General features: G+C 66.9%; 50 protein-coding genes, 1 tRNA gene and 1 riboswitch (2 of these 52 running past the window's edge). Of the genes, 30 read left to right on the forward strand and 21 right to left on the reverse strand.

What is annotated here, in order from left to right:
- Positions 1-347 carry the 3' end of a cytochrome c oxidase assembly protein gene (locus QFZ61_RS04540; protein WP_373427129.1) on the forward strand. The gene continues 1,807 nt to the left of window position 1, outside the view, so the window shows 347 of its 2,154 coding nt (coding positions 1,808-2,154); its start codon lies off the left edge, out of view; the stop codon is at positions 345-347.
- Positions 347-2,326, forward strand: coding sequence for an NHL domain-containing thioredoxin family protein (locus tag QFZ61_RS04545; protein ID WP_307033701.1), 1,980 nt, complete (start codon positions 347-349; stop codon positions 2,324-2,326). Before QFZ61_RS04540 ends, QFZ61_RS04545 begins: the two co-directional genes overlap by 1 nt.
- Positions 2,327-2,392: 66 nt before the next feature.
- Here the strand turns inward: QFZ61_RS04545 and QFZ61_RS04550 are convergent, their stop codons facing one another.
- The 4 genes from QFZ61_RS04550 to QFZ61_RS04565 all read right to left on the reverse strand — a co-directional run bounded on the left by QFZ61_RS04550 (position 2,393) and on the right by QFZ61_RS04565 (position 6,847).
- Entirely contained in the window at positions 2,393-3,385 is a 993-nt protein-coding gene (locus tag QFZ61_RS04550; protein ID WP_307033703.1) for a hypothetical protein, read from the reverse strand.
- A 96-nt stretch (positions 3,386-3,481) separates the two neighbouring features.
- Positions 3,482-5,167: a helicase HerA-like domain-containing protein gene (locus tag QFZ61_RS04555; RefSeq protein ID WP_307033705.1), complete on the reverse strand. Its 1,686-nt coding sequence runs from the start codon at positions 5,165-5,167 to the stop codon at positions 3,482-3,484.
- A 49-nt stretch (positions 5,168-5,216) separates the two neighbouring features.
- Complete coding sequence (locus QFZ61_RS04560) at positions 5,217-5,924, reverse strand: type 1 glutamine amidotransferase domain-containing protein (protein ID WP_307033707.1); 708 nt, start codon at positions 5,922-5,924, stop codon at positions 5,217-5,219.
- 56 nt (positions 5,925-5,980) lie between these two features.
- Positions 5,981-6,847, reverse strand: coding sequence for an aldo/keto reductase (locus QFZ61_RS04565; RefSeq protein ID WP_307033710.1), 867 nt, complete (start codon positions 6,845-6,847; stop codon positions 5,981-5,983).
- Here QFZ61_RS04565 and QFZ61_RS04570 point away from each other — a divergent pair.
- The 3 genes from QFZ61_RS04570 (at position 6,814) to QFZ61_RS04580 (ending at position 10,748) form a co-directional block, all read left to right on the forward strand.
- Entirely contained in the window at positions 6,814-8,292 is a 1,479-nt protein-coding gene (locus QFZ61_RS04570) for a Zn-dependent hydrolase (RefSeq protein WP_307033712.1), read from the forward strand. The genes QFZ61_RS04565 and QFZ61_RS04570 overlap by 34 nt on opposite strands.
- A gap of 73 nt (positions 8,293-8,365) precedes the next feature.
- Positions 8,366-9,571, forward strand: a complete 1,206-nt coding sequence (locus QFZ61_RS04575) for an amidohydrolase family protein (RefSeq protein WP_307033714.1) — start codon at positions 8,366-8,368, stop codon at positions 9,569-9,571.
- A gap of 187 nt (positions 9,572-9,758) precedes the next feature.
- Entirely contained in the window at positions 9,759-10,748 is a 990-nt protein-coding gene (locus tag QFZ61_RS04580) for an LLM class flavin-dependent oxidoreductase (RefSeq protein ID WP_307033716.1), read from the forward strand.
- Between the two features lie 24 nt (positions 10,749-10,772).
- On the opposite strand, the gene QFZ61_RS04585 is transcribed toward QFZ61_RS04580, so the two are convergent.
- The 4 genes from QFZ61_RS04585 to QFZ61_RS04600 all read right to left on the reverse strand — a co-directional run bounded on the left by QFZ61_RS04585 (position 10,773) and on the right by QFZ61_RS04600 (position 14,513).
- The gene (locus QFZ61_RS04585; RefSeq protein WP_307033718.1) at positions 10,773-11,819 is read right to left on the reverse strand and encodes a DUF1524 domain-containing protein; all 1,047 of its coding nucleotides are present in this window, start codon (positions 11,817-11,819) and stop codon (positions 10,773-10,775) included.
- A gap of 197 nt (positions 11,820-12,016) precedes the next feature.
- Positions 12,017-12,943 (reverse strand): AEC family transporter, encoded by a 927-nt coding sequence (locus tag QFZ61_RS04590; protein ID WP_307038004.1) that lies wholly within the window; start codon positions 12,941-12,943, stop codon positions 12,017-12,019.
- Positions 12,944-13,107: 164 nt separating this feature from the next.
- Entirely contained in the window at positions 13,108-13,536 is a 429-nt protein-coding gene (panD, locus tag QFZ61_RS04595) for an aspartate 1-decarboxylase (protein WP_307033720.1), read from the reverse strand.
- Positions 13,537-13,604: 68 nt separating this feature from the next.
- On the reverse strand, positions 13,605-14,513 hold the full coding sequence (locus QFZ61_RS04600) for a LysR substrate-binding domain-containing protein (protein ID WP_307033722.1): 909 nt from the start codon (positions 14,511-14,513) through the stop codon (positions 13,605-13,607).
- A gap of 142 nt (positions 14,514-14,655) precedes the next feature.
- On the opposite strand from QFZ61_RS04600, the gene QFZ61_RS04605 reads away from it, so the two are divergent.
- Positions 14,656-16,119, forward strand: a complete 1,464-nt coding sequence (locus QFZ61_RS04605; protein ID WP_307033724.1) for an amino acid permease — start codon at positions 14,656-14,658, stop codon at positions 16,117-16,119.
- Positions 16,120-16,343: 224 nt separating this feature from the next.
- Positions 16,344-19,892 (forward strand): bifunctional proline dehydrogenase/L-glutamate gamma-semialdehyde dehydrogenase, encoded by a 3,549-nt coding sequence (locus tag QFZ61_RS04610; protein WP_307033726.1) that lies wholly within the window; start codon positions 16,344-16,346, stop codon positions 19,890-19,892.
- 51 nt (positions 19,893-19,943) lie between these two features.
- On the opposite strand, the gene QFZ61_RS04615 is transcribed toward QFZ61_RS04610, so the two are convergent.
- Entirely contained in the window at positions 19,944-20,255 is a 312-nt protein-coding gene (locus tag QFZ61_RS04615; RefSeq protein ID WP_307033728.1) for a hypothetical protein, read from the reverse strand.
- Positions 20,256-20,612: 357 nt separating this feature from the next.
- The gene (locus QFZ61_RS04620; protein ID WP_307033730.1) at positions 20,613-21,479 is read right to left on the reverse strand and encodes a LysR substrate-binding domain-containing protein; all 867 of its coding nucleotides are present in this window, start codon (positions 21,477-21,479) and stop codon (positions 20,613-20,615) included.
- 158 nt (positions 21,480-21,637) lie between these two features.
- Between QFZ61_RS04620 and QFZ61_RS04625 the strand changes: the two genes are divergently transcribed.
- Entirely contained in the window at positions 21,638-23,014 is a 1,377-nt protein-coding gene (locus tag QFZ61_RS04625) for an MFS transporter (RefSeq protein WP_307033733.1), read from the forward strand.
- On the opposite strand, the gene QFZ61_RS04630 is transcribed toward QFZ61_RS04625, so the two are convergent.
- From QFZ61_RS04630 to QFZ61_RS04640, 3 genes are all read right to left on the reverse strand, one after another.
- Complete coding sequence (locus QFZ61_RS04630; RefSeq protein WP_307033735.1) at positions 22,974-24,179, reverse strand: N(5)-(carboxyethyl)ornithine synthase; 1,206 nt, start codon at positions 24,177-24,179, stop codon at positions 22,974-22,976. The two genes, QFZ61_RS04625 and QFZ61_RS04630, sit on opposite strands and share 41 nt — an antisense overlap.
- Entirely contained in the window at positions 24,176-24,325 is a 150-nt protein-coding gene (locus QFZ61_RS04635; protein WP_307033737.1) for a hypothetical protein, read from the reverse strand. The genes QFZ61_RS04630 and QFZ61_RS04635 overlap by 4 nt, the downstream gene beginning before the upstream one ends.
- 107 nt (positions 24,326-24,432) lie before the next feature.
- Positions 24,433-24,506, reverse strand: a tRNA-Gly gene (locus QFZ61_RS04640).
- 183 nt (positions 24,507-24,689) lie between these two features.
- Here QFZ61_RS04640 and QFZ61_RS04645 point away from each other — a divergent pair.
- Positions 24,690-25,604 (forward strand): PaaX family transcriptional regulator C-terminal domain-containing protein, encoded by a 915-nt coding sequence (locus tag QFZ61_RS04645; RefSeq protein WP_307033739.1) that lies wholly within the window; start codon positions 24,690-24,692, stop codon positions 25,602-25,604.
- 15 nt (positions 25,605-25,619) lie between these two features.
- Here QFZ61_RS04645 and QFZ61_RS04650 read toward each other — a convergent pair whose 3' ends face one another.
- Entirely contained in the window at positions 25,620-26,021 is a 402-nt protein-coding gene (locus QFZ61_RS04650) for a RidA family protein (RefSeq protein WP_307033741.1), read from the reverse strand.
- Between the two features lie 239 nt (positions 26,022-26,260).
- Between QFZ61_RS04650 and QFZ61_RS04655 the strand changes: the two genes are divergently transcribed.
- The 5 genes from QFZ61_RS04655 to QFZ61_RS04675 all read left to right on the forward strand — a co-directional run bounded on the left by QFZ61_RS04655 (position 26,261) and on the right by QFZ61_RS04675 (position 32,612).
- Entirely contained in the window at positions 26,261-27,127 is an 867-nt protein-coding gene (locus QFZ61_RS04655) for a fumarylacetoacetate hydrolase family protein (protein ID WP_307038006.1), read from the forward strand.
- A 39-nt stretch (positions 27,128-27,166) separates the two neighbouring features.
- The gene (locus tag QFZ61_RS04660) at positions 27,167-27,616 is read left to right on the forward strand and encodes a cupin domain-containing protein (RefSeq protein WP_307033742.1); all 450 of its coding nucleotides are present in this window, start codon (positions 27,167-27,169) and stop codon (positions 27,614-27,616) included.
- Positions 27,613-28,485 (forward strand): acyl-CoA thioesterase II, encoded by an 873-nt coding sequence (locus QFZ61_RS04665; RefSeq protein WP_307033744.1) that lies wholly within the window; start codon positions 27,613-27,615, stop codon positions 28,483-28,485. Before QFZ61_RS04660 ends, QFZ61_RS04665 begins: the two co-directional genes overlap by 4 nt.
- Before the next feature lie 85 nt (positions 28,486-28,570).
- A complete protein-coding gene (locus QFZ61_RS04670) occupies positions 28,571-30,220 on the forward strand; it encodes an AMP-binding protein (protein ID WP_307033746.1) in 1,650 nt (549 codons plus the stop codon).
- 10 nt (positions 30,221-30,230) lie between these two features.
- Positions 30,231-32,612: a bifunctional salicylyl-CoA 5-hydroxylase/oxidoreductase gene (locus QFZ61_RS04675; RefSeq protein ID WP_307033748.1), complete on the forward strand. Its 2,382-nt coding sequence runs from the start codon at positions 30,231-30,233 to the stop codon at positions 32,610-32,612.
- A 3-nt stretch (positions 32,613-32,615) separates the two neighbouring features.
- On the opposite strand, the gene QFZ61_RS04680 is transcribed toward QFZ61_RS04675, so the two are convergent.
- Positions 32,616-33,053 carry a thioesterase family protein gene (locus tag QFZ61_RS04680; protein ID WP_307033749.1) on the reverse strand — a complete coding sequence of 146 codons (438 nt, stop codon included), beginning with the start codon at positions 33,051-33,053 and terminating at the stop codon, positions 32,616-32,618.
- Positions 33,054-33,133: 80 nt separating this feature from the next.
- Here QFZ61_RS04680 and QFZ61_RS04685 point away from each other — a divergent pair, with 80 nt between their 5' ends.
- The 3 genes from QFZ61_RS04685 (at position 33,134) to QFZ61_RS04695 (ending at position 36,948) form a co-directional block, all read left to right on the forward strand.
- Positions 33,134-34,876 carry a thiamine pyrophosphate-binding protein gene (locus tag QFZ61_RS04685; protein WP_307033751.1) on the forward strand — a complete coding sequence of 581 codons (1,743 nt, stop codon included), beginning with the start codon at positions 33,134-33,136 and terminating at the stop codon, positions 34,874-34,876.
- A gap of 150 nt (positions 34,877-35,026) precedes the next feature.
- On the forward strand, positions 35,027-36,325 hold the full coding sequence (locus QFZ61_RS04690; RefSeq protein WP_307033753.1) for an aromatic acid/H+ symport family MFS transporter: 1,299 nt from the start codon (positions 35,027-35,029) through the stop codon (positions 36,323-36,325).
- Positions 36,326-36,492: 167 nt separating this feature from the next.
- Positions 36,493-36,948: an SRPBCC family protein gene (locus QFZ61_RS04695; protein WP_307033755.1), complete on the forward strand. Its 456-nt coding sequence runs from the start codon at positions 36,493-36,495 to the stop codon at positions 36,946-36,948.
- Between the two features lie 44 nt (positions 36,949-36,992).
- Here the strand turns inward: QFZ61_RS04695 and QFZ61_RS04700 are convergent, their stop codons facing one another.
- Positions 36,993-38,741 (reverse strand): CAP domain-containing protein, encoded by a 1,749-nt coding sequence (locus QFZ61_RS04700; RefSeq protein WP_307033757.1) that lies wholly within the window; start codon positions 38,739-38,741, stop codon positions 36,993-36,995.
- Between the two features lie 110 nt (positions 38,742-38,851).
- Here QFZ61_RS04700 and dcd point away from each other — a divergent pair, with 110 nt between their 5' ends.
- The gene (gene dcd / locus QFZ61_RS04705; RefSeq protein WP_307033759.1) at positions 38,852-39,427 is read left to right on the forward strand and encodes a dCTP deaminase; all 576 of its coding nucleotides are present in this window, start codon (positions 38,852-38,854) and stop codon (positions 39,425-39,427) included.
- Between the two features lie 63 nt (positions 39,428-39,490).
- On the opposite strand, the gene QFZ61_RS04710 is transcribed toward dcd, so the two are convergent.
- The 3 genes from QFZ61_RS04710 to QFZ61_RS04720 are packed head-to-tail and all read right to left on the reverse strand — an operon-like array spanning position 39,491 to position 42,612.
- Positions 39,491-40,687 carry a cation:proton antiporter gene (locus tag QFZ61_RS04710; protein ID WP_307033761.1) on the reverse strand — a complete coding sequence of 399 codons (1,197 nt, stop codon included), beginning with the start codon at positions 40,685-40,687 and terminating at the stop codon, positions 39,491-39,493.
- Between the two features lie 5 nt (positions 40,688-40,692).
- Positions 40,693-41,175 (reverse strand): cation:proton antiporter regulatory subunit, encoded by a 483-nt coding sequence (locus QFZ61_RS04715; protein WP_307033763.1) that lies wholly within the window; start codon positions 41,173-41,175, stop codon positions 40,693-40,695.
- Between the two features lie 39 nt (positions 41,176-41,214).
- Entirely contained in the window at positions 41,215-42,612 is a 1,398-nt protein-coding gene (locus QFZ61_RS04720; RefSeq protein WP_307033764.1) for an MFS transporter, read from the reverse strand.
- 152 nt (positions 42,613-42,764) lie between these two features.
- Between QFZ61_RS04720 and QFZ61_RS04725 the strand changes: the two genes are divergently transcribed.
- The 7 genes from QFZ61_RS04725 to QFZ61_RS04755 are packed head-to-tail and all read left to right on the forward strand — an operon-like array spanning position 42,765 to position 49,768.
- On the forward strand, positions 42,765-45,764 hold the full coding sequence (locus tag QFZ61_RS04725; RefSeq protein WP_307033766.1) for a Na+/H+ antiporter subunit A: 3,000 nt from the start codon (positions 42,765-42,767) through the stop codon (positions 45,762-45,764).
- Positions 45,761-46,306 carry a Na(+)/H(+) antiporter subunit C gene (locus tag QFZ61_RS04730; RefSeq protein ID WP_307033768.1) on the forward strand — a complete coding sequence of 182 codons (546 nt, stop codon included), beginning with the start codon at positions 45,761-45,763 and terminating at the stop codon, positions 46,304-46,306. Before QFZ61_RS04725 ends, QFZ61_RS04730 begins: the two co-directional genes overlap by 4 nt.
- Entirely contained in the window at positions 46,303-47,916 is a 1,614-nt protein-coding gene (locus QFZ61_RS04735; RefSeq protein ID WP_307033770.1) for a Na+/H+ antiporter subunit D, read from the forward strand. Before QFZ61_RS04730 ends, QFZ61_RS04735 begins: the two co-directional genes overlap by 4 nt.
- On the forward strand, positions 47,913-48,458 hold the full coding sequence (locus tag QFZ61_RS04740) for a Na+/H+ antiporter subunit E (protein ID WP_307033772.1): 546 nt from the start codon (positions 47,913-47,915) through the stop codon (positions 48,456-48,458). Before QFZ61_RS04735 ends, QFZ61_RS04740 begins: the two co-directional genes overlap by 4 nt.
- On the forward strand, positions 48,455-48,733 hold the full coding sequence (locus tag QFZ61_RS04745; protein ID WP_307033774.1) for a monovalent cation/H+ antiporter complex subunit F: 279 nt from the start codon (positions 48,455-48,457) through the stop codon (positions 48,731-48,733). The genes QFZ61_RS04740 and QFZ61_RS04745 overlap by 4 nt, the downstream gene beginning before the upstream one ends.
- Positions 48,723-49,118, forward strand: a complete 396-nt coding sequence (gene mnhG / locus QFZ61_RS04750; RefSeq protein ID WP_307033776.1) for a monovalent cation/H(+) antiporter subunit G — start codon at positions 48,723-48,725, stop codon at positions 49,116-49,118. The genes QFZ61_RS04745 and mnhG overlap by 11 nt, the downstream gene beginning before the upstream one ends.
- A 53-nt stretch (positions 49,119-49,171) precedes the next feature.
- Complete coding sequence (locus tag QFZ61_RS04755) at positions 49,172-49,768, forward strand: GNAT family N-acetyltransferase (RefSeq protein WP_307033778.1); 597 nt, start codon at positions 49,172-49,174, stop codon at positions 49,766-49,768.
- A 9-nt stretch (positions 49,769-49,777) separates the two neighbouring features.
- On the opposite strand, the gene QFZ61_RS04760 is transcribed toward QFZ61_RS04755, so the two are convergent.
- Positions 49,778-50,041: a DUF4235 domain-containing protein gene (locus tag QFZ61_RS04760; RefSeq protein ID WP_307033780.1), complete on the reverse strand. Its 264-nt coding sequence runs from the start codon at positions 50,039-50,041 to the stop codon at positions 49,778-49,780.
- A gap of 164 nt (positions 50,042-50,205) precedes the next feature.
- Positions 50,206-50,348: riboswitch (TPP riboswitch) on the forward strand.
- 67 nt (positions 50,349-50,415) lie between these two features.
- Between QFZ61_RS04760 and QFZ61_RS04765 the strand changes: the two genes are divergently transcribed.
- The 5 genes from QFZ61_RS04765 to QFZ61_RS04785 all read left to right on the forward strand — a co-directional run bounded on the left by QFZ61_RS04765 (position 50,416) and on the right by QFZ61_RS04785 (position 56,423).
- Entirely contained in the window at positions 50,416-51,048 is a 633-nt protein-coding gene (locus QFZ61_RS04765) for an ECF transporter S component (RefSeq protein WP_307033782.1), read from the forward strand.
- Positions 51,049-51,061: 13 nt separating this feature from the next.
- Entirely contained in the window at positions 51,062-52,732 is a 1,671-nt protein-coding gene (locus QFZ61_RS04770; RefSeq protein WP_307033784.1) for an ABC transporter ATP-binding protein, read from the forward strand.
- Positions 52,729-53,532, forward strand: a complete 804-nt coding sequence (locus tag QFZ61_RS04775) for an energy-coupling factor transporter transmembrane protein EcfT (protein ID WP_307033786.1) — start codon at positions 52,729-52,731, stop codon at positions 53,530-53,532. Before QFZ61_RS04770 ends, QFZ61_RS04775 begins: the two co-directional genes overlap by 4 nt.
- A 132-nt stretch (positions 53,533-53,664) precedes the next feature.
- Positions 53,665-55,188, forward strand: coding sequence for a UDP-N-acetylglucosamine 1-carboxyvinyltransferase (locus tag QFZ61_RS04780; protein WP_307033788.1), 1,524 nt, complete (start codon positions 53,665-53,667; stop codon positions 55,186-55,188).
- 86 nt (positions 55,189-55,274) lie between these two features.
- A complete protein-coding gene (locus QFZ61_RS04785) occupies positions 55,275-56,423 on the forward strand; it encodes a glutamate--cysteine ligase (protein ID WP_307033791.1) in 1,149 nt (382 codons plus the stop codon).
- A gap of 9 nt (positions 56,424-56,432) precedes the next feature.
- Here QFZ61_RS04785 and QFZ61_RS04790 read toward each other — a convergent pair whose 3' ends face one another.
- Positions 56,433-56,562, reverse strand: the 3' portion of a protein-coding gene (locus tag QFZ61_RS04790) for a hypothetical protein (protein ID WP_307033793.1). 761 nt of this gene lie beyond the right edge of the window; only the last 130 of its 891 coding nucleotides appear in the window; its start codon lies beyond the right edge, outside the window; its stop codon occupies positions 56,433-56,435.

The raw sequence follows: 56,562 nt of genomic DNA on the forward strand, positions 1-56,562 counted from the left end.
CCATGGGCTTCCACGCCTTCTTCGGCGTCGCCATCATGGGCGGGACGGGGTTGCTGGCGGCCGACTACTTCGGCAACCTCGGCCGGACCTGGGGCGACTCGGCCCTGCTGGACCAGCAAAAGGGCGGCGCGGTGGCCTGGGGGATCGGCGAAGTGCCCACCCTGCTCGTGGCCATCGGCGTCGCGGTCATGTGGTCCCGCTCCGATGCCCGCGAGTCCAGGCGCACCGACCGGGCAGCGGACAGGAATAACGACGCCGATCTAACCGCTTACAACGATATGTTTGCCCAGCTCGCCGAACGCGACGCGAAGCTGGCCGAACGCAACTCAAAGCTGGAAGGACGCTGATGAGCGAATCTGTACGCACCCACCTCCGGGTCCGGGCCTCCGAACTCGTGGGCCGCGGCTGGTTGAACACCGGCGGCAAGTCCCTGGACCTCGAGTCCCTGCGCGGCAAGATCGTGCTGCTGGATTTCTGGACGTTCTGCTGCATCAACTGCCTGCACGTCCTGGATGAGCTCCGCCCGCTGGAACAACAGTATTCCGACGTCCTGGTGACTGTGGGGGTGCACTCGCCGAAGTTCGAGCACGAGGCGGACCCGGTAGCCCTCGCCGCCGCCGTAGAGCGTTACGAGATCCGCCACCCGGTGCTGGACGACCCGGAGCTGGACACGTGGAAGGCCTACACGGCCCGCGCCTGGCCTACCCTGGTGGTCATTGACCCCGAGGGGTACATCGTGGCGCACCTTTCCGGGGAGGGCCACGCTGACGGCTTGGCTGTGCTCATCCCGGAGCTGATTGCCGAACACGAAGCGAAGGGGACCCTGCACCGCGGTGACGGACCCTACGTGGCCCCGGAACCGACCTCGGGCACGTTGCGGTTCCCGGGCAAGGCCCTGTTCCTGCCGGCCGGCCGCGGCGGCACCGCTGCAGCAGCGGCCGGGAACGAGGCGGCCGCCGGATCCTGGCTGGTCACCGACACCGGCCACCACCGCCTGGTGGAACTCTCCACCGACTTCCAGACGGTGCTGGGCACCTATGGATCGGGCGAGAAGGGCTACGCCGACGGCGGTTCCACCGACGCCCGCTTCAACGAACCCCAGGGCCTGGTACTGCTGCCGGAGGACGTCGCCGCCAAAGCCGGTTACGACGTCGTCATCGCCGACTCGGTGAACCACCGGCTCCGGGCGCTCTCCCTCAAGGACGGCACGGCCACGACCCTTGCCGGCAACGGCATACAGCGTCTGCTCGAAACGGGACCCGCCCGCGTGGACGAGGAGGGTGCCGCCTTCGGCGCCAGGCTCGAGGCCGACCCGCTGCAGGTGTCACTGAGCTCGCCCTGGGACGTCGTCTGGTCCAGCAAGCTCAACGCCGTCGTAGTGGCAATGGCCGGCGTGCACCAGATCTTCAGCTTCGACCCGGCCACCGGCGCCGTGTCCATCATCGCCGGAAACGGTCTCGAGGGGCTGCTCGACGGCCCGGCCGCCGAAGCCTGGTTTGCGCAGTCCTCCGGCCTGGCCGAGGACGCGGACGGCAACATCTGGGTCGCGGACTCCGAGACCTCCGCACTGCGCAAGCTCGTCATCGACGACGGCGGAGCCATCACCGTTGAGTCGGCCGTCGGCAAGGGGTTGTTCGACTTCGGCTTCCGTGACGGGCCAGCCGCCGAAGCCCGGCTGCAGCACCCGCTGGGCGTGACCGTGCTGCCGGACGGCTCCGTGGCCATTGCGGATACGTACAACGGCGCGGTCCGCCGCTATGACCCGTCCTCGGGGACGGTGTCCACGCTCGCCCGCGGACTCTCCGAGCCGTCTGATGTCATTGTGGACCACACCCAGGTGGCCGGCTCCGAGCCGCTGCTGGTGGTGGTGGAGGCGAACAAGCACCAACTCGTCTATGTGCCGATCCCCAAGGAAGCACAGCAGGTTGACGAGGGTGCCTCACAGACCCAGCGTCCCAAGAGCCCGGTCGCGCCAGGGCTGCTGTCCCTGACGGTCCGTTTCACCGCCCCGACCGGGCAGAAGCTGGATGACCGCTGGGGCGACCCGACGCAGTTGAAAATTTCCTCGACGCCGCCGGAGCTGCTGCTGGCAGGCGGCGGAACCTCCGTCGGCCTGCTCCGCACCCTGGAGCTGGCGGCCGACGTCCCCGAGGGCGTACTGCACATCACCGCGCGGGCCGCGGCCTGCGACGGGCCGGAAACCGAGGACGGTGAGATCCCGGACCACGCAGCGTGCCATCTGTACCAGCAGGACTGGGGCATCCCCGTAGTGCTGCAGTCCGACGGCGACACCGAGCTCGTCCTTGACCTGCGCGGGATGGACTAGCCCCCCGCCGGGGGCCGCCGTCCCTGGTCGGCGGTTTGGGCCGCCGCCCAGGGACCGGCTGAAGACCTAGTTGCTGAGCTGCGGAGTGAGCTTGACCGTGTCGCCGTCAATGTCCAGACGAGTGGTGAAGCTGAAGTCGTGGACCGCGTTGAGTTCGGTGACCGCGCCGGTGAAAAGGTCTATCTGGCGCGCCTTGATCCGGGCCTTGCCGTCCAGGGGTGCTACTACCCAGCGCCCGCCAAAGGGCTCGATCTTGACCGCGGGATACTCGGAGATGCTCCAGTCGATCGTCCCGTCCACCACCCGGTTGTTCGTGGTGTGGTAAAACGGGCAATCCGGCTGGAGCTGCTGCTTCTTGTCGGCCTGGTCGGCGCAGTTGTCCAGGAACTCCTTGACTTTGCCACTCACAGCATCTTTCAGGCCGTCCGTGGCCTGAGTCAGCAGGTTCAGCGGTGCGGCGGGCATGTCCCGGCCCGGCACAATTGCCTTGGTGGCGGGGGCAGCGAAGAACTGGCCGGCCAGGGAGGCTTCGTACTGGCCGGGGTAAAAAACGGCAAAGGAGTTGCGGCCGTTGGGCATGTTCACCGGCACACCGTTCAGCGAAGCCTGATTCGAGTTCACGACGGTGACATCCAGTACCGGCAGGGCCGCGGGAACAATCGACCAGTCGTGAAAGAAGAGCCACTGGGTGCCGGAACTCTGCAGCAGGAACTCGGTGTGCAGCTGGCTGCCGTCGATGGTGTAGTCGATCGGCACCATGACCTGGTTGTCGCCCCGGTCCTCGGCGTCACCAAACTTGACATCGGAGATCAGTGCGGCCGCCGTCTTCAGGGCCTCTCCGTCCAGCATGGCGGGGCTGCTTTTCGGGACAGTGGCGTGAAGCAGTCCGAGCGCTTTTTCGCCTTCGCCCTTCTGCAAGGCGTCGAGGTATTCGCGCACCGGTTGCTGGGGACTGGCCAGGGAGTTGTTCACCAGATTGATGGCGACGACGGCGCCCGCCACTGCCAGCATCAGGCCCAACAGCCAAAGGGCTGCGGTCCTGACCACCGCCTGACTCATCTGCACGCCCCTTACGTTACCTGCAAGCCCGCTTAATGCAGGTGCCCGAGGGCGCCGTTGTGATGCGCAGCATCACCGGCTGGCCCCGCGGGTGACCTACCGCCTGCGCCGCCGGGAGGAGGTTCCAAAGACGCCCCGCAACAGTTCCCGGCCGAGCTGGGTCCCCAGCGAACGGGCCATGCTCTTGAGGCCACCGCCCAATGCCCCACCCAGTGCGCCGGCGAGGTCTTCGCCCATCCCGCCGCCGGTTTCCTGGGGTTGCGCCGTCCGGCGCCGCGGGGCGGCCGGTTCGGGCGCAGGGCGGCTGCTGGGCCGGCCCAGGATTTCTTCCTCAATCCGCCGCGCTTCGGCGTCGACGGCGTCAGGATCCGTTGCGGTCGCGGCGCCAGCGGACCTGGGCCCGCCGGCCGAGGGGCCAGTCGAGGAAGCAGCGCGGTCCGCCAGCTTTTCGTAGGCCGAGACGTTGTCCACGGCCGTGCCGTACCTGGGAAGCAGGGCCGATCCCGCCACAGTGCTTGCGATCAGGGCGTCCTCGCTGGGGCCCATCACCGACTCCGGTGCCCGGAGCCGGGTCAGGGCCACCGGGGTCGGTGCGCCCTTCTCGTTCATCACGGTGATTACGGCCTCGCCGATTCCGGCGGACGTGAGCGTCTCTTCGAGGTCGTAGTCGCTCATCGGGAAGGTGGAGACCGTCGCCTTCAGTGCCTTGGCGTCCTCGGGGGTGAAGGCACGCAGGGCATGCTGCACGCGGTTTGCCAGCTGGCCCAGAACCTCCGCGGGGACGTCCTTCGGGGTTTGCGTCACGAAGAAAATGCCCACGCCCTTGGAACGGATGAGGCGGACGGTGGTGGTGATGGCTTCCAGGAAAGCTTTGGAGGCGTCGTTGAACAGCAGGTGGGCTTCGTCCAGGAAAAATACGAGTTTGGGCTTGTCCAGGTCGCCGGCCTCGGGCAGATCCTCGAACAGGTCGGCGAGCAGCCACATCAGGAAAGTGGAAAAGAGCATGGGCTTGGTCTGCAGCGTCGGCAGTTCCAGGCAGGTGATGACGCCGCGGCCGTCAGGGGCGGTCCGCAGCAGCTCGGCGGTGTCGAACTCCGGTTCACCGAAGAACTTCTCCATGCCCTGCGCCTCCAGCGTGATGAGTTCACGCAGGATGACGCCGGCGGTCGCCTTGGAAAGCCCCCCCAGGTCCTGGAGCGCGTCCTTGCCCTCGTCTGAGGTCAGGAACTGGATGACGGCGCGCAGGTCCTTGAGGTCTATCAGTTCGAGGTTGTTCTTGTCAGCGAAGTGGAACACGAGCTGCAGGCTGGACTCCTGGGTCTCGTTGAGCTCCATGATCCGCGACAGCAGGATGGGTCCGAACGAGGTGATCGTGGACCGTACCGGGATGCCGGCGCCGTCGCCGCCGAGGGCGAGAAACTCCACGGGGAAAGTCTTTCCGGACCAGGCCTGACCGATGCTGTCGGTACGTGCCTTCAGTTTTTCGGAACCGACGGCGGCGGTAGCGAGCCCGGAGAGGTCCCCCTTGATATCCGCAAGGAACACCGGGACCCCTGCGGTGGAGAGCTGTTCAGCCATCATGTGCAGCGTCACGGTCTTGCCTGTGCCGGTGGCACCGGCAACGAGGCCGTGACGGTTCATCATCGCCAGCGGCAGCCGTACCGGCGCGTCCTTGTGCAGCTCGCCGTCGACGATCGCGGCGCCCAGCTCGATCGTGGGGCCCTCCAGGGTGTACCCCTTCTGGAGCGTGGCTACTTTATCTGCGGTTGATTTCTCGGCCATGCCGCAAGCTTAGCCGGGTCCGGTTGCCCGGACCCGGCTACAGCGGGCTTTACTTCGCGTCGGAGAGCGCTTTCAGCACTTCCTTGGCGACGTCCTCGCTGGACTGCGGGTTTTGTCCCGTGATGAGGTTCCCGTCGCGGACCACGTGGGAGCTCCAGGCGGCGGCGTTCTCCACGACCGCGCCCTTCTCCTTCAAGGCGTCCTCCACGAACCACGGCGTGTTCGGGCCGGTTCCGCCGCCCAGTTCCTCTTCGTTCGTGAACACGGTGAGCCGGCGCCCCGCGAAGGTGAACTTGCCGGCCTCGTCGACGGCGCTCAGCAGACCGGCGGGTCCGTGGCAGAACGGGGCGATGATCTTGCCGGCCGAGTTGGCCTCGATCAGGAGCTTGCCGAGGTGGGCGTCCTGGAAGAGGTCGGCCATGGGCCCGTGGCCGCCGGGCATCACCACGGCCTCGTACGCGGACAGGTCGACGTCGGCCAGCACCAGCGGAGCCGTGAGCTCAGCGTCGATTTTCTCCAGGTAATCCCGGAATCCCTGCGCACGCTCTTCGCCGCCGGCGGACTCGGCGGCGAGGCTGACCTGGTCCACGGTGGGCTTGGCACCGCCCGGGGTAGCGATCCGGACGCTGTGGCCGGCGTCGAGCAGGGTCTGGTGCGAGACGACGAGTTCCTCGGCCCAGTAGCCGGTGGCGTGCTCGCTGCCGTCACGCATGGTGAGGGAATCGGCGGCGGATACGACCATAAGGATATTAGCCATGTTGTGCTCCTGTTCTGCCGGCGGGAAGCCGGTCAACGGGTTAGTTGGGTGGGTTTTTAGCGCGCGGCTTCGAGCTCTGCGAACGTAGCGTCATCGAGGACGACGCCCGCGGCGGCCAGGTTCTCTTCGAGGTGCCGGACGGAGCCGGTGCCCGGGATCGGCATCATCACTGGAGAGCGGCGCAACAGCCAGGCAAGGGCAACCTGGGAGGTGGTGGCTCCGAGGCGTGTGGCGGCCTCATCCAGCGGGCCGCCCGGGCGGGCCAGTTCGCCGGCGGAGATCGGTGCCCACGGGATGAAGCCGATGCCGTGCTCCTCGGCGTAGTTGAGCACATCCTCTGAACTCCGGTCGGTCAGGTTGTAGCGGTTCTGCACGGTGGAGACGGTGAAGAAGCGGCTTGCCTGCTCGAGTTCGGCGACGCTGACCTGTGAGAGCCCCAGCGCCTTGACTTTGCCTTCTTTTTGCAGGTCGCGGAGGACACTGAATTGCTCCTCCGGGTCCACCTTGGGATCGATCCGGTGCAGCTGCAGCAGGTCCAAGGAGTCGACCTTGAGTTTGCGCAGGCTCAATTCCGTCTGCTGACGCAGGTACTCGGCCCGGCCCAGCGGCACCCACTGATCCGGCCCGGTGCGGGTGAATCCCACCTTGGTGGCAATCTTCAGGCCGTCCCGGTACGGGTGGAGGGCCTCGGCCAGGATCTCTTCACTGACGTTCGGCCCGTAGGAATCGGCGGTGTCGATGAAGTCGACGCCCAGCTCCATGGCGCGGCGGACGACGGCGATGGCTGTAGCCCGGTCCGCGGGCTCCCCCCAGACACCGTCCCCGACGATCCGCATGGCGCCGAAGCCCAGGCGGTGGACCGTTCCAACGTCCTTGAGGTTAATTGTTGATGACTGACTGGTCTGTACATTTTCAGTGGTCATACTTGCGCCAACCCTCCACCGGGCCGCCCTATTCCAACGCGCCGCGCGCAGGACCGGGAATCCTCGCCTATAAGCTGAGGCCGCCGGCACGCGAGGAAAGTGTTCCGGGAAAGGACTCGAAGGGGAGTTATGAAGGTTGCCGCAATGCCGACAATGCCAACCGTGCGGTTCTGCCTCGACGGGGCGCGCGGGTGAGCGCGTCCCCGCTCAACATAAACGCGCCTCGGCTGGTAGCTGACCTCACGGCGCTCGGACGGATCGGACGGGTGGATTCCGGCGGAATCAGCCGCAGCTCGTTCTCGGCCGCGGACACCGAGGCCCGGGCCTGGTACCGGGCCCGCTGCGCTGACGCAGGCCTCTCTGTCAGGGAGGACGGGGTGGGCAACCTGATCGTGTCTTCGCCGAACGCTGCCGCTCAGATTGCGGAGCGGCCCGCTGTCTGGTCCGGCTCGCACCTGGACACCGTCCCTAATGGCGGCCAGTTCGACGGCGCCCTGGGCGCCCTCGCTGCCCTGGAGTGCCTCCGCCGGATCCACGAGGAGGGTATCGAGCTTGAGCGTCCGGTATGCAGCATCGTGTACACGGACGAGGAGGGCAATTTTGCCCACCTTCTGGGCTCCAGCGCCATGGCCAGAGGGTATTCGCGGGCCGAGCTCGAAGCCATGGTCGGCCGGGACGGAGACCGCTTCGTAGACACCTTCATCGCGGCCGGCGGTGACCTCACTGCGGCGACACGCACCAAGATTGATCCGGCAACCCTGCACTCGACAGTCGAACTGCACATCGAGCAGGGACCGACCCTGGAAGCTCTGGGCCACCAGATCGGTGTGGTGACCGGCATTGTCGGTCTTGGCGGCGGCGAAGTGACGTTCCGGGGCCGGGCGGATCACGCGGGCACGACCCCCATGAACCAGCGCAAGGATGCCATGGTGGCGGCCGGTGCCTTCGTCGCCGCCCTCCCAGAGCTGGCGCCGCAAACCAGCGATCGTTCCGTCATTACCTGCGGGATGGTCACCGTCAGTCCCGGAAGCGCCAACGTCATCCCGGACTCCGCCCGGGTCAGTGTGGATTTTCGAGACCCGGTCAGGGAGAACGTGGCGGCCCTCGAAGCGGCCATCCGCAACACTGCCCGTGACATCGCCGCGCGCTACGGCTTGGCAGTCACCGTCGACCTTGAGGACAGCATCCCCCCGGCGCCCCTCAACAGTGGAATCCAGGACATTATTGCGTCCCGTGCAGAGGCCCGCGGGCTGTCGTCCTGGCCGATGCCGTCGGGAGCCGGTCACGACTCCCAGAACCTGGCGCCGCTCGTTCCTACGGGCATGATCTTTGTGCCCAGCATCGGCGGCCGTAGCCACTGCCCCGAGGAAGACACCTCCTGGGCAGATGTGGAAAACGGCGCCAACGTCCTGCTCGACACGCTGATCCAGCTGGCGGGCGGCTGATTCCGTCCGGGCGGACCGCTTCCAGGTTTCACCGCACACACCATCGACATTGCAACGGTTCAGGAGCTAGCACATGGCAACAACAATCTTTCGCCGCGGGAACGTCTTCGACGGGACCGGGAGCATGCCCGTTCAGACCGACGTCGCCGTCAGCGGCGGCAGGATCACCGCCGTCGGCCCGGACCTCCACGGTGACGAGGAGGTGGACCTCGCCGGTTCCACCCTGCTCCCCGGCCTCATCGATTCGCATGTGCACCTGACCATGAGCGATCTGGACACAATGAGGGGACTCGAGCGCCCCTTTTCGTATCCGTTCTACCAGGCGATCCACAACATGGCGGCGACCCTGGATTGCGGCATCACCACCGTTAGGGACGCCGGCGGGACTGACCAAGGAATGCAGCTGGCAGTGGAAGACGGCCTCATCGAGGGCCCGCGGATGCAGATTGCCGTCAGCATTCTCAGCCAGACCGGCGGCCACAGTGACGGCTGGATGCCCTCCGGCTTCGAGATCGGCCACCAGATCCCGCACCCGGGACGACCGTCCGGCATCGTTGACGGGCCCGAAGAGATGCGCCGGAAGGTGCGGGAACTGGTGCGCGTTGGCGCCGAAGTCATCAAGGTATGTACCTCCGGCGGTGTTTTGTCGCCGCGGGACGACCCGCGGCATGCCCACTTCCGGGATGACGAACTGGCAGCTCTGGTGGCGGAGGCAACGGCGGCCGGCCGCGGCGTGATGGCGCACGCGCAGAGTACTGACGGAATTAAGAACGCGGTCCGGGCGGGTATCCGCTCCATCGAGCACGGGATCTACCTGGATGACGAGGCGATTTCTATGATGGTCGACGCCGGAACGTGGCTTGTGCCCACTCTTTCGGCGCCCCAGGCGGTGCTGAACGCCGTCGCGGGCGGCGCAAAGATTCCGGCGGAGTCGCTGCGCAAGGCCCGCGAAGTCATTGACGCCCATGCTGACTCGTTCGCCCGGGCGGTGGAAGCCGGGGTCAAGGTGGCGATGGGCACCGATACCGGTGTGGGTCCGCACGGAGCCAACCTCGACGAACTTCCGCTGATGGAAGCAGGCGGCATGACGCCGCAACAGGTGCTGGCGGCCTGCACGTCGTCGGCGGCGGACCTGCTCGGAATGGGGGAGGACCTCGGCACCATCGCCCCTGGTAAGCGGGCCGACCTGGTCGTCATGTCCGGGGACCCCTTCGACCTGCGGGCTTTCAAGTCCAACATCTCCGCGGTCTACAAAGGCGGCGTCAAGATCCGCGGTTAGGGCACCGGGCCGGCTGGCAGCCCGTGGGACCAGCCGGGCCCCAGAAATAACCGGGCCGCCGTCGTCGTTGTCCATGGTGCGTCCGGAAATAGGCCGGACCTGCGATGACGAAGTGAACTGTGAATCCGACTCCGCCGTGACCGATCGGTCCGAAGGTGTGGATTCTGCAACGAAAGGCCGCACCGACGTGACTGTACCCCTCTCCATCCTTGACCTGGCAACCATCGCGAAGGGCCAGACGGCGGCAGAAAGCTTCGCCGGCAGTGTGGCCATGGCGCAGCGGGCCGAGGAGCTGGGTTACCGCCGTATCTGGTACGCCGAGCACCACAACATGTCCTCCATCGCGTCGTCCGCGACCAGCGTGCTGATCGCCCACATCGCGGCGCACACCAAGAGCATCCGCCTTGGTTCCGGCGGGGTCATGCTGCCAAACCACTCGCCGCTGACCATCGCCGAGCAGTTCGGCACCCTGGAAACCCTGCACCCTGGCCGGATCGACCTGGGTCTGGGGCGCGCGCCCGGCAGCGACCAGAGCACCATGCGGGCGCTGCGTCGCGACCCGATGAGTGCGGACAGCTTCCCCCAGGATGTACTCGAACTTCAGGGCTACCTGACCGGCCCCACCCGCATCCCGGGCGTGGAAGCCACCCCCGGCAAGGGCACCAACGTGCCGCTCTACATCCTCGGCTCGTCGCTGTTTGGCGCGAAGCTGGCCGCCCAGCTCGGGCTGCCCTACGCGTTCGCTTCGCACTTCGCGCCGAACGCGCTGCAGGACGCTGTGGCCATTTACCGCCGCGATTTCCGGCCCTCTGAGCAGCTGGAGGCCCCGCACGTGATCGCCGGCGTCAATGTGATCGCCGCGGATTCGGCGTCCGATGCGCAGGAAATGTTCCAGGCCACCAAGCGTGCACGGGTGTCGCTGTTCTTTGGCAACGGCCGGGTCTTCAGCGACGACGAGGCAGACATGATCCTGGATTCCCCGCAGGGCCAGCACATGGCGCAGATGATGAAGTACTCCGCCGTCGGCACCCCGGACGCAGTGCTGGAATACCTCGATGGGTTCACCCGCCACGCCGACGCCGACGAACTGATCGTTGCGCACCAGAGCCCGGGGGTGGATGACCGGCTGCGCTCCGTGGAGCTCCTCGCCGAGGCCGCCGGACTGGTCCGCGTCTAAGCAGGCACTCCAGCGGGCAGGCGGCTACTCGCAGGCCACCCCGTCGCCGTCGCGGTCGAGTTTGCTGCTGTACCCGGGCTGGCCGCGCCGGATGGGCGCTGCGCCCGCGGCCCGCACCGCCGCGCAGTTCGCGTAAAACACGGCAGCGGGTGCGGGGACAGCGGGAACGGGAGCCGGCGCCGGAGCGACCTGGGCCGGCGGGGCGGCCGCCGGCGGCGCGGCTGGCGCGGGCTGGGCCGGAGCTGGCGCCGGCGCAGCCGCCGGGGGTTGTTCGTTGGTCGGGGCCAAGGCATCCCGGCAGTCGGCCAGGACCCTCGCCATGGCGTCGTGCTCCGCTTGGGTCACCCAGAGCGCGTAGCTGGCCTTGACCGAAATCTGGCGGGCCACGTAGGCGCAGCGGTAGGACTTGTTCGGCGGCAACCAGGTGGCGGCGTCGCCGTCGCTCTTTTGCATATTGGCCGGGCCGTCCACGGCCAGGAGGTTGAGCGGGTCGTTCGCGAAGGCGAGACGCTGCGCGGGGCTGAGCTGCTGCGCACCCTTCTGCCAGGCGTCGCTGAGGGCCACGACGTGGTCGATCTGCACCGCGGTGCTCGTGCTGTTGCCGCGGACGAAGTTGATCAGCTTCGCGGTGTAGGGGTCATTCAGTGCGCCGGAGAGCACCACGCAGTCACGCGTGCCCGCCTTGAGGGCGACCGCCGTCAGGTCGCGGCGCAGCGTGTCGTTCCGGGTGTCGCAGCCGTTGCGGTCCACGTCGGCCCACGCCTGCCCGAACTGGTCCCGGGAGTAACCGGTCTTGGGCGCGCGGCCTTTTACCGCCAAGGTGGCCAGAACGTCCAGGGCTTTGCTTGCGTAAGCCGGTTGCTGATGCGGGGCGGAGGCTCCGCCCGGTGCGACGGCGGGGGCGGTTTCCGGGTCCAGCGGGGCGCCGGCCTCGCCGGAAGGCGTTGGCGTCGGCGTCGGGGAAGCGGTGGCGGACGGCGTGGCGGAGGCGCTCGAGGGAACGGTAACGGCCTGCGGCTCTGCTGCGGCGGGTGCGGGGCCGGCGCACGCGGTGGACGAAACGAGCAGCAACCCGGCTAGACCAGAGACAACCCAGTCGACTGTCCTTTTGCTAACCCTGCGCGTATTGACTTTTCCCACAACGTTCCCCCGGTACCTGCATGCCATGTGGCCGCTTGGCCGTTCACAGCTTACCGGCCGATACCCGGGAGTACGGCCAGTGCCGCGCCGGGCTGCCAGGGACGGCCAGGACGGTGGTGTTGAGGTGCTCAGGTGAGCAGCAGTGCCACGCTGATCATGGCAGGGACGGCCACCACGGTGGTGATGAGGACGGTGTCCTTGGCGACTGTTAGACCGGTCCGGTACCGGTTCGCCACCACGAAGACGTTCTGCGCGGTGGGCAGCGAGGAGGTGACCACAGCGGCAAACAGGGCCTGCTCCCGCATTCCGAGGGCGAAACTGGCGAAGAGGAAGGCCAACAGCGGGTGCACGATCAGCTTGAAGCCACTGGCCAGCAGGGTGTCGGCCCTACGGCCGGCAGAGGCCTGCAGCGGTCGGGAACCGTTTAGGCTCATGCCGAAGGACAGCAGCATCGCCGGTATTGCAGCGCCGCCGATGAGATGAATCGGTTGCAGGACAAGTTCGGGAACCTGCCAACCAGTCCCGGCCACGAGCAGACCCAGTCCCGACCCGACGATCATGGGATTTCGGACAATCATCAAGAGGAAGCTCAGCGGGGTGGTCCGATGGGCGCTGGTCGTGGCATCCAGGACCATCAGGAACAGGGGTGTGAAGAAGGCCAGCTGGAAGATCAACAGTGGGGCCACATAACTGGCGTCACCAAGGACAAAGACCGCGATCGGAATGCCGAGGTTGGCAGAGTTGGCCAGGGAAGCGCTCATCGAGGACACCAAGGCCTCTGGCAGCGGACGCTTGAGCAGGAACCGCACAATGCCGAAGTACAGAGACGCCGTCACAATCGCACCCACCGCTGTCACCAGCAGTGGCGCGGCGAAGACATCATTCAGCCTGGCTTTGCTGAGCGTCTCGAACAGGAGAGCCGGGCTCGCGACAAAGAACGTCAAGGCGCTGAGGACGGAGCGGGCATTCTCGCCCAGAATGTTGCGTCGACCGACAAACATGCCGACCAGAATGATGCACCAGACGACGAAGAAGCCGGCCAGGACGCCTAGCACGCGGCAGTCCGGGGCGTAGTGGGCGTAGCAGGGACGGCGTTCACCGTCCCACAATAATCAGATTTAGACGCCAGTTAGGCCATGGCGCGTTCCGGTGACGTCGCGACCGGAACGTCCGACGTCGGCGTCGGCGCCTGGAGCCGCCGGGGAGGGAACCGGCGCTGCTAGTTCAAGGCGGCGTTGTTCAGGGCGTGCGGCGGGCGCAGCAGCCCGGCCGTGTGGCCTTCCGCGGGATCGTTGCCGATCTGCACCACCTTGTTGTCCTTGTCCACATGGACCACCTTCGGGGTGAAGGTCTTCGCCTCCTCCGTGGTCATCTGGGCGTAGGTAATCAGGATGACGAGGTCGTTTTCGTGCATCAGATGCGCGGCAGCGCCGTTGATGCCGATGACTCCGGAGCCGCGCTCGCCCGCGATGGTGTACGTCTCGAGGCGGGCGCCGTTGGTGACGTCGACGATTGCGACGAGTTCACCGGGGAGGATGTCGGCGGCCTCGAGCAGGTCCAGGTCCACGGTGACCGAGCCGACATAGTGAAGATCCGCGTGGGTGACTGTGGCGCGGTGGATTTTGGACTTGAACATGGTTCGATTCATAACGCTCCCAGTGTAACGCCGGCGCGGCGCCGGTGCTGTGACGGCGAACACTCAGGCCTGCGGGCGGGTTATGCGGCCGGTGCGATGGATGCGGCGGTCTCGGCAAGGATCTCCCGGGCTGCGAGGATGGCCGGGCGCTGCGAGCTGGAACGGCGCACGGACGTGAAGACCGTGCGGTGGGGGTTGCCCGGAAGGTCGATCAGCCGGGCGGAGGTGCCCCTGCCGGTCCAGACCAGGTCCGGCATCAGCGCCACCGCATTGCCGGATTCGATCAACCGGATTTGCGCCTGCAGGTCGGCCGTCTCGAAGCGGACGTCGGGTTCGAAGCCCGCGCTCCGGCAGGCCTGCTCGGCCCAGTGCCGCGACGCCGCACCCCGGGGCTCCATCACCCAGGACATCCCCGCGGTGTCGCTGAGTGAGGTGACGTCGGGGCGGCCCGGGGCTGCCGGCGGCACCGCCAGCCGGATCGCGTCTCCGGTCAGCCGGATTCGGTCCAGCTCGGCGTAGCGGGGCGCTGCATGGCCGGGATACTGCTCGGCGATGACCAGGTCGAAGTCCCGCGCCCACGTCTCGTGCAGGGCTGTTTCAGGTTCCCGTTGGATCATTTCGATCCGGACCTCGGGGTAGCTTGCGGACATCCGCGTCAGGGCATCGGGCATCAGGGCCAGCGCCGCTGACTGGAACACCGCGACCCGGACGGTCCCCGTCACTGTCGTCAGTGACGCCGCGAGGTCGGCCTCGGCTTGTTCCAGGGTCTCCAGCAGCTGGGAAGTGTGCGCCACCAGCACCTCGGCCTGGGGCGTGAGCTGGACCCGGCGGCCTGTCTTGCGGAGGAGTTCGACGCCGGCTTCCTTCTCCAGCAGCGCCAGCTGCTGGGAGACCGAGGACGGGCTGTACTGCAGCGCTTCCGCGACTTCCGCGAGCGTGCCGCGGATCTTCAGTTCACGCAGCAGGCGCAGCCGCCGGATGTCGAGCATCGCTGTTCCTTTGTGAACGCTAATGGTTATTGATTAGGAGAATTCACTTTATCTAATGGAATCTGGCTTGCATACTGTTGTAGCTGAGTAATCCCCATCACAGGGCGGATTGATGGGCACCACCCCTACGCAGGAGACCCTGATGAGCACCAAAGACCTAACCAAGTCGATCATGCGGCGGAAGCCGATCGATGACATCGAAGACGAAAACAAGCACAGCGGCCTGTTTAAAAGCCTTGGACTCTGGCAACTGACAGCGATCGGCGTCGGCGGCATTATCGGCGTCGGTATCTTCTCACTCGCCGGCTTGGTGGCCCACGGCAGCGAGAGCGAGCCCGGCGTCGGGCCCGCGGTGCTTTTCTCCTTCCTGATCGCGGGCCTGGCCTCCGCAGCCGCCGCCCTGTCCTACGCGGAATTCGCCGGCATGATCCCCCGCGCTGGTTCCGCCTATACCTACGGGTACGTGGCGCTGGGAGAGGTGATCGGCTGGTTCATCGGCTGGGACTTGCTACTGGAGTACATCGCGATCGTGGCTGTGGTGGCCATCGGCATTTCGGGCTACTTCGACGCGTTCCTCTCCGGCATCGGTATCCACATGCCCGTCTGGATGACGTCGACGGCGGATGAGGGCAAGGGCGGGATCGTAAACATTCCCGCAATTGCCGTCTGCCTGCTGGTGACGTGGATTCTCTCCCGCGGCACCAAGACCTTCGGCCGCTTCGAACTGGTCGCCGTCGCCGTCAAGGTCGTCCTGATCCTGTTTATCATCGGGCTGGGCATCTTCTACATCGATACCAACAACTACAACCCGTTCATGCCCAGCGGCTTCGGCCCTGTGCTGGCAGGTTCCGCGACTGTGTTCTTTGCGGTGTTCGGCTACGACGCGATGAGCACGGCCGCGGAGGAAGCCACGGACGGCAAAAAGCACATGCCGAAGGCGATTATCCTGTCCCTGATCGTGGCCATGCTCCTCTACGTTGCCGCGACTCTGGTCCTTACCGGCATGCAGAACTATCAGGACATCGACCCGAAGGCCGGGTTCGCTTCCGCCTTCAACGGGGTGGGCTTGCCGGTGATCGCCACGATCATCTCTGTCTTCGCCGTGCTGTCCATCCTGACCGTCATGTTGACCTTCCTGCTGGGTGTCACCCGGGTCTGGTTCTCGATGAGCCGCGACGGGCTGCTGCCGGGCTGGTTTGCCAAAACCGACCGGCACGGCACCCCGCAGCGCGTCACCTGGATTGCCGGCGTGGCCTCGGCCCTGCTGGCAGGCGTTTTCCCGATCAAGGCCGTCGCGGATCTCACGAACATCGGCATCCTGGCCGCCTTCGTCGTCGTCTGCCTCTCGGTGATTATCTTCCGCTACAAGAAGCCGGACGCGCCGCGCACATTCCGTTTGCCGTTCATGCCGGTGGTTCCGCTCTTCGGCATGCTTGCCTCAGCCTTCCTGATGGTGCAGCTGCACTGGGAGACCTGGGTTCGCTTCGGCGTTTGGCTGGTCATCGGGCTGGCCATCTACTTCGGCTACGGCCGTAAGCACTCGCTGATGAACCCGGACAGCCCCCGGCACGAGGAAGCCGTGGAGCTGCACCGCCACGTCGGCTGACCCCTTCACCCACACTTGCGCCATCACTTGTGGCTGTCATTCCGAAAGTTTGACGGCCCCAAGTGATGGCGCATCTTTTGCGTCAGGCGTGCGGGCGGAAAGGCAGCTAAAGCTTTGGTTTTGCTAATCAGTATTGCTCGGAAAACGTCGCTTTATCTTATGAAAATCCGGCCGCATACTGAGTCTTAGAACACATCCCAGCCTGCGAAGGAAAGAGTGCCACCATGACCTACACCTCCACGGATTCCGGCCTGGGCGCCAGCCACGCTGCAGGCAACGAAGCCGGGCACGCCGCCGTGTCCGAAGGTTCGCCTGTGCTTGAGGCCGCGGCGCTCGCCGAGGACGCCATCGCGCTGGTCCGCCGCTGGCTGACCGCCGCGGCGCAGGTCCCCGTCGACGCCTCCGCCGCGCAGCTCGCAGGCGTCCTCAAGGACCCCAACGGTCTGGACTTCACCGTCGGGTTTGTCGACGGCGTCGTGCGTCCCGAAGACGTGCAGGTCGCCGCCCGCAACCTCGCGGCCCTGGCCCCCAAAGTCCCGGCGTTCCTGCCGTGGTACATGCGCAGCGCGGTGCGCCTCGGCGGGACCATGGCTGCGGTCCTGCCGCAGGTCGTCATCCCGATCGCCCGGCGAGTGCTCCGCGAAATGGTCGGTCACCTAATCGTCGATGCCACCGACGCGAAGCTCGGGCCGGCGATCGCGAAGATCCGCAAGGAGGGCATCAAGCTCAACGTCAACCTCCTCGGTGAGGCCGTCCTCGGCCAGCACGAAGCCGCCCGGCGGCTGGAGGGAACGCACACGCTGCTTGCCCGGCCCGACGTGGACTACGTCTCGATCAAGGTGTCGTCCACCGTTGCACCGCACTCTGCCTGGGCCTTCGACGAGGCAGTCGAGCACGTGGTGGAAAAGCTCACCCCGCTGTTTACCCGTGCCGCGTCCTTTGCCGCCGGCGGACGAAAAGCGAAGTTCATCAACCTGGACATGGAGGAGTACAAGGACCTGGACATGACCATCGCGGTCTTCACCCGGATCCTGGACAAGCCCGAGTTCAAAAACCTGGAAGCCGGGATCGTGCTGCAGGCGTACCTGCCGGACGCGCTCAGTGCCATGATGCGGCTGCAGGACTGGGCCGCCGCTCGCCGCGTCAACGGCGGCGCGGCGATCAAGGTCCGCGTCGTCAAGGGCGCCAACCTCCCGATGGAACAGGTCGAAGCCTCCCTGCACGACTGGCCTCTCGCCACCTGGGGTAGCAAGCAGGACTCGGACACCAACTACAAGCGCGTTATCAACTATTCGCTGCATCCGGACCGCATCCGCAACGTCCGGATCGGCGTCGCCGGCCACAACCTTTTCGACATCGCTTTCGCCTGGCTGCTGGCCAAGCAGCGCGGCATCGAATCCGGCATCGAGTTCGAGATGCTGCTGGGCATGGCCCAGGGCCAGGCCGAAGCTGTCAAACAAGACGTCGGCTCGCTCCTGCTGTACACGCCGGTGGTCCACCCGGGCGAGTTCGACGTCGCAATCGCCTACCTGATCCGGCGGCTGGAAGAGGGCGCCAGCCAGGACAACTTCATGTCGGCGGTCTTCGAACTCAGCGAGAACGAATCCCTGTTCGAGCGCGAGAAGCAGCGCTTCCTCGCCTCCCTCGCCAAACTCGACGACGAGGTCCCGGCGCCGAACCGCCGGCAGAACCGCGCCCTGCCGCCGGCGCCGATGCCGCACGACGCCTTCGAGAACACGCCGGACACCGACCCGTCGCTGCCGGCGAACCGGGACTGGGGCCGTGCCATCCTCGGCCGTGTCGCGACCTCCACGCTGGGAAACGCCGCCGTCGAGGCCGCCACCATCACGGATGAGGCGACCCTGGACACCGTCATCGCCACCGCCGTGGAGAAGGGCAAAGCGTGGGGTGCCCTGTCCGGTGCAGAGCGCGCGGAAATCCTGCACCGTGCCGGCGATGTGCTCGAGGCCCGCCGCGCCGACCTGCTCGAAGTGATGGCCAGTGAGACCGGCAAAACCATCGACCAGGGCGACCCTGAGGTCAGCGAGGCTGTTGACTTCGCCCATTATTACGCCGAATCGGCCCGCAGGCTCGACGACGTCGACGGTGCCACCTTTGTGCCGGCCAAACTCACCGTGGTGACTCCGCCGTGGAACTTCCCGGTGGCCATCCCCGCCGGCTCCACCCTCGCCGCGCTCGCCGCCGGCTCGGCCGTCGTGATCAAGCCGGCCAAACAGGCCTGCCGCAGCGGCGCCGTCATGGTCGAGGCGCTGTGGGAAGCCGGCGTACCCCGCGACGTGCTCACCATGGTGCAGCTGGGCGAGCGCGAACTCGGGAAGCAGCTCATTTCCCACCCCGCGGTGGACCGTGTCATCCTGACCGGCGGCTACGAGACCGCCGAGCTGTTCCGGTCCTTCCGCAAGGACCTGCCGCTGCTGGCTGAAACCAGCGGCAAGAACGCCATTATTGTGACGCCCAGCGCCGACCTGGACCTGGCCGCGAAGGATGTCGCCTACTCGGCCTTCGGCCACGCCGGCCAGAAGTGCTCCGCGGCCTCGTTGGTGATCCTGGTCGGCTCCGTGGCCAAGTCCAAGCGGTTCCACAACCAGCTGATCGATGCGGTCACGTCCCTCAACGTCGGCTACCCGGCGGATCCCGCCAGCCAGATGGGACCGATTATCGAGCCGGCCGGCGGCAAGCTGCTGGATGCGCTGACCACGCTCGGCGAGGGCGAGGCCTGGGCCGTGGAACCGAAGCGGCTGGACGATTCCGGCAAGCTCTGGAGCCCGGGTGTCCGTTACGGAGTCCGGCGCGGCTCGTACTTCCATCTGACGGAATTCTTCGGCCCGGTCCTCGGTGTTATGACCGCGGATACCCTGGAAGAGGCCATCGAAATCCAGAACCAGATCGAGTACGGCCTGACCTCCGGGCTGCACTCGCTCGACGCCGACGAGCTGGCCATCTGGCTCGACACCGTCCAGGCCGGCAACCTCTACGTCAACCGGGGTATCACCGGCGCCATCGTGCAGCGCCAGCCCTTCGGCGGCTGGAAGAAGTCCGCCGTCGGCCCAGGCACCAAGGCAGGCGGCCCCAACTACCTCGCGGGTCTCGGCGAGTGGGTCAGCACGCCCAGCACCGTCGGCGGGGCGTCAAGCGGTGGGACGGCTTCAGGGAACGCCGCGGTGCGGCGGATTGAGGATGCGGCCAAGGGATTCCTGGCCCCCGAGGAGCTGGCCCCGCTGCAGCGCTCGCTGGCGTCCGACGCGTTGGCCTGGACCGAGGAGTTTGGCACCGCCAAGGATGTTTCCGGCTTGAGCGCCGAACGGAACGTCTTCCGTTACCGCCCGCTGCCGGTCACTGTGAGACTCGCCGAGGGCGGGGCACTTGGTGGCCTGGTCCGCGTCGTAGCCGCCGGTGTCCAGGCGGGCTCGGACCTCACCGTCTCAAGTGCCGTAGAGCTGCCGTCCCAGTTGCGGACCGTGCTCTCCGGGCTGGGCATCGGGATCACGGTTGAGAACGACGCCGAGTGGCTGGCCACGGTCCGCCGGTTCGCCGCGGCGGCTAAAATGTCCGTCGGCCGGATCCGGCTGATCGACGGTGACGCGAAGGCGCTGGCGGAAGCTGCCGGCGGCCGGCCCGACCTTGCCGTTTACTCCCACCCGGTCACGGAAGCGGGGCGTGTGGAGTTGCTGCCGTTCCTGCACGAGCAGGCCGTGAGTATTACCGCGCACCGCTTCGGCACTGCCAACCACCTCTCGGACGACCTGATCTAGAGGGCGGCTGGGCTAGCCCAGGTACCGGCGCTAGCCCAGTAGCCCGGCGCGCTAGCCCAGGTACCAGCCGGGCGGTGCCCACGACGCTGGCACAGCGTGCGCGGAGAAGTCATCGCAGCCGGAGCAGAAGTACGTCACTTCGCCCAGTTGGCTGACGGAACCGTCCCGGCGGTGCTTGGCGGGAATGAACGCCTCTAGGTAGATGAATTCGTCCGTCCCGCACCGCTCGCAGTAGGGAATGCCGACATAGTCGTTCTCAGACCGGGCCGGGGCGGGATGCGGATCCAACCTGCCGAGGCTGGCGTGCGGCAGGCTCTCAAGCCGTGCGGCCGCTGACATCGGCCGGGCGGGGTTTAGTGTCATCCCGGTGCTGACTGTGCCCGGTCGAAGTGTGGCGTGGTGACGGTTTATGGCTGGCGACATTGCTGGCCTATCCCGAACGCTTAGTGTCCGGTGCCGCCGCACCGTACGGGGCACCATGGGACAGCGTTCGTTTTCTCGAAAACGTGTGGCTGGCCTCTGCTTGACCTCCGATATTGTCAGGATAGGGCAAGTACCACGTGCGTTCAATGGCTGCGTACAAGCCGGGCAGAACGAGTAATTTGAGGGTAAGTGTTCCCTTTTGTCCGCGTAGGTACACGAACTAACGGGTCCAAGTGGAGTGGCCCCGGTCCCGCCGAGCACCCGCACGCCGAGCACCCGCTGCCGCCGGGGCCGGCGTCAGTTGCGGCTTGCCGCGGAACGGTTCAGGGTCCGGCCCGCAATTGCCTGAGTGAGGGCCTCGATCACCTCGACATTGGCCAGCGGATTCCGGATCAAAGTGAAGTCAACGTCGCCGACCGGCGGCAAATCAAAGCGCCGGGTGATGACCAACAAGTCCTCCGGGACCAGTGAAGCCGGCATCACTGCGACGCCGATGCCTGCCCGCACGGCGGCCAGCACACCGCTGATCTGCCGCGTGGTGCAGGTGATGCGCCAGGTACGGCCGCTACCCTCAAGGGCGTCGATCGCCAGTTTCCGGCTCAGGCTCGGCGCCGGGTAGGCGATCAGCGGTACCGGGTGCCCCGGGTCCAGCACGGTCTGTTCAAGCCCCACCCAGGCGAAAGAGTCCTGCTGCACCACCGTTCCATCCTTGGCGCCGGCGACCCACTTCACGAAGACCAGATCCAGTTGGCCCGCGTTAAGCCGTCTGTAGAGCTGGTCGCTCTGCCCCACCGTCAATTCGAGGTTGATCTGCGGGTAAATCTGCCGGAACTCGCGCAGGATCCGGGGGAGGCCGGTGATGGCAAGGTCATCCGCGGTGCCGAACCGTAGGCGGCCGCGCATGGCCGACCCGGAAAAGTAGCGGGCGGCGGAGTCATGGGCCGCGAGGATGGTTCGCGCGAATCCGGCCATGGCATCCCCGTTGTCCGTCAGGCGCACCTCCCGGGTGTCCCTGGCGATGAGGGTGCGCTTGGCCGCGGCCTCCAGCTTCCGCACGTGCTGGCTGACGGTCGGTTGCGCCAAGCCCAGCCGTTCCGCCGCCCGGGTGAAGCTCAGGGTTTCGGCGACGGCCAGAAACGAGCGGAGCTGGGCGGGCTCAAACATGCGCCGGTCCGGTCAGTGCGCTCCGGTATCGGTCCACGCCAGCTCCTGTTCATTGCGAATCATGATGCGAGTTATGTCCGGGATAGCCTTCCACAATCGACAGGGGCCAGCCTAGCGTTAAGTCAACTCCGTCAGCCCCGATCCCTTGAGGAATTTCCGTGGCACCCCCTCCGCCCTTCCAGGCCACCGAACCGCAGCCCGACCAGCTGCAGCAGGTTGCCCCGCCGCCCGCCGCTCAGCCCACGACCCAACCCATCGGCGTCGTGCCGGACCGGTTGCCATGGCGGCATACCTTCATTTCACTAAAAGTCCGCAACTTCCGGATCTTCGCCGTCGGGCACTTCATCGCCGTCATCGCGCTCTGGATGCAGCGGATCGCCCAGGACTGGCTGGTGCTCCAGCTATCCGGATCCGTCACCGCCGTCGGCGTAACCGTGGCCCTGCAGTTCCTGCCCTCGCTCTTCCTTGGCCCCTGGGCGGGAATGATGGCGGACCGCTTCGCGAAGCGCAGGATCCTGATGCTGTGCCAGTCCGTAGCCGCAGTCCTCGCGGCAATTCTCGCGACCCTTGCGCTGTCGCAGCGGATTGAGGTCTGGCACGTGTACGCCATCGCGCTGACCCTGGGCCTGGTCACCGTGCTGGACCAGCCGGCCCGCCAGGTCTTCGTCAACGAACTGGTCGGCCCGGTCTACCTGCGCAACGCCATCAGCGTGAACTCCACCATCTTCCAGCTCGGCGGCCTGATCGGCCCGGCGTTCGCAGGAATCCTGCTCGGCGCCGTGGGGGCCGGCTGGGCCTTCGCGGCCAACGCCGTGGCGTGCTGCTCCACGGTGACCATGCTGCTGATCCTGCGCAGGGACGAACTGCACATCGCGCTGCCGGCGCCCAAGCGCAAGGGCATGCTCAGGGAAGGGCTGCGGTACGCGCTGAGCAAGCCGACGATCTACTGGCCGTGGCTGATGGCCGGCTTCGTCTCCGTGTTCGCGATGAGCCTGCCGGTGCTGCTGGCGGCTTTCGCTGACCATGTGTACGACGTCGGCGCCGGAGGCTACGGACTGCTCAACGCCCTCGTGGCGCTCGGGGCCCTGGCGGGGGCCGTTACTTCCGCGCGGAGGCGGCAGCTCCGGCTGCGTTCCGTCATGCTGGCTGCCGGGATGTATGGGCTGATGCTCTGCCTTGCCGCCGCGGCGCCGTCGATGGCGTGGTTCGGCGCGGCGATGGTGCTGGCCGGCTTCTGGTGCCTGATGTTCCTCACCGCCGCCAACCAGCTGGTCCAAACCAGCGCCAACATGGGGATCCGCGGGCGGGTGATGAGCCTGTACATCATGGTGCTGATCGGCGGCCAGGCCATCGGCGGCCCACTGATGGGCTGGCTGGCGGAACACCTTGATCCACACACGGCCGTACTGGTCGCGGGCGGGGTACCTGCGCTGGCCGCGGCGACGGTCGCCGTCGTGCTGGCCCGGCGCGGCCAGCTGATGCTCAGGGTGGATGTCAGGGACCGGCGGCGGCTGCTGCGGATCGTCCGGGCCTAGCTTTCGCGCCGGCGACCGGCAGGTGCGGGTAAGCGCGCTGGCGTCGTTGGAAGGCGAGAACGTCTGGATTGAGCACCACCCCGTCGCGGATTTCGATGGCGCGGCGAATGGTCTCGTTGCCGTCCCAACCTTCGGGTCCGGACAATACCGTCGCTAGGAACGGCAGCAGCGCCTCGCTGATTTCCCAGCTGGCGGAGTTCCAGAGGTAGGACGGGCTGTGGTCCACCGCGTAGTAGTCGACGTGGCCGCCGACCGTGAACATGGGCTCAGTGAACGACGTCGTTCTAGCCCAGCTGAAGCCCATGCCCTCGTCGCAGGACACGTCCACGATCAGGCTGCTCGGCCGGAAGGCGTCCAGGTCCTCGGGGCGCAAGTAGGTCAACGGCGCGTTCGGGTTCTGCAGGGTGCAGTTGACCACGATATCGCTCCCGGCGAGAAACGGCGCCAGCGGAACCCGTCCTCGTTCGGTGATGACTTCGCTGAGGTACGGCGCCTCGCCGTCGTGGTCGAACTGCGCGATCCGCACGGAATGGATGGGCGAACCTACCGCGGCGACCCCTCGGTTGGTCAGCACCTGCACGTCATGGACGCCGTGGGCGTTCAGCGCCGTCACGGCGCCGCGGGCGGTCGCACCGAATCCAATGACGACGGCGCTCAGCCGGCGGCCGTAATCACCGGTGGTGCCGGTCAGGGACAGGGCGTGCAGCACCGAGCAGTAGCCGGCCAGCTCATTGTTCTTGTGGAAAACGTGCAGGCCGAAGCCGCCGTCGCTGGCCCAGTGGTTCATCGCCTCGAACGCGATGAGGGTGAGCTTTTTGTCGATCGCGAGTTGGGTAATCGCCGAGTCCTGGACGCAGTGCGGCCAGCCCCAAAGGACCTGCCCGTCGCGCAGTTCGGCGAGGTCCTCCGGCTGTGGCTTGGGCAGTAGCACGACGTCGGCGTCAGCCAGCAGCTGCGTCCGCGGGGCGATCTGGCCTACGATGTCGGCCAAATCGGCGTCCGTCATGCCGAAACGCTCGCCGTAGCCCTCTTCCACGATCAGCTGCTGCCGGAGTTCCGGTGCGATGCGTTCGAAGTGGCGGGGATGAATGGGGAGCCGGCGTTCGTCGGGTTTGCGCGTGGTGGCGAGGACTCCCAGGGTTAGACCGCCTGATGAACCGGTCACTTCTTTTTGGGACTTGCCGTCTTGGCGGCGGTCGCCTTGTCGAGGGAGCTTGGCGGGGCCGCAGCCGCCCTCTTATCAGCGCGCTTTTCCTTAATGGACTTGGCGGATTTCTTGGATGCTGCTTGACGGGGGGATTTGTCAGCCATGATTGCTCCTGTAGCGGAACCGAAGAGGTTCCAGACTTCGAACGATACAGGTAGCTACCTAACCGGCTCTGGCGAAGTGCATCCGGAGGGAGCGGAGCGGGAAAAACTGGAGCGGCTGACGGGAATCGAACCCGCGTATCAAGCTTGGGAAGCTAGCGCTCTACCATTGAGCTACAGCCGCAGGGGGACGGTCCAGAAGCCTGGACGGTGTCCCGCGGAACAACGAGACTCACCTTACCCCAGCTGGCGGACTTCCTCGAACAGCCGCATCGGGCCGGTGCTCTGCGGTGCGTGCCATGGCGGTCGCGGGCCGCAGACCTCTATAGCCTAGATCCATGATTCTTTTCGCGAGGAAAAACCGGCGGTGGTAAAAAACCAGGCGCTGCCGGCCGTCGATGCGGATGCCGTGCCGGACGGTGCTGGCTCCGTCCCGCGCCTGCCCCCGCGCCACCAGCAGCTTATCGTCACGATCTACGGCCTGTACGGCCGCTCCACCGGCGGCGCCGTGCCCGTCTCGGTGCTGATTTCCATGCTGGACGACCTCGGCGTCGAATCCTCCGGGGTGCGCTCGTCGGTTTCCAGACTAAAGCGCCGCGGTGTGCTGGAAAGCGTCAAGCAGGGCGGCGTGGCCGCCTATCGGCTGGCGCCGAACCTGGAGGATGTCTTCCAGGAGGGGGACCGCCGCATCTTCTCCCCGCGACGGGCCACGGCGGCCGACCGCTGGCTGCTTATCGCATTCTCCGTCCCTGAGTCGCAGCGGCACCTGCGCCACCAGTTGCGCAGCATCCTGACCAGGATGGGCTTCGGATCGGTAACCCCCGGCCTATGGATTGCACCCGGCAATACCTATGAAGACATCAGTCACCAGCTAGAGCGGACCGGGCTGACCGAGTACGTGGAGTTTTTCAAAGCCGAGCATCTCACGGCCGGGGACATCAAGGACAAGGTTTCGCGGTGGTGGGACCTGCCGGCGCTCGAATCGCTCTACGCCGAATTCATCGACAGGTTCGCCCCGGTGCTTGCCCGCTGGGAGTCAGGAGACGCAGGCTCCCGGCCGGACTCCGACCGTGCGGCTTTCGCCGACTACGTCCAGCTCCTCACCCAGTGGCGCCGCCTGCCGTATTTGGACCCGGGCCTGCCGGAGGAATTCCTGCCTCCGGGCTGGCACGGGCTCACCGCCGAACGGACTTTTGCTGAGCTGCACCGGCTCCTTAACGGCCCGGCCCGCCAGCATGCAGAGCGGCTGCTGGCGGGTCCGGGAGGTGCGGGCGCCGTCTAGGCTCCTGACCGGGCTCTATCCCTGCCCGGCCACAACGGCGATCGCCTGGATCTCGATCAGTGCTTCGGCCTGCCAGAGCCTGGTGACGCCCACGCCAGCCATCGCGGGGTAGTCGGTTCCTGCCATTTCGCGCCAGAGCCGCCCGATCTCGCGTCCGTTCTTCTGGTAGTCCTCGACGTCGGTCAGGTAGATGGTGACGTTGACCAGGTCCGAGGGCTGGCCGCCGGCTTCGGCCAGCGTAGTGAGGACGTTGGCGAAGCACTGGCGGAACTGCTCCACAATGCCGCCCGGAACAATGTCCCCGTTTTTGTCCATCGCCGTCTGGCCACCCAGGTACACGGTGTTGCCGGCCAGGACGCCGTGGGCAAAGCCGGAGGGCTTGGCCAGGGCCGCTGGGTTGATGACCTTGTGGTTCATGGTGGCTCCTCAGTGAGTCGAAAACTAGCAAGGGAATCCGAACGTCTACGCCCGGCCGGCGCAAGCCCGGCGGAAGATTTGGAACGCTCCGGTCTATTCAAAGCCGTGGATTCGTGTTAAGTTGAGCATATGTGACGACCGTAAAAATGTCGACATATCCTTTCCGGGAGTGCCGCCATACGCCCGTCATGAGAGCCGGCAAAGGTGCCGGTTCCGCCGTCGAACCGGAAGTGAAGAAGATGCGCCTTGCGACCGTCATAACCGCACCCGACGCCGGTGCTGGACCCGCCACCAGCGCTGCCGTGCAGGTGGGGGACCGCTTCGTGCTGCTGGCAGCACGGGACCTCAGTGAACTGCTGGGAAACGCCGACTGGCAGGAAACGGCGGCGGCCGCGATCGCAGCGGACAGGTCCGGCGGCGGCGCCGGTGGTTCCATCCCCCTTACCGACGTCCATTTCGCCACCGTGTTGCCGTGGCCGTCCAAGGTCATCTGCTGCGGCCTGAACTACGCCGACCACATCACAGAAATGGGCAGGGAGCTGCCGGAGTTCCCCACCCTGTTCGCCAAGTTTGCGGACACGCTGATCGGCGACGGTGACGTCATTGACGCGACCGGCAACGGCGCCAAGCTGGACTGGGAAGCCGAACTGGCCGTCGTCGTCGGCGCCCCGCTCAGGAACGCGTCGCCCGAGGAAGCCGCTGCCGCGATCGCCGGCTACACGGCCGCCAACGACATCTCCATGCGCGACTGGCAGAACCGCACCCTGCAGTGGTTCCAGGGGAAGGCCTTCGACCGCACCACGCCGCTCGGCCCGGTGCTGGTCACCCCGGATGAGTGCGATCCGGAAGCCGGCGTCCAAGTCCGTTGCCTGGTCAACGGCGAAGTGGTCCAGGACGGCAACACGAAGACCCTTGTTTTCAGCGCGCCGGCCCTGCTGTCCTACATCTCCACCTTCACCAGGCTCCGTCCCGGCGACGTCGTCCTCACCGGCACCCCCGGCGGGGTCGGCATGGGCGCCGTCCCGCCCCGATTCCTGCACGACGGCGACGTCGTGAGCACCGAGATCGAGGGCATCGGCACCCTCACCAACGCGGTCAAGCTCTAAGCCGCGCCGTCCTACCGCCCCGCAGAGAGAGGTATCACCATGACAGAACAGATCAGCCAGCAGGTGACCGACCAGGTTGTCCCCGTTGTCACCCGCAAGGGGGCAGAGCACCGCGACACCGGCCAGTCCGGCGGCGCCGTCCGGATCTCCGGCGTAAGCACCCAGCACACCCCTGCTACAAAGATCTGGTACGGCCAGGTCAGCAACGAACCCGGCTACCGCTCATTCCCGCACCACCATGGCGAGGCGGAGACCGGCGGCTACGTGCTGCGCGGCCAGGGACGGATCTACTTCGGCGAGGATTACAAAGAATTCCTTGATATGACCGAGGGTGACTGGGTCTTCGTCCCGCCGTATATGCCGCACGTGGAAGCTAACATGAGCACCACCGAGGAGCTCGTCTGGCTCACCGCCCGCACCCCCGAGAACATCGTGGTGAACCTCGACGACGTCGACGACTCCACGCTCGAAGGGTACCGCCGGGTATGAACCCGACGTCGGAGATCCTCCTGTCCGCCCTCAAACTGACCCCTGCCGAGCCGGACTTCCTCGACGAGGCCTATACCGCCACGACGCAGTACGTGCCGTGGCCCAAGGCCTACGGCGGGGACATGGTGGCCCAGGCCGCCGCCGCGGCTATGCGCTCAGTAGGGGATGACCGCTCGCTGCATTCGATGCACAGCTACTTCATGCGGCCGGCGGACATCGGCGCCGAGGTCCGGTACGAGGTGGAGCGCCTCCGGGACGGGCGCGGCTACTCCACCCGGCAGGTCCGCGCCTACCAGGGCGGCAAGACCGTCTACGTGGCCATGGCCTCCTTCCACGCGGAGGAGTCCGGCGCGGAATTCGCCCGGGCCATGCCGGCCGGCATCCCTGATCCGGAGTCCCTGCCTTCCTCCGCCGACGTGCTCGACGGCGTCGGCGGGGACGCTGCGGCCTACTGGGCCGGCGGACGCAGCTTCGACATGCGGCACGTTCCCGGCGCCGTCTACCTCAGCGTTGAGGGGGAACAGGTGCCGCACCAGGCCGTCTGGGTCAAGGCCTTTGACCGGCTGCCGGATGACCCTGACTTGCAGCGGGCAGCCCTGGCCTACGTTTGCGACTACACCATCCTGGAACCGGTGCTCCGCGTGCACGGCTACGCCTGGGCCGACCCGGACCTGGTCACGGCAAGCCTGGACCACGCCATGTGGTTCCACCGGGAAGGCCGCGTGGACGACTGGCTGCTCTACGTCCAGGAAGCCGTCTCGGCGCAGGCCAACCGCGGACTCGCCCAGGGTCACTTCTACGACCGGCAGGGCAGGCTCCTCGCCACGGTGGTCCAAGAAGGCATGATCCGGAAATCCGCTGCTCCGTAAGTGCCCTTTTGGCCCGTCCAAACGGCCGTTTCGGAGGACTCGATGAACGCCCCGCCCCTATCAATGACGATATGAAAGGCCTGCCATGGATCTGACGCCCACGGCGCACCAGGACACTTTTGCCCGTGACAACCTGCCTCCGGCAGAGCAGTGGCCCGCCCTGGAGTTCACGCTTCCGGAACTCCAGTACCCGCAGCAGCTCAACGCGGCCACTGTACTGATCGACGACGCGGTCCGTAGCTTCGGTGCCGACCGCCCAGCCCTGCTCACCCCGGACGGCGGGTCCTGGAGCTACGGGGAGCTGCAACGGCACGCCAACCAGGTGGCCCAGGTCCTGGTCGAGGACTTCGGGGTCGTCCCCGGCAACCGCGTGATGCTGCGCTCGCCGAACAACCCCTGGCTCGTCGCCGCGTGGCTGGGTGTGCTCAAGGCCGGCGCCGTGGTGGTGACGATCATGCCCGCCCTCCGCGTGAAGGAAATCCGGACCCTGCTGGAGCTGACCCGGCCGTCCGCCGCCCTCTGCGACAGCCGCTTCCTGGCGGACCTGGTTGAGGCCGCAGGCCGTGAGGTCCCGGTACTGGCCGTGGGCGGCAACACGGAAACTGATCTGATCGCCCGCTGCGCAGCCAAGAGCGGTGAGTTTTCCGACGTCCCGACGGCGGCAGATGACGTCGCGCTGTTCGGCCCGACCTCGGGAACGACCGGGACGCCGAAGATCACGATGCATTTCCACCGCGACATCCTCGCCAACGCGGACACTTTCGCCCGGCACATCCTCCAGCCCTCCCCGGAGGACATCTTCGCCGGGTCCCCGCCCCTGGCTTTTACCTTCGGGCTGGGGGGCCTCGTCGTCTTCCCGCTCCGCTTCGGTGCCGCCGCGTTGCTGACCGAACGCGCCACGCCGCTCGAATTGGCGCAGGCAGTGCACGCGGCGAAAGCCACCATACTGTTTACCGCTCCGACGGCCTACAAGGCGATCCTCAAGGAAGGCGCCGAGGGTCTGCTCGCCAGCCTCCGGACCGCCGTTTCGGCTGGCGAACACCTGCCCGCCGAAACCTGGCGAGCCGTTCACGAACGAACGGGCTTGAAGCTAATCAATGGCATCGGTGCCACCGAAATGCTGCACGTCTTCATTTCCGCGGCCGGGGACGATATCCGTACCGGTGCCACCGGCACGGCCATCCCCGGCTACCGCGCCACGATCCTCGACGAGGACGGCCGGGAGCTGGGCCCGAACGCCGTCGGGCGCCTCGCCGTGATTGGTCCCACCGGCTGCCGCTACCTTAACGATCCCCGCCAGGCGGACTACGTCGTGGACGGCTGGAACGTTACCGGTGACACCTTCAGTCGGGACGATGACGGCTATTTCTACTACCAGGCACGCTCCGACAACATGATCGTGTCCTCGGGGTACAACATCGGCGCGCCCGAGGTGGAAGCGGCGATCGACCAACACCCGGGTGTGATGGAAAACGCTGTCGTCGGCAGGCCCGACCCGGACCGCGGCAGCGTGGTCTGTGCCTTCATCGTTCTCCGCGAAGGCGTTGAGGGCGACGACGCGAAGCGCAAGGAAATCCAGGACTTCGTGAAGCAGGCCATCGCTCCGTACAAGTACCCCAGGCAGGTGAACTTTGTCGCCGAACTGCCCCGCAATCCGAGCGGCAAGCTTCAGCACTTCCGGCTGCGCGAGCAACTGGCTGCTGACAGCGCCGCCCCCGAACCCCAGAACGTCTGAGAGGCATCACATGAAAATCGCAATCATCGGCGGCGGTCCGGGCGGACTGTACTTCGCCGCCCTCATGAAACAGCTGGATCCGAAGCACGAGGTCACCGTCTGGGAGCGGAACGCCGCGAGCGACACCTTCGGTTTCGGTGTTGTCTTCAGCGACGAGACTCTCGGCGGCATCGGCAACGCGGACACCGTGATCGCCGAGTACATGTCCAAGCGTTTTGCCCGCTGGACGGACATTGACATTCATTTCCGGGGTGAGCAGCACACGGTCGGCGGCCAGGGCTTCGCCGCCATGAGCCGCAAGGAACTGCTCGAGCTGCTGCAGCACCGCTGCGCCGAACTGGGCGTGGACCTGCGTTTCAGCACCCTCGCCCCGGACGTCGAGGAACTCAGCAGCGACTACGACCTCGTCCTTGCCGCCGACGGCGTGAACTCCGCCGTCCGGTCCCGCTTCGCCGACGTTTTCCAGCCAAGCCTGGACGTCCGCAGGTCCAAGTACATGTGGCTTGGCACCGACCTCGTGTTTGAGGCGTTCAAGTTCTTTGTCAAGGAAACCGAACACGGCACCATGCAGATCCACGGCTACCCTTACTCCGACCAGGGCAGCACCTTCATCGTCGAAATGCACGAGGATGTGTGGCGCCGCGCCGGTTTTGACGCCACCGAGGACCAGGCCTTCAAGCCCGGCGAAAGCGACGAGGCGGCCGTGGATAAGATTCGTGAACTTTTCGCCACGGAACTCGAGGGCCACGAGGTCCTGGTCAACAACTCCAAGTGGCTCAACTTCACCACCGTCCGCAACGAGTCCTGGCGGCACGGCAACATCGTGCTCCTCGGTGATGCCGCCCACACGGCCCACTTCTCCATCGGCTCCGGCACCAAATTGGCGATGGAGGACTCCCTGGCCCTGGCCGCCTGCCTGCATGAACACGCCGAACTCGGGGCCGCCCTGGAGGCCTACGAAACTGAACGCAGGCCCGTCGTCGAGTCCACCCAGCGCGCCGCGCAGGCATCGCTGGAATGGTTCGAGAACATTGGCATGTACAAGGACCAGAACCCGGTCCAGTTCTGCTTCAACCTGCTCACCCGCAGCCGCCGGATCACCTACGACAACCTCAAGCTGCGAGATCCCGAGTTCGCAGCCCGGGTGGACGAGGAATTTGCCCGCAGCCAGGGCATTGCGTCCAGCGCACCTGCCATGTTCCAGCCCTACCGCATCGGCGGGCTGGAACTCAAGAACCGGATCGTCGTCTCGCCGATGGACATGTACTCGGCAACCGACGGCGTGCCGGGTAACTTCCACCTCGTCCACCTCGGCAGCAAGGCCCTCGGCGGCGCCGGCCTGGTGATGACCGAGATGGTCTGTGTGTCCGAAACCGGCCGCATCACGCCAGGCTGCAGCGGGCTCTATAACGACGTGCAGCAGGAGAGCTGGCGCGAAATCGTCGAGTTCGTACACACCCGGTCGACGGCGGCTCTCGGCGTCCAGCTGGGGCATTCAGGCCGGAAGGGTTCGACCAAACTCATGTGGGAAGGCATCGATGAGCCGCTCCCGGACGGCGGCTGGGAGCCGGTAGGCCCATCGGCAGTTCCCTACGGCCCGGGCAGCCCGGCGCCGCGCGAAATCGGCCGCACCGAAATGGACGAGATCCGGGACGAGTTCGTCGCGGCCAGTGTCCGGGCTGCCGCTGCCGGCTTCGACCTGCTGGAATTGCACTGCGCGCACGGCTACCTCCTGTCGGCCTTCCTCTCCCCGCTGGCCAACCGTCGCACCGACGAATACGGCGGATCGCTGGAAAACCGGCTGCGGTACCCGCTGGAGGTGTTCGACGCCGTCCGCGCTGCCTGGCCCGCCGACCGGCCGATGACCGTGCGGCTCTCCGCCACGGACTGGGCACCCGGCGGCAACGACGAGCATGATGCCGTCGCGATTGCCCGGGCGTTCGTGGAGCACGGCGCCGACGGCGTGGACGTTTCCTCGGGCCAGGTGGTCAAGGAGGAGAAGCCGGCGTATGGCCGGAGCTATCAGACGCCGTTCGCTGACCGGATCCGGCAGGAGGTGGCGCAGAAGGCGGGCGCGGCCGTGATCGCGGTGGGGGCGGTGTCCTCCTACGACGATGTGAACTCGATCCTGCTGGCAGGCAGGGCGGACCTCTGCGCCCTCGGCCGCACGCACCTGTTCGATCCGCAGTGGACCCTGCACGCGGCGAGCGAGCAGGATTACCGCGGGCCCGGTGCAGACTGGCCACAGCAGTTCCGGGCCGGCAGCCGGAAGCCTCCGGCAGCCCGCACCGACGCCGTCCGGCCCCGGCTGGCGCTGGTGCGTGAGCCGGAACTGGCAGAACTGCCGACACATCTGCGCTGGACGCCCGCGAAAGAAACGGCTTCGGTCTAGTAACTAGCCCTGGCGGGCGGTGATTCTGGCTCTGAATTCGGCCGGCCACGGGCTCGCGGCCTTTGCGCCGCGAGCCACGTGGGCCGTGACAAAGGAGCCGTGGGCGGCCAGGGCGCGGGGTTCACCGCCGAATTCCTCGCCCCACACTTCAAAGCTGAACGTCATGGACGCGCCGCCGATCTTCTCCACCACTACGGTGGTGGTAACCCGCTGGCCGAAGAACAACTTCGCCCGGTAGTTGAGCTCCTGGCGAACCCGGGGCGCCGAAGGGAAGTACTCCGGCAGATCCAGGTCCCGGAACAGCTTGGCCTCGCAGGCCTCGACAAAACGGAGTACCGCCGAATTGTGCTGGTGCCCCGCCGCATCGGTGTCCACCCATTCAATGGTCCGCTCCAGGGTTGCCGTCGTGGCAGCGCCGGGGAGGGGTTGCACGGGGTTCATGGGGGCCGCCTGAAAGTTCGAAGAGAAGTCAGCAACAGTGCAGTTCGTAGCAGCTGCATTACTCGATGGAAGGTAAGTCCATGGTAGTAGGTTCCCCTGTTTCCTCCGCCGTCCCGGCCGGCCCCGCGCATTCGCCGGCGGCCACGGTCGCGCAGCTCGTGGGTCAGACCCTGGCGGAGCTCGGCGTCGGCCATGTCTTCGGCGTCGTCGGCAGCGGCAACTTCGAGGTGACCAACGCCTTGCGCCTGGCCGGGGTGCCCTACACCGCAGCCCGGCACGAGGGCGGAGCGGCCACGATGGCGGACGCCTACTCCCGGATGTCCGGCCTGGTGGGCGTCGTGAGCACCCACCAGGGCTGCGGGCTGAGCAATGCCGTCACCGGGATAGGGGAAGCGGCCAAGAGCCGCACACCGCTGATCGTCCTGACGGCGGACACCCAAGGCTCCGCGGTCCGATCCAACTTCAGAATCGATCAGAATGCCCTTGCCCGCAGTGTCGGAGCCGTGAGCGAGCGGATCTATTCCCCGGCCACCGCCGTCGCGGACACCGTCCGGGCCTTCCGCACCGCGCGGAACGAACGACGCACCGTGGTGCTTAACCTGCCGCTTGACGTTCAGTCAGCCCCGGCCCCCGCTGCCGACCAGGCGGCGAGGGGGCACCTTCCCGCGGTCGCCGGACCCCAGGTGATGCGCCCTGAGGCCGCGAGCGTCCGCCGCCTGGCTGAGCTGATCCACGGTTCCGCGCGTCCGGTCTTTGTGGCCGGCCGGGGGGCGCGGACGGCGCGGGAGGAACTGCTTAGGCTCGCCGACCATGCAGGAGCTCTGGTGGCCACGTCCGCGGTAGCCAATGGGTTATTCCATGACGAGGACTTTGCACTCGGGATCTCTGGCGGATTTTCATCACCGCTCGCCGCCGAGCTGATCCGGGGTGCGGATCTGATCATCGGCTGGGGCTGCGCCCTCAACATGTGGACCATGCGCCACGGGCACCTGATCTCAGACGGGACCACCGTGGTCCAGGTTGATGTCGAGGATTCAGCGCTGGGCGCCAACAGGCCCATCGACCTGGGCGTGATCGGGGATTCCGCGCTGACCGCGGCGGACGTCCTGGCCGAACTGCTGGCGCTCCAGCCGGGCCGGGCGGAGAAGTACCGTACCGAGCAGACTGCGGCGGCCATCACCGGTAGCTCACGCTGGAACGACGTCGCGACGCCGGACCTCTCCGGCGGCGGGCGGATCGATCCGCGGGTCCTGAGCCGCGAACTGGACACCATCCTGCCCGCGGACCGGATTGTCTCGATCGACTCCGGTAACTTCATGGGCTATCCCAGCGCATATTTGAAGGTCCCGGACGAGTTCGGGTTCTGCTTCACCCAAGCCTTCCAATCCATCGGCCTGGGTCTCTACACCGCGATTGGCGCAGCGCTCGCCCGGCCGGACCGGCTGCCGGTGCTCGGGGCCGGGGACGGGGGCTTCCTGATGGGTATCAGCGAACTGGAGACCGCGGTCCGGCTGGAGCTGCCGCTGGTCTGCATCATCTATAACGACGCCGGCTACGGGGCGGAGGTCCACCACTTCGGCGCCGACGCCGGAGTCGGCGGGCGCTCCGCGGTGGATCTCGGAACCGTCACCTTCCCGGACACGGACATCGCCACGATAGCCCGCGGCTTCGGCGCTGACGCAGTGACCGTACGCAACGTGACGGATCTGGACGCCGTGCGCGCCTGGCTGCGCAGCCGTCCTGCCCGGCCGCTGGTCGTCGACGCCAAGATAGCGTCCGACGGCGGCGCTTGGTGGCTCGCTGAGGCCTTCAAAGGCCACTGACGCACTGTCTCCGTCGTCGATCGTTACCAAAAAACATATGCTGGCTTATTTACTGTCGGAAACAAAGCGTGACACAGTGGGCACAGCATCGCAGCACTCTCGCTCAATCCCTTCGAAATCCTAATGAGAGGTATACCCATGACGCAGTCAATGTCGACTGAGTTACGCAACGAGGCCACGCCTCACTGGAAGGGCCACGCGGTCCTCATCCTGTGCTTCGTAGCGATCGTCTTTGATGGTTACGACCTGGTGGTCTACGGGTCTACCGTTCCCTCGATCCTGAAGTTTCAGGAATGGGGCGTCAGCCCTGCCCAGGCGGGCCTGATCGGCAGCCTCGCTTTGGTCGGCATGCTGATCGGAACGCTTTCCGTCGGCATCCTGACGGACAAGCTGGGCCGCCGTCGCATCATGCTTGCCTGCATTGCTTGGTTCTCCACCTTTATGCTGCTCACGGCCTTCGCGCCGTCCGCTGAGGTCTTCGGCCTGTTGCGGTTCCTGACGGGGCTCGGACTGGGCGGAATCGTACCCACGTGTATTGCACTGACGGTCGAGTTCGCACGCAAGGAGCGGCGCCAGATCGCCAATGCGGTGATGTTCAGCGGCTACTCAGTAGGCGGCGTCGGTGCCTCCCTCCTCGCCATCAACCTGCTGCAGCACATTGACTTCCGCTGGATGTATGCGATTGGTGCACTGCCGCTCGTTACCCTGCTCCCGGTCGCCTGGAAGTTGCTGCCCGAATCGGTGGCCTACCTCGCCCGCAAGCAGCGCCTCGAAGAAGCGAAGGCGACGGCAGCGCGGTACGGGCTGGTTTACTCGGACATTGTCACCCCTGACGACATCAAGACCGGTGCCGAGGCACCGAAATCGGCCATGAAAACCCTGTTCACCCGCAAATGGGTGGTCTCCACCATCCTCTTCGCCCTGGCAAACTTCTGCGGCCTGCTCCTCGTCTACGGGCTGAACACCTGGCTGCCGCAGATCATGCGCCAGGCCGGATTCCAGCTGGGCGATGCCCTGACCTTCCTGCTGGTGCTGAACGCGGGCGCGATTGTCGGCTCCATCAGCGCGTCGATGCTGGCCGACCGGATCGGCATCCGGAAGGTGGTCACGGCGTCCTTCATCCTGGCCTTCGTGGCGATCCTCATGCTCAGCCTTAAGCTTCCGCTGGCAATACTGCTCGTGATCGTGGCCTTCGCCGGCCTCGGCTCGGTAGGCACCCAAATCCTCGTGGGCGGCTATTGCGCCACCCACTATCCGCAGTCACTTAGCGCCACGGCCTTGAGCTGGTCGCTGGGCATCGGGCGCATCGGCGCCATCTGCGGCCCGCTGATCGGCGGTGTGATCGCCGGCATGGCCTTCGGCTGGCAGCTCAACTTCTACATGTTCGCCGCCTTCGCCGTCCTGGGTGCGGTCATCGTGTTCTCCGTTCCGAAGGTTTCGCGCGACTAGCTGTCCGGCGCCGGGACGCAGCACAGCCCGGGGGACCGCATAACTCTTCGGTAAAGGCCCGCCACGCAACGGATGCGTGGCGGGCCTTGCTGGCTACGCTGAAGGGGTTAGCTGCAGTCTCCGGGGAACGGGCTACGTGCACCAGCAGTCCGACAGCGAGGATCTCCGTGGCCTATGCAGAGAACGACGTCGTAATCCAACGCGACGCGATGAGCGTTTACACCTTCCTGCTGGACCCGGTGAACCTCCCGCTTTGGCGCGAGGGTGTCCGCAGCGTGGAACTGATTGCCGGAGCGGGAGGCTCCCAAGGCGCGGTCTACCGCCCGCATCTGGACCACACGGGCCACCGCCAGAGCGCTGCTGATTTTGAACTGACCGTAACCCGGCCCGGCGCCGAGATCCAGTTCCAGGTCCTCGCCGGTCCGGTGCGTCCACACGGCGGCTACTACCTCAGTTCCGAAGGCACCAGCACGCGGGTCCGTTTCGCCCTGCAGTGCCGGCCCGGTGCCGCCGGGCTGCTTCTGGTGCTGCCGAAGGTCCGGCGTGCCCTGAAGACCCAGGTGGCCCAACTCGAGCGGCTCAAAACCGTGCTTGAGAAGGAGCAGCAGCGGGCCGCGGCCTAGCACGTCCGGGGAGTAACAGCGCGGGCCGCCTCTCCTGGGCGGCACTACTGTGCGAGCCGGAGACCGGACCAGTTCCCGGGTACGTACGACGGTGCGGAGAGTTTTCCCGTGCTGAGGTCCCAGTACTGCACAGCGTCGCTGCCTCGGCGCAGGGCCACGCCGGTTGAGTTCAGTCCGCTGGTGTCACGCAACGGCCGGATGGCCGTCACATCGGACCAGCCGCTGGCCACCACGCTGCGGGCCTCGGCGCGTGGAGCAGGAACTCCCGCCCCCCGGTACAGCAGGACATTACCGCTGGTCTGCAGGGCCAGCAGGTCCTGAAAGCCGTCGGCGTCGAAGTCGACCATGGCGAGCCGGGTAGCCGCGATGCCGCTGCCGACCAGGGTCCGCTGCGATAGGTCGCCGGACCCGCGGTTTTGGTACAGCCAGAGGTTGCCGGAGCCGTCGAGAGCCAAGATCTGCGGGAGCCGGTTGTTGGAGCACCACTGTCCCACGGCCGCGGTCATGCCGGCCCACCCGGATTGTCCGAGCGTCACCGCCGCGCGGAAGCCGCCGCCGGGCAGACCGGAATGGAGCGTGACTCGGCCGTCACTCCACTGTGCCAGGACATCGTAGACGCCGTCGCGTTCCCAGTCGGTGAGGAAGACCTGCAAAGCGGACCCGAAGCCGCCGCCGATGACCGTGGGGGCGCCGAAGTCCCGGCTGCCCAGTGCGGGAATGTCGAGCAACTGGCCCGCCGCATTGACGGATACCAAGTCGCTTCCGCTCTTGATCGCGGCCGCACTGAGATCCTGCGTTGGCGGCATGTGACGCACCGGCGGATCGCAAACACTAGACGTGGTTGCGGGGATCCCGCCCGTGACGGATCCCGGGGACGTGGTGGTTCCGGCCGGCAGGAAGCTGTAGCCGAAGAAATTCACCACCCCCCACATCGTGTACCGGTTGGGTGTGGTCTGCCAGTTGCCGTCGGTGAAAGTGATGCCAATGCCGATGACGTTGAAGCGCGGGTCGCGGAGGATCGCGTCATGGGCCGGGGAGCCCTTCCACCACTCGACCAGTTGTGCGGCGTCCCGGTCCCAGCGCACCGCGATGATCTCTCCGGCGCCGCCGGTGGGGTTCAGTGCCCGGGGGTCGGTCCAGAAGTTCGCGCGGTGCTCGATGACTTCCCGGGTCGCGATGTCGTTGGACCACTCCTGGGACAGCCCCGACACCGTAGCGTTGTACTTGACCGGCGCGAGGCCCAGGGACGACCGGTAGTTGTTAATCGCGTTGAAGACGGCCAAAATCTGCGCAGCGTTGCTGTCTTGGACCAGTGCCTGCGCTGAACCATCCGGCGCGGCTTTCGTCTTCGCCAGGGCGGCCTGCTGGGCTGCAAGGAGTTCGGCCTCCGTGGCGGACAGCGGCGGAATGGATTTGGGTTCCGGCGGGGCGCCGGGGGACTCCGCCCTGGCGGGCGAGATCGTCCCGCCGGGGACGACGACGGCAGCGCGGTCTGAGGCCGGGTTGTTGCCTGGCGCGGGCGAGGCGGAGGCGGCGGGTGAAGCCTGTCCGCCCGGGACGGGCGTGGGCGCTGCCGGTGCGGCGGGGCCGGGTTGCGGGCCGGAAGCGGGCAGTGGCGCCTTGTTGGTGCCCGCCCCGGCGGCCTGCGGCGGCGCTGACGCGTCCGGCTCGACGGCGGCTGGTGCCGGCTTGCTGGTGGAGGTCGGCGCGGGTGCTGCGGAAGGCAGCGCGGCCACGGCAGCCGGCGAGACCAGGGCCAGCGCGCACAGCGCGGCCACGGCAAACTTCTTCAAAACGAACCCCAGATCCGTCGTGGCCCCCGAGAGCCGGGCGGCCTGTAGTCACTGGAGCAACAGTAGCCCCACAGCTACCACACGGCAACGAGTGGGGTATTTTTGATCCTGTGCTGATCTCTGACCGCGACATTCGTACCGAAATCGATTCCCAGCGGATTGTGCTGGATCCCTTCGACCCCGACATGGTTCAGCCGTCCTCGGTGGACGTGCGGATTGACCGGTACTTCCGGCTCTTCGATAACCACAAGTACGCGCACATCGACCCTGCCGAAGACCAGCCGGAGCTGACCCGCCTGGTCAAAGTCGACGCGGGGGAACCGTTCATCCTGCACCCGGGCGAGTTCGTGCTGGGCTCCACCTATGAGACTGTCACGCTGCCGGATGACATCGCAGCGCGGCTGGAGGGCAAGTCCTCGCTGGGCCGGCTGGGGTTGCTGACGCACTCAACGGCGGGCTTCATTGATCCCGGCTTTTCCGGCCACGTCACCCTTGAGCTGTCCAACATGGCCACGCTGCCGATCAAGCTTTGGCCGGGCATGAAAATCGGCCAGTTGTGCTTCTTCCGGCTGAGCTCCGCAGCCGAGCACCCGTACGGCTCGGGCGAATACGGCAATCGCTACCAGGGCCAGCGCGGGCCGACGGCCAGCCGCAGCCACCTGAACTTCCACCGGACAGACATCTAACCGGCCGGGACCCGCCTGAAGCCGGGAGACATCTAACCGGCGGGGGGACTGACGGGGAGCCAGCTAGCCGACAGGCCGGACCGGGACGGCGGAACCCCGCGCCGGGCGGCGGAACGCACGGACCATCGGTTCCACGAAGCGGGCGGCCAACGGACCCGTCACGGCCATGATCAGCACGTAGGCTGTCGCCAAGGCCGCGAGGTCGTGGGGCACCACGCCGGAAGCCACCGCCAGCCCGGCGATGACAATCGAAAACTCGCCGCGGGCGATCAGGGCCGCCCCGGCACGGAAGCGTCCGGGAACGGCGATGCCGGCACGTTTAGCCGCCCAGATACCGGTCGCCATCTTCGTCGCTGCGGTGACCACGGACAGGATCAGGGCCCAGCCGAGCACCGGCGGAATGGAGCTGGGGTCGGTATTGAGGCCGAAGACCACGAAGAAGATCGCCGCGAAAAGATCGCGCAGCGGCTCCAGGATCCGCGTTGCGCTGTGCGCTGTCGCGCCGGAGATTGCAATGCCGAGCATGAAGGCGCCCACGGCCGCGGACACCTGCATGGCGGCGGCCAGGCCCGCCACCAGCAGCGCCGCGCCCAGCAGGTTGAGCAGGAACACCTCGGAGTTTTCGCTGTGGACGGCCTTGGAGACGTGGTGTCCGTGGCGCAGCGCCACGACCAGCACCAGCGTCACGACGGCAAGGGAAATCCCCACGGTCTGCAGGCCCACGAGGAAGCTGACCCCGGCGAGCGTCGCCGTCAGGACCGGCAGATAGACGGCCATGGCCAAGTCCTCGAACACCAGGATCGACAGGATCACCGGCGTCTCACGGTTGCCGATCCGGCCCAGGTCGGTGATGACTTTCGCGGCGATGCCGGAGGAGGAAATGTAGGTGACGCCGCCCATCACCATGGCTCCCACGACCCCCCAGCCCAGGAGCAGAGCCAGGCCTGCTCCGGGCAGGAAGTTCAGCACGAGGTCAAGGACGCCCGCCTGCCAGGAGCGCCGAAGGCCGGTGACGAGCTCGGCCGCTGTATATTCCAGTCCGAGCATAAGCAGGAGCAGGATGACGCCGATCTCGCTGGAAAGATGCGCGAACTCGTGCATGCCTTCCAGCTTGACCAGGCCGCCGGCGCCGAAGAACAGGCCGCCGACGAGGTACAGCGGGATGGGTGACATGCCGATCCGCCCGGCCAGCCTGGCCAGCAGGCCAAGGCAGAACACGACGGCCCCCAGCTCGATGAGGGTCAGGGCGAGCGGATCCACGCCGCTTATCCGTTGCGCAGGATGCTGGCCGCCGTGTCTAGGCCTTCTTGTGTGCCCACGGCGACCAGGAGGTCTCCGGGATGCAGGACAACGTCCGGCCCGGGAGAAGGAAGCACTTCACCTTCGCGCATGATGGCCACGATCGAGGCGCCGCTGCGGGTCCGGATGCAGGCCTTGCCCATCGGCTGGTTGTGGAAGGGGGAGTCCGCGGCGATGGAGAACTGCCGGGTCACGATCCCGGGAACTTCCCGGTGCGCCTCCGAGAGCTGCATGGCGAGGCGCTGTCCGCCCAGAAGGTTGCCAAGGGCAGCTGCTTCGTCGGCGGTCAACGGGATGGACGCCTGGCACGTGTCCGGATCGTCCCAGGTCGAGACGATCAGCTCGGTCTGGCCCTCGCGGTATTCGACGACGCCGATCCGGCGTCCCGAGGCGGTCATGAAGTCCTTGCGCCGGCCCAGGCCGGGAAGGTCTGTCTCATCCACGTTCATGGCTCCAGCCTAGTGCGCTCCCGGAGCTTTCCGCGATGATCAGGCCCCCGGCACCACGGCAATTTCTGCTTTGCCCGGCGCCCTGACCGGCAGCATCACCAACAGCCCGGCGAGCAGGACAACCATGATCCCCAGGATGCCCCAGCGCTGCGCCTCACCAGGGGCAACGAGGGGGGTGGCGACGGTGATGCACAAGGTGAAGAGCGCAGGTGCCAGGAAGCTGACGGCCCGGCCGGTGGTGGCGTAAAGGCCGAACAGTTCGCCGGATTCGCCGTGCGGAGCGAGCCGGGCAAGGTAGGCGCGCGACGAGGACTGGGCCGGCCCGACGAAGAGGCACAGGAACAGCCCAAAGACCCAGAACGTCGTGCTGCCAGCCCATTGCATGCCGAAGAAGGAATACGTTCCGTTGCCCAGGACGAGGAGGGCGGTGCCTGCGGCGAGCAGGCCGAGCAGCGAGCCGATGATGACCGTCTTGGGCCCGGCCCGGTCGTCCAGGAACCCGCCGGCCAGGGCACCCACTGCAGCGACGACGTTGCCGAAGATCGCGAAGAAGATGACCTGCTTCAGTTCGAACCCGAATGTTCCGGCGGCGATGACTCCGCCGAAAGTGAAGACGGCGGCCAGGCCATCACGGAAGATGGCGCTGGCCAACAGGAAGTAAATGGTGTGCGGACTGGTCCGGTAAATGGCGCGGACGCGGCGCGCCAGCAGGCCGTAGGAGGCGAAGAACCCCAAAGCGGCCTGCTTGGCCTTCGGCACTTCCGGCACGGCGAACATCACCGGGAGCGCGAAGACCGCGAGCCAGAGGGCGGAGAACACGGCGACGAGCCGGATGTTCAGGCTCTCCTCGGTAGAGGCGCCGAACCAGTCGATGCTTGGCTGAACGAAAAGCTGCAGGACAATCAGCAGCGCCACGATGCCCCCGAGGTAACCCGAAGCCCAGCCAAACCCGCTGATCTTGCCGATGTTCGCGGGAGTCGAGACCTGGGCCAGCATGGCGTTGTAATTGACGCCGGCGAATTCGAAGAACACATTGCCCAGCGCGATCAGGGTCACGCCGAGGAGGAGGAATTCAGGCCGCGGGAAAACGAAGAAGCAAAGACCAGTGAGCAGCGCAACCGCGCCGGTGTTCACCCCAAGCCAGAGCTTGCGGCGGCCGCCGGTGTCCGAGCGCTGGCCGGTAACCGGGGCCAGCAACGCGATGGCCGCCCCGGCGACGGCCAGGGCGGAACCCAACACCGCAGAGGCTTCGTCCTCCCCGCCGAAGGCCTTTGAGGTCAGATACACGGTGAAGACAAAGGTGGTCATGACCGCGTTGAAGGCAGCGGATCCCCAGTCCCAGGCAGCCCAGGCAACGACCTTGCCCTTCCCGATCGCGCGGCTTCCAGACTCTAGTTCCGAGGCGGGAGCGGCACCGGGGGCAGTGGCGGAGTTCATAGCCTGATGGTATCTGCCTGCCGCGGGCGGCCCGCGGCGAAACGTCGGGAAAGAATTTGTACACGCTTGGTAAACTTGTCGGACTGAACCTAACGAATGCCCCGCCTGCTCCAACTTTTGACAATCGAACGCCTGACGTTGCGGAGACACCAGTGATCACAGTCCTTGCCGTGCACTTCGCGGTGGCTGCCGTGGCGCCGTTTCTTTTCCGCCGATTCGGCAGGAGCGCTTTCTATGCGCTGGCGCTGGTCCCTGCGGGATCGTTCCTGTGGCTCCTCGCGCAGCACGACGCCGTCTACTCCTCACGGTCTACCCCCGAGGTGGTCCTTCCCTGGATTCCGGACCTCGGTCTGGGGCTGGCCTTCCGAATGGACGCCCTGGCCTGGATCATGTCCCTGCTGATCCTGGGAGTGGGAGCCCTCGTTCTGGTCTATTGCGCCCGGTATTTCAAGAACAAGGACAGTTACCTTGGCGGCTTCGGCGCCCAGCTGCTGGCCTTTGCCGGCGCGATGTTCGGTCTGGTCACGGCCGACGACCTGCTTTTGATGTTCATTTTCTGGGAACTCACCACGGTGCTGTCCTATCTGCTGATCGGCTATGCCCGCACCAGGTTGTCCGCCCGCCGCTCCGCCCTGCAGGCCCTCATTGTGACCACCGCCGGCGGCCTGGCGATGCTGGTCGGACTCATCATGCTCGGTTCCGCGGCGGGGACGTACCGCATCTCGACGATTCTGCAGCTGGCGCCGGAGCTGGTGACCGGGCCCGCCGCGGCCGCGGTGGCGGCCGCCGTCGTCCTTGTTCTGGTCGGTGCGATCACCAAGTCCGCCCTGGTGCCGTTCCATTTCTGGCTTCCCGGAGCGATGGCCGCGCCGACGCCGGTGAGTGCCTACCTGCACGCGGCCGCCATGGTCAAAGCCGGCATCTATCTGGTGGCCAGGCTGGCGCCCGGCTTTGCGGAGACGGCCTTCTGGCTCCCGGTGGTGCTGGGACTGGGGCTGGCCACCATGCTGGTGGGCGGCTACCGCGCGCTCCGCCAGACCGACATTAAGCTCATCCTCGCCTACGGCACCGTGAGCCAGCTCGGTTTCCTGACCATGGTGGTGGGGCTCGGCAAACCTGACGCGGCGCTCGCCGGCCTCGCCCTGCTGCTGGGCCACGGATTGTTCAAGGCCACGCTGTTCCTGGTGGTCGGGATCATCGACCACCAGGCGGGGACCCGGGACATCCGAAAACTTTCCGGGGTGTACCGGTCCTCGCGGGCACTCGCGGTGGTCGCCGCCATCGGCGCGGCATCGATGGCGGGCGTGCCGCCGCTGGCAGGCTTCGTAGCCAAGGAATCAGTCTTCGAGGCCTTCGTACACCACGCCGGTGCAGGCACCGGCGTCTGGGGGCAGGTCATCCTGCTGGGCGTGGTCCTGGGCTCCATCCTGACCTTTGCCTACAGCGCCCGGTTCCTGTGGGGGGCGTTCGCGGTCAAGCCGGGCGTGGCGGCCACCCCCTTCAAAGCCGTCAAGCCTTCCTTCCTGGCCGCGCCAGCCGTGCTCAGCCTGCTGACCGTTCTCTACGGTCTCTGGCCGGCGCCGGTCGACGGTTGGATCCAGCCCTACGCGGCGTTGTTCTCCGGCAACGGTGCCGCCGAAGGGCCGTCCGACGCCGGACACTTGGCGCTCTGGCACGGTCTCACCCCGGCGCTGGGCCTGACGGTAGTAACCTTCGCCTTGGGACTGGCGATGTTCTACGGCCGCAACGCGGTCTCCCGCGCCCAGGCGCTGGTGCCCGGCTGGATCGACGGTGACCGGACCTACCAGCTCACTATCGGTGCTCTCGACGACGCCGCCGTCTGGGTGACCGGCCGCACGCAGCGCGGCTCGCTGTACTTTTATCTGGCCGTCATTCTCACCGTTGCCTTTGCGCTGCCACTGACGATCATGCTGATGGCCGGCAAACCGCTGCCCGACGACCTGTACTTCGTTGACCCCGGGTCGCCGTTGCAGCTCGTGGTCGGCGCCGGCATCGTGATCGGTGCCCTTGCCGCAGTACGGGCCAACAAACGCTTCCTTGCCGTGCTGATGGTCTCGGTCACGGGCTACGGCATTGCACTCATGTTCGCCCTTCAAGGGGCCCCGGACCTCGCCCTGACCCAAATGCTGGTGGAGACCATCATCCTGGTGGCCTTTGTTCTGGCGATGCGGAGCCTTCCGGCCGAACTCCGCGACCGCACCGGCGGCAAATACCGCGTCGTCCGGGTGATTATCGGCGCCGCCTTCGGCCTGACCATGATCTTCGTCGCCATCTTCACCCTGGGCGCACGGGTGGCGACGCCGGTTTCGCTCGAGTTCCCGCGGCTGGCCTACGAGGGCGGCGGCGGGCTGAACGTGGTCAACGTGACCCTGGTGGACATCAGGGCCTGGGATACTTTCGGCGAGATTTCCGTGCTGGCGCTTGCGGCCACCGGGGTTGCCAGCCTCATTTTCGTCCGCGGCCGAGGTGACGGAATCCTGCGGTCCGCAACCATCGCCGAGGGAACCGTCGGGCGCCGGAAGGCGGCTCCAGCCCACACCCGGGACAACGCGGCCCTGGCCCTGAGCCGGCGGTTTGCGGCCTCGACACGTGATGCGTGGCTTGTGGCCGGGCGGACGCTGGCACCGGAACGCCGGTCAATCATTTTTGAAGTCGTTACCCGGCTGATCTTCCACTCGATGATTGTTTTCTCCGTCTACCTGCTGCTCGCCGGCCACAACCTCCCGGGCGGCGGCTTCGCCGGCGGGCTCATGGCCGGGCTCGCGCTCACCATCCGCTACCTCGCCGGCGGCCGCTTCGAACTGCGCGAAGCGACCCCGATCAGTGCCGGCGCACTGCTGGGGACCGGCCTGGCGACCGCCGCCGCCTCAGGGGTGGCTCCGTTGCTGCTGGGCGGCCAAGTCTTCCAGAGCGCAATCATCGAAGTCTGGCTGCCGGTCTTCGGTGACATCAAGTTCGTTACCTCCACCATCTTTGACATCGGCGTGTACATCGTCGTCGTCGGTCTGGTCCTCGACGTGCTGCGCAGCCTCGGCGCGGAAATCGACGAACACTTCGAAATGCAGGCGGCTGACGAATCGCCCAACCAGGCCGGAGCCCCGGCCGGAACCAGCGCCAGGGGGAGAGCATGAGCGTCAACCTGACCCTGCTGACGGTAATGGGCGCGCTGTACGCCTGCGGCATCTACCTGCTCCTGGAACGCAGCCTCACCCGGGTCCTGCTCGGCCTGATGCTGCTGGCCAATGCGACCAACCTGCTGATTCTTGCCACCGGCGGCTACGCGGGCCTGGCCCCCTTCTATACCAAGGACACAGCCGCCGGCGACTACAGCGACCCGCTGCCGCAGGCGCTGATCCTGACCTCGATCGTGATTTCCTTCGCCGTCACCGCTTTCATGCTCGGCATCATCTACCGCACCTGGGTGCTGGCGCGGCAGGACGACATCCAGGACGACGCGGAAGACCGCCGCGTCGCTGAGACCCCCAGCTTCGACGCCGAGGACGACGCCGTCATCCCGGTGGAGACCTCGGAGTTCCCGCTCGTGGACGGCGGAACCGACGCCCCGGAAACCGTCCAGGTCGGCGGACGCCTGATGCCGGCGGCGGACGCCGCCGCCGAGGAACAGCACGGCTCCCGCAACGCCACCCTCAACCAGGAAAGAGGGTCCAAGTGAACATCGCAAGCTTTGCCCCGCTCGCCGTTGTCCTCCCCATCCTGGGTGCCGCCCTGACCTTCCTGTTGATCCGGAATCCCCGGGCGCAGCGGAGCGTGAGTATTGCGCTGCTCTCCCTGACCCTGATGCTGGAATGCTGGCTCCTGGCCTCCGTGTGGGAGGGCGGCACGGCAGCGGTGAGCATCGGCGGCTGGCTCCCGCCCTGGGGCATCGTGATGGTGGTGGACCAGTTCTCCTCGCTGATGCTCGTGGTGTCCTCCACGGTCAGCCTGGCCGTGCTGGTGTACGCCACCGGCCAGGGCATGGCCGACGGCGACCGGGACGCCCCGGTGTCGATCTTCCACCCCACCTACCTGATCCTGGTGGCCGGGGTGTCCAACGCTTTCCTCTCCGGCGATCTCTTCAACCTCTACGTGGGCTTCGAAATCCTGCTGACCGCCAGCTACGTGCTGATGACCCTCGGCGGGACAGGGCCCCGGATCCGCGCGGGCGTGACCTACGTGGTGGTCTCCGTGGTGTCTTCGGTGCTCTTCCTGATCGCCATCGCGATGGTCTACGGCGCCACCGGAACCATCAACATGGCGGACCTGGCCATCAAACTCGGTGGCCTGGACCAGGGCACCCGGGACCTGCTGCACGTGATGCTGCTGGTGGCCTTCGGCATCAAGGCCGCCGTCTTCCCGCTGAGTTTCTGGCTGCCTGACTCCTATCCGACGGCGCCGGCACCGGTCACGGCCGTGTTCGCCGGCCTGCTCACCAAGGTCGGCGTCTATGCGATGGTCCGCACCGAGACGCTGCTCTTCCCGGGGGACACGTTCAACACCCCGCTGATGGTCGCGGCGCTGCTAACCATGGTGGTGGGCATTCTCGGTGCGCTGGCGCAAAGCGACATCAAGCGGTTGCTCTCCTTTACTCTCGTCAGCCACATCGGCTACATGGTCTTCGGCCTGGCGATGTCATCCGTGGCCGGGCTGGGCGCTGCAGTGTTTTACGTGGCCCACCACATCACCATCCAGACCAGCCTGTTCCTGGTCACCGGGCTGATCGAACGCCGCGCCGGAAGCTCCTCGGTGGACCGGGTCGCAGGGCTGGCCAAGCTCTCACCGGTGCTGGCCGTGCTGTTCTTCGTGCCGGCCATGAATCTGGCCGGCATACCCCCGTTCTCCGGCTTCCTCGGCAAGCTGGGCCTGCTGCAGGCCGGGGTTGCCCTCGGCACCCCGCTGGCGTACGCCCTGGTGGCCGGCGGCGTGCTGACAAGCCTGCTCACGCTGCTGGCCGTCGCCAGGGTCTGGAACCGTGCCTTCTGGCGGAAGCCCGAGGATGCCGAGTCTCCGGATCCCGTGCTTCTCGCAGCTCCCGGCAACACAAGCACCGGTGAGCGTGCCGGCCAACAGAACGTCACCCTGCTGCCGCGGACGATGGTGGGCTCGACGCTTGGCCTGGTGCTGGCCGGGGTGGCCCTGACCGTCTTTGCCGGGCCACTTTTCCGGGTCTCCGGGCAGTCGGCCGAGGAAATGCTGAACCGCTCGTCCTATATCCAGGCCGTGCTCGGTGACGAGGCGTCGGTCCCAGCGATCGCCCAGCCGCTGCGGCAGGAGGGGTCGAAATGACGGGGAAGCGGATTTCGCTGCGCCAGGAACTCCCGCTGCTGGTCTGGCTCGTGATCGTCTGGGGAGCGCTCTGGCAGGACTTCAGCGCCGGCAACCTGCTCTTCGGGGCCTTGATCGCAGTGCTGGTGGCCCGAATGTTTTACTTGCCGCCGGTAGAGCTGGGCGGCCGCTTCAACGTGCTGCGCGCCGTGACGTTCGCTGTCGGATTCCTGGCCAAAGTGGTGGCTGCCAGCTTCCAGGTCCTGTCCCTGGCCGTGCTCCGCGGGCCCCGGGTGATCAGCGCCGTCGTCGCCGTCCCGCTTCGGAGCCACTCCGACCTGCTGGTGACCGCAACCGGCCACGTCATCTCCCTGATCCCAGGCTCCCTGGTGGTGGAGGTGGACCGGACCACCTCCACGCTCTACATCCACGGCATCAACGTCCGCGACGCCGTCGACGCGGCCAAACTCCGCAAGGAGGTCCGCGACGCCGAGGCCGGGTTGATCCGGATCATGGGCACCCGGGCCGAAGTCGCCGCGCTAAACCGGGAGGTGGGCGCATGATGCCGTTTGTCCTGGCCGTCACCGCCGTCGTGCTGTCCCTCGCAGCCGGGGGCGCGATCATCCGCATCGCGCGGGGGCCTTCGCTGCTGGACCGGGTGCTGGCGGCCGATGTCCTGCTGGCCATCCTCGGCGCCGCGCTATGCATTGACATGGCCGTGAACCGGCACCTGAACAACCTGATGCTGCTGGTCGCCATTTCCATCATCGGCTTTGTCGGGTCCGTGACTGTGGCCCGCTTTGTCGCCGACCGGAGGAAGCAGCCCAATGAATTCTGAGACGTTTTCCGCCGACGCCGTGATCGACGCCGTCTCGGCAGTGTTCATGGTGCTCGGCGCGCTGATGTCCCTCGGCGCGGCGATCGGCCTGCTGCGGTTCCCGGACCTGATGAGCCGGATGCACGCCGCCACGAAGCCCCAGGTGCTGGGACTGTTTCTGCTGCTGTCCGCGGTGGGGCTGCAGATGCGCACCTGGTGGGTGTGGCCGGTGCTCGTGGTGGCGTGGATCTTCCAGCTGCTGACGGTGCCGGTCTCGGCCCATATGGTGGGCCGGGCCGGTTACCGCACCAAACACCTGCATCCGGAACTGCTGAGCGCCGACGAGCTCGAAGCTGTCGTGCAGCAGGCGGCCGGGGAGCGCGGGTTCACCGGCGACGCGGAGTAAGTCCGGTACGGGGAGCCTAGGCAACCACCGAACAGGCGCGGCAGAATGGCTCCATGACCGAAGCCGCGGCGACACCAAGCTGGCAGACCGACCCGGTCACCCCGGACCGTTTCGAGGACTTCGCCGACGTCATCAACCCCAGCCGGCGGGTGACCCACTGTTGGTGCCTCTCGCACCGTCTCCGCGTCAAGGACATCGAGGAGCTCGGCGGCGGCCGGGAACAGGCCATGCGCCGGCTGTGCGAGCGTGAGAATCCGCCAGGGGTGCTCACCTACCGCGACGGTGAGCCTGTCGGGTGGTGCAGCGTGGGTCCTCGATCCGAGATCCCGCGTCTGCAGGCCTCGAAGCTCTTCCGGCCCGTGGACGGTGTCCCGGTCTGGAGCATCATCTGCGTGGTCGTGCGCAGCGGCCACCGCAAGCAGGGCGTCACGGGACACCTCATTCAGGGAGCCGTCGCCTATGCAGCGTCGCGCGGGGCGCCGGCGATCGAGGCGTACCCTGTGGATCCGGCGGGACGGATGGACCTCACCATGGCCTTCGTCGGCACCCGCTCAATGTTCGAGAAGGCCGCATTCCGGGTGATCGGGACCACCGATGCGGTCGCAAGCGGGATGCCCCGGCTCATCATGCGCCGGGATCTGAGTGCCTGAGCGGAGTGGCTAAACCAGGTCCTGGGTCTTGGCGAAGCGGGTGATAGCGCGCTGGGTGCCACGGTTGGCGAGGACCTGGATGATGGCACTGACCGAGGCCGAGATCAGCGCGAAGGTGAGGGCCTGGCGCAGCGTAGTGGGTACGTCGTCGTCGTGTCCCTTGGGGGGCTTGTTGCCCGTGGTCTTCTCCCAGACGGTGTCGACGAGTTTGGTGCCGGCAAAACCGGCGACCAGGCTGATGCCGGTGCCGAGCAGCTTGATGACGATGTTCATGGTTCGTACTCCTTGCGGGAGGAAACAGGGCTGCCCCTAGCCTAGCGTCAACGCCGGGTCGGCCTGCCCGGGCCGCGGGCCACGGCGTGTGGCCCCCCGAGGGGATCGATTCCGTACCGGTGGGGCCCGCCGGGTGTAGACTGAGCCAGCCCACAAGGGCGAATTACATACGACAGGGGAGCGCCGCCGTCGGGCATCACTGGAGCAGTCCAGGGGACCGTAGGTGGGCGCTGAGAGTGCGGACAGCCGCAGACCCTCGAACCTGATCCGGTTAGTACCGGCGCAAGGGAGTCGAGTTCTCAGGATGCCCGGCATCCGTGGCGGAGGCCACGCACGCCGGAGCACCCTCCCCTCCTGTACCTCAGGAGGACGACATGACTGACATTTCTGCAAAGCAGACCCTGACCACACGGAAGTACAGCTGGCGCGTGGTCGACATCGTGCTGGCGGCCCTGATCGCCGTCGCCGGCGGGGTGATCTTCTGGGCCTGGTCCCAGGGCTCCAACCTCATCTCGGTTCCGCTCAACGCGGTGTACCCGCCGCTGACCGGGCTCTACGCGGGCGGCTGGATGATCCCGGCGGTGCTGGGCATGCTCGTGGTCCGCAAGCCGGGCGCGGCCTTGTTCTGCGAGGCCGTCGCCGCTACCGGTGAGCTGATCATGGGCTCACAGTACGGAACCACCGTGCTGATCTCCGGCGTCCTGCAGGGCCTCGGCGCTGAGCTCGTCTTCGCGGCCTTCCTCTACCGGAAGTTCAACCTCCCGGTGTCCCTGCTGGCCGGCGCCGGGGCGGGCCTGTTCTGCGGCTTGAACGACTCCTTCCTGCCGTGGGGCTGGAACATCGCGTACGAAGCCGGCGATAAGGCCGCCTACATCGTCTTCTGCGCCGTCTCGGGTGCTGTGATCGCCGGCGGGCTGTCCTGGCTGGCCACCCGCGGCCTGGCCAGGACCGGGGTGCTCTTTTCGTTCGCGTCCCGCAAAGCGGCCTCGGAACCCGTGTTCTCCTGATGTTTTCCTGTCCATGACATCGTTCAACGACGTCCGCCCGGCCGGGGTGACCGCCCGCGGCTGGGGCTGGCGGCATGCCGGCCGGTCCCGGCCCGCCGTCCGCGGATTGGATCTGGACATTCGCCCGGGCGAGCGGGTGCTGCTGCTGGGGCCCTCCGGCTCCGGCAAATCCACGCTGCTGCACGCCCTCGCCGGGGTGCTCGGGGATCCCTCCGCCGACGGCTCCGCCGCAGACCCAGGGGACTCGGATGAGACCGGGAGCCTGCTGATCGACGGGGCCGCGCCGCGGGCGGCGCGCGGCCGGGCCGGCCTCGTGCAGCAGGACCCGGAAACCCAGGTCGTGCTGTCCCGCGTCGGCGACGACGTCGCGTTCGGGGCGGAAAACCTCGCCGTGTCCCCTGACGCTATCTGGCGCCGCGTGGCCGAAGCGCTCGACGACGTCGGGCTGGGCGGGCTTCCGCTGCAGCACCCGACATCGGCGCTGTCCGGCGGCCAAAAGCAGCGACTCGCGCTCGCCGGAATCCTGGCGATGCGGCCGGGGCTGCTGCTATTGGACGAACCAACAGCGAACCTCGACCCGGCCGGCGTCCTGGAGGTCCGCGACGCCGTCGGACGCAGCCTGGACAGGACCGGCGCCACGCTGGTGGTGGTGGAGCACCGGGTGGCCGTCTGGAAAGACCTTGTGGACCGGATCGTGGTGCTGCAGCCCGGATCCGCCGCGGCCTCCGCGGTGTTGCTCGACGGTCCGCCGGACTCGGTGCTGGAGCAGGCGCGGGAGATGCTCATCGGTGCCGGCGTCTGGGTGCCCGGCCATGTGCCGGCCACCCGCCTGCGGGGCGGGACAGTCGGCGCTGCCGCGACGGGCGGCGCTGGGACGGGAGGCGCGCCCGACGGCGGGGCCGGGACGGACGGTGCGCCCGGCGGTGGGACTGGCCGGTTGCTGATGGCGGCGGAGGAACTGGCTGTGTCCCGCGAACGGCGCCGCCGCGGCGGCCTGCTCAAGCGGTTCGCCCCCATCCCGCCTCTGCCGGTGCAAACGGGAATCACGGCGCAGGTCCGGGCCGGGCAGGCACTCACCGTCACCGGCCCGAACGGTTCCGGAAAGTCCACCTTCGCCCTGACCCTGGCCGGGCTGCTCGCGCCCGTGGGCGGGAAGGTGTCCGCGACGACCCACCTGAGCGCCGGCGCGGGCATCGACCCGTACCGGTGGAAAGCCCAGCAGCTGATTTCCCGGATCGGGACGGTATTCCAGGAACCGGAGCACCAGTTCGTCACCGGTCGGGTTCTGGACGAACTAAGGTTCGGTCCCCGCCAGCTGGGCCGCGGCGAGGACAGGCTGGATGAACTGTTGGAGCGGCTGCGGCTCCGCGAGCTCGTGGACGCCAACCCGTACACACTGTCCGGCGGCGAAAAAAGACGGCTCTCGGTGGCCACCGTGCTCGCCGCGCACCCGCAGGTGCTGGTGCTGGACGAACCCACCTTTGGCCAGGACGCCAACACCTGGGCCGAGCTGGCGTCCTTCCTCTCTGAGCTTCTGGACGCTGGCACCGCCGTGGTCTCGGTGACCCACGACGCGGAGTTCAGTGAGGTTCTGGGCGGCACCGAACTCAGGCTCGGGGCGCCGCAGCACTCCTCCGCCCAAGTGCTGCCCGGTTCCGCGGACCCGGAGGTGGCTGCGCCGTGAGGGAGGCCCTGACCCTGCGGGGAAACCGCGCCCTGCTGACCCGCGCCAACCCGCTGGCCAAATTCTGCGGCGTCGTGCTGATTACCGTAGCCCTGGCTCTGTCCATCGACTGGGTCTCCGCGTCGGTGGCGCTCGCCTTTGAATTCCTGCTGTTCCCGCTGGCCGGCCTGACGCTGGCACTGCTCTGGCAGCGCGGCTGGCCACTTCTCCTCGCGGCGGCGGTGGGCGGCTGGAGCACCGCGATCCTGGCCCCCGACCACGGGCGGATACTGCTGGACGTAGGACTCTGGTCCATCAGCGAGGGTTCGCTCCAGCTGGGGCTGGGTTTCCTGCTGCGCGGCCTCGCGATTGCCTTGCCGGCAGTGTTGCTGATGAGCTGCACGGACCCGACCGACCTCGCCGACGCCCTTGCCCAGCAGGTGAAACTGCCGCACCGGTTCGTGCTGGGCACTCTTGCGGCGATGCGGCTGGTGGGACTCCTGGCTGAGGAATGGCAGACCATCGGAATGGCAAGGCGCGCCCGCGGGGTGGGGTCGCACGGAAATCCGGTGCAGCGGCTGAAGGCGATGCTCGGCCAGAGCTTTGGGCTGCTGGTCCAGGCCGTCCGCCGCGCCTCCCGGCTGGCCGTGACGATGGAGGCGCGGGGTTTCGGCGACACGGAACGGACTTGGGCACGGAAAGCAACCTTCAGCAGTCTGGACCCATGGGTGGTTCTGGGCGGACTGGTCATCGCCGGTGCTGCAGTGATTGCCGCGGTCGCCGCTGGAACGTGGAATATGGTCTTCCTCGGGCAGCAGTAGCAGCTACGGCCAGGCAGCCGGAATCCGTACATGGGCTCAAAAATATCGCATCAGCTGAATATTCCTGTGACCTTCACTGCACTGTTGCGGCAATAGGCTGTCCCCGTAGCTCGTTTGTGCTATATATTGCCTATGACTCCCCCCACTGCTGAACACCTGGGCGCCGTGCTCCGGGACGCCCGCGGCGAGAAGGGCTGGACCCAAGGACAGCTCGCCGCCGAACTCGGAACCAGCCAGAGCGCCATCGCAAGAATGGAGCAGGGCAAACAAAACCTGAGCCTGAAAATGATCCAACGGCTTGAAACAATTTTCGACCGCACCATAGTCAAGGTCGGGCGGCCGCAGATGACGCACCTGCGGGTCGAGGGCGGCCGCACGCTCTCGGGCGCCGTGGACGTCAACAGCAGCAAGAACGCCGGGGTCGCACTGCTCTGCGCCAGCCTGATCAACCGGGGCACCACCGTACTGCGGAGGCTGGCCCGGATCGAAGAAGTCAACCGTATCGTCGAGGTGCTCACCAGTATCGGCGTCGAATGCACCTGGTTGAACGCCACCGACCTGCAGATCCGCCGGCCGGCCGTGCTGGACCTGGAATCGATGGACATTGAGGCCGCCCGCCGTACCCGCAGCGTCATTATGCTGCTTGGCCCGCTGCTCGACGAGTCCAGCGAATACCGGCTGCCCTACGCCGGCGGGTGTGACCTGGGCACCCGCACCGTGGAGCCACACATGCAGGCTCTTCGGCAGTTCGGCCTCAGCGTGGAGGCGACCTCCGGCTTCTACACCGTGCAGGCGCCGGCCGCGGATGACCACGACCGGTCCTTCGTGCTGAGCGAGCGCGGCGACACCGTCACGGAGAATGCGATCATGGCGGCAGCGCACCGCCGGGGTAGCACCATCATCCGCAACGCCAGCCCGAACTACATGGTCCAGGACCTCTGCTTCTACCTGCAGATGCTGGGCGTGCAGATCGATGGCGTGGGGACCACGACATTGAAGATCGTCGGGCGCCCGGTTGTCGCCGCCGACGTTGAGTACTTCCCGTCCGAGGACCCGATCGAGGCGATGAGCCTGATCACGGCCGGCATCGTAACCAACTCCGAGGTCACGGTCCGCCGGGTCCCGATCGAGTTCATGGAGATCGAGCTGGCGACGCTGGAGCAGATGGGCCAGCAACTGGAGGTGTCCGCGGAGTACGTAGCCCGCAACGGCCGGACCCGGCTCGTGGACGTCACCACCAAGCCCTCGGAGCTGCGTGCCCCGGAGGACAAAATCCACCCGATGCCCTTCCCCGGCCTGAATATCGACAACCTGCCGTTTTTTGCCGTCATTGCCGCCAACGCCCAGGGCCAGACCATGATCCACGACTGGGTTTACGAGAACCGGGCCATCTACCTGACCGAACTGAACAAACTCGGCGCCCAGGTCCAGCTGCTGGACCCGCACCGGATCTACGTCAACGGGCCCACCAAGTGGCGGGCCGCTGAGGTCGGTTGCCCGCCGGCCCTGCGCCCGGCCGCCTGCCTGCTGCTGGCCATGCTGGCCGCGCGGGGAGTGTCCGAGCTGCGCAACATCTACGTGATCGAGCGCGGCTACGAGGACCTGGCCGAGCGGCTGAACACCATCGGCGCGAAGATCGAGTACTTCCAGGACTGATCCCCGCCAGGCTGCTTGCTGAGTAACGCCCCGGATACCACATGCGGGGTAGCGCGCGGGGGCGCTTCCGGGCGGACAATGGTTGCATGCGCACCTTCGGCGTCGAGGAGGAACTGCTTATCGTCGATCCCGCCACCGGGGTCCCGGCGGCGCTCGCCGACACTGTGCTGCGCGGGCTCAGCCCCCGGGGCGCTGCCGCAGGGCCCAAAACCGGCCGGCTCCCCGGCGATGCTGCCTTCGGCTTAGAGCTGAAGCTGGAGCAGATCGAGGCGCGGACGGCTCCTGTCCTCAACCACGACGCCCTTCTGTGCCAGATCCGGCAGGCCCGGGTTCTTGTGGACCAGGCGGCCCGGCAGCAGGGCGCGCGGGCGGCTGCCCTGGCCACCTCGCCCCTGGCCTGCACCACGCACACAACGCACAGCCCGCGGTACGCCACCATGCAACGGCGGTTCGGCCTCACTGTGACGGAGCAGCTGACCTGCGGGCTACACGTCCATACCTTCATCGCATCTCCGGAGGAGGGCGTGGCCGTCCTGGACCGCATCCGGGACAAGCTGGCGGTGCTAATCGCGCTCAGTGCCAATTCGCCTTTTTGGAACGGCGGCGAAACAGGCTTTGAAAGTTACCGGACGCAGGCGTGGAACCGCTGGCCGGCGGCCGGTCCGGCAATGATCTTCGGCAGCGTCCCCGTGTACCGGGGCGTGGTGGCGCGGCTGCTGGAAAGCGGGGTGCTCTTTGACGAGGGCATGGTCTACTTCGATGCCAGGCTGGCCCGCCACCACCCCACCGTGGAAGTCCGCGTCGCCGACGTCTGCCTGCGCGCCGAGGACGCTGCCCTGATCGCCGTCCTAGTGCGCGCTCTCGTGGAGTCCGCCAGCCGCGAGTGGCGCGATGGCGTGGACCCCGCCCCGGTGCCGACGGTTCTGCTGCGGATGGCGGCCTGGCAGGCCAGCAACTTCGGATTGCGCAGTGAACTGCTGGACTTCGGCAGTTTCCGCCCCGCCCCCGCAGGTGAGGTTGTGCATGCGCTCGTGGATTTCCTGGCCCCGGTTCTTGCTGAACAGGGCGAACTGGAGCTGGTCCGCAGCGGCGTGGACCGAGTTCTGTCGGACGGAACGGGTTCGCAGGTGCAGCGTCAGGCACTCTGCGCTGCCGGGTTGAAAACCCGGAACGGCCAGGCCGGGCTGGCCGACGTCGTCGCCCACGCTGTTGAGGTCACCACCCGAGCGGGTTAGAGCCGCTGCTCAGGGATGTTTCCGCCTCCTGACAAGGAGAAAGACGCCGGTCAGCAGCGCAACAGCGCCTGCTGCGGCGGCGATCGTCCTTGGTTGCAACTCCAGGATGGCGGGCTGGGGGTCTTGTGTCTTTCCGGCG

The sequence above is a fragment of the Arthrobacter sp. B3I4 genome, assembly GCF_030816855.1.
Lineage (GTDB): Bacteria > Actinomycetota > Actinomycetes > Actinomycetales > Micrococcaceae > Arthrobacter.

Bases quoted from the DNA above. Each gene is read 5' to 3' on its own strand.
- QFZ61_RS04545 (WP_307033701.1), top strand. From the start codon at position 347: ATGAGCGAATCTGTACGCACCCACCTCCGGGTCCGGGCCTCCGAACTC.
- QFZ61_RS04550 (WP_307033703.1), bottom strand. From the start codon at position 3,385: ATGAGTCAGGCGGTGGTCAGGACCGCAGCCCTTTGGCTGTTGGGCCTG.
- QFZ61_RS04555 (WP_307033705.1), bottom strand. From the start codon at position 5,167: ATGGCCGAGAAATCAACCGCAGATAAAGTAGCCACGCTCCAGAAGGGG.
- QFZ61_RS04560 (WP_307033707.1), bottom strand. From the start codon at position 5,924: ATGGCTAATATCCTTATGGTCGTATCCGCCGCCGATTCCCTCACCATG.
- QFZ61_RS04570 (WP_307033712.1), top strand. From the start codon at position 6,814: ATGACTGACTGGTCTGTACATTTTCAGTGGTCATACTTGCGCCAACCC.
- QFZ61_RS04565 (WP_307033710.1), bottom strand. From the start codon at position 6,847: ATGACCACTGAAAATGTACAGACCAGTCAGTCATCAACAATTAACCTC.
- QFZ61_RS04575 (WP_307033714.1), top strand. From the start codon at position 8,366: ATGGCAACAACAATCTTTCGCCGCGGGAACGTCTTCGACGGGACCGGG.
- panD (WP_307033720.1), bottom strand. From the start codon at position 13,536: ATGAATCGAACCATGTTCAAGTCCAAAATCCACCGCGCCACAGTCACC.
- QFZ61_RS04600 (WP_307033722.1), bottom strand. From the start codon at position 14,513: ATGCTCGACATCCGGCGGCTGCGCCTGCTGCGTGAACTGAAGATCCGC.
- QFZ61_RS04605 (WP_307033724.1), top strand. From the start codon at position 14,656: ATGAGCACCAAAGACCTAACCAAGTCGATCATGCGGCGGAAGCCGATC.
- QFZ61_RS04610 (WP_307033726.1), top strand. From the start codon at position 16,344: ATGACCTACACCTCCACGGATTCCGGCCTGGGCGCCAGCCACGCTGCA.
- QFZ61_RS04615 (WP_307033728.1), bottom strand. From the start codon at position 20,255: ATGACACTAAACCCCGCCCGGCCGATGTCAGCGGCCGCACGGCTTGAG.
- QFZ61_RS04620 (WP_307033730.1), bottom strand. From the start codon at position 21,479: ATGTTTGAGCCCGCCCAGCTCCGCTCGTTTCTGGCCGTCGCCGAAACC.
- QFZ61_RS04635 (WP_307033737.1), bottom strand. From the start codon at position 24,325: ATGGCTGACAAATCCCCCCGTCAAGCAGCATCCAAGAAATCCGCCAAG.
- QFZ61_RS04650 (WP_307033741.1), bottom strand. From the start codon at position 26,021: ATGAACCACAAGGTCATCAACCCAGCGGCCCTGGCCAAGCCCTCCGGC.
- QFZ61_RS04655 (WP_307038006.1), top strand. From the start codon at position 26,261: ATGCGCCTTGCGACCGTCATAACCGCACCCGACGCCGGTGCTGGACCC.
- QFZ61_RS04660 (WP_307033742.1), top strand. From the start codon at position 27,167: ATGACAGAACAGATCAGCCAGCAGGTGACCGACCAGGTTGTCCCCGTT.
- QFZ61_RS04665 (WP_307033744.1), top strand. From the start codon at position 27,613: ATGAACCCGACGTCGGAGATCCTCCTGTCCGCCCTCAAACTGACCCCT.
- QFZ61_RS04670 (WP_307033746.1), top strand. From the start codon at position 28,571: ATGGATCTGACGCCCACGGCGCACCAGGACACTTTTGCCCGTGACAAC.
- QFZ61_RS04675 (WP_307033748.1), top strand. From the start codon at position 30,231: ATGAAAATCGCAATCATCGGCGGCGGTCCGGGCGGACTGTACTTCGCC.
- QFZ61_RS04680 (WP_307033749.1), bottom strand. From the start codon at position 33,053: ATGAACCCCGTGCAACCCCTCCCCGGCGCTGCCACGACGGCAACCCTG.
- QFZ61_RS04685 (WP_307033751.1), top strand. From the start codon at position 33,134: ATGGTAGTAGGTTCCCCTGTTTCCTCCGCCGTCCCGGCCGGCCCCGCG.
- QFZ61_RS04690 (WP_307033753.1), top strand. From the start codon at position 35,027: ATGTCGACTGAGTTACGCAACGAGGCCACGCCTCACTGGAAGGGCCAC.
- QFZ61_RS04715 (WP_307033763.1), bottom strand. From the start codon at position 41,175: ATGAACGTGGATGAGACAGACCTTCCCGGCCTGGGCCGGCGCAAGGAC.
- QFZ61_RS04720 (WP_307033764.1), bottom strand. From the start codon at position 42,612: ATGAACTCCGCCACTGCCCCCGGTGCCGCTCCCGCCTCGGAACTAGAG.
- QFZ61_RS04730 (WP_307033768.1), top strand. From the start codon at position 45,761: ATGAGCGTCAACCTGACCCTGCTGACGGTAATGGGCGCGCTGTACGCC.
- QFZ61_RS04740 (WP_307033772.1), top strand. From the start codon at position 47,913: ATGACGGGGAAGCGGATTTCGCTGCGCCAGGAACTCCCGCTGCTGGTC.
- QFZ61_RS04745 (WP_307033774.1), top strand. From the start codon at position 48,455: ATGATGCCGTTTGTCCTGGCCGTCACCGCCGTCGTGCTGTCCCTCGCA.
- mnhG (WP_307033776.1), top strand. From the start codon at position 48,723: ATGAATTCTGAGACGTTTTCCGCCGACGCCGTGATCGACGCCGTCTCG.
- QFZ61_RS04755 (WP_307033778.1), top strand. From the start codon at position 49,172: ATGACCGAAGCCGCGGCGACACCAAGCTGGCAGACCGACCCGGTCACC.
- QFZ61_RS04760 (WP_307033780.1), bottom strand. From the start codon at position 50,041: ATGAACATCGTCATCAAGCTGCTCGGCACCGGCATCAGCCTGGTCGCC.
- QFZ61_RS04765 (WP_307033782.1), top strand. From the start codon at position 50,416: ATGACTGACATTTCTGCAAAGCAGACCCTGACCACACGGAAGTACAGC.
- QFZ61_RS04770 (WP_307033784.1), top strand. From the start codon at position 51,062: ATGACATCGTTCAACGACGTCCGCCCGGCCGGGGTGACCGCCCGCGGC.
- QFZ61_RS04780 (WP_307033788.1), top strand. From the start codon at position 53,665: ATGACTCCCCCCACTGCTGAACACCTGGGCGCCGTGCTCCGGGACGCC.
- QFZ61_RS04785 (WP_307033791.1), top strand. From the start codon at position 55,275: ATGCGCACCTTCGGCGTCGAGGAGGAACTGCTTATCGTCGATCCCGCC.